The following is a 56,704-nucleotide window of genomic DNA, read 5'->3' as shown; positions in this document are numbered from 1 at the left end:
GCTTTTGAATAAAGGAATCGAAGTAATAATTCCAAAAAGTGAAGAGGATAAAGATTTTATTCATACCACTATTTTCGAAGAACTTGGAAAAGGTATTGTAAGCAGCGAAACTAAAAAACGCTATTTAGAAATTGCCAATCAATTGATTAAAGAAGGAGCTGAAGGAATTATTTTAGGTTGTACCGAAATTCCGTTGGTGATAAAACCGGAAGATCTCGCGGTACCCATTTTTGATACTGCATTAATACATTCAAATGCAGCTGTTGATTTTCAGTTGTCATAACGATAAATAAAAAAGCCATGAACGATTAATTCATGGCTTTTTTTATTTCTGATATTGTTTGACTTTTACTGATTTGTTGTTTTTTATTTCGTACTCAGTATAAGTAGTTTTATCGCTGTCTTCGAAACTTTCCACTTTTTTGATCAGGTAGAAATTGTTGTTAGACCATTTGTAATAACTATCGGTTTCGTTTCCGTTGCCGTCGGCTTCATATTTGATGAATTCTTTGTTCCTTTGGTCAAAATGCAAATATTCTAATTCTTCGAGTTTTGTATTTCTAATAAACTGTTTCTTCGTTTTATCGTATACAAAGTAAAGAAAGCCACCATCATATTTAATTCGGTCAGGGAAATAAATAGGAATTTTGATATCCAGGAGCCCGTCAAAATTTAAATCTTCTAATTCTACTGCTGCGTCTTTTTCGTAAATGGCTTTGTTGAAACCAGAAAGCGTTTGCACTTTTTCTTTTTTAGCATTAAAAATATCCAGTTTGCTAATCAGGAAATTATCGGCTAATTCGCCGTTCATATTTTCAGCTTTACCTTTATGCGGGTTTAGTTTGTAAGTATAGTTTTTTGGATTAAAAACAGATAAATCTTCCAGACAAGTAAGCGTAGCATCAAATTTTTTATCCTTTTTTACATTTTGCCATATACCGCTTAATTTGTGCTCATTGTCTAATTGTAGTACAAAAGAGCCTGTTTTGGCAGGTACATTTCCTTTTTTGGCTGCTGTATAGGTTGTTTCTTCCAGTTTTATTTGGCCTGCTTTATAAGTACCTTTTGTAAAAATAGGCATGTCTTTACTATTTTTTAAGTAGTAATAACTTCCGGAAACAGAATCTTGTCCCTGAATGAATTCGATTGTCATTTCTATAGGATACTTGTTTATTTTTCCTGAGAAATGCAACGAAGTTTTGACAATTGTTTTTTGAGCAAAAGCAATTTGGCTAAAGATAAAAAGAATAAGAATTTTGTTCATCTTAGCTTAAAACTAATTTTTAGGAGTTTCGATAATTGCCGGAATAATAGTTTTTTTCTTGTAAAGCGGAATAAAATAAGAAACGGTGTAGTTAAAACCTACTCCAAAACTTCCGTCGTAAGTTCTGTTAAAACCTGGTATGTACAAATTATCAAAGCCTGATGGTTTTGAATTGGCCACCAGCATTTTTAACTGAACGCCAAATCCAACAAATACATTATTAAAAACTTTTGCTTTTAATCCCATGGCAACTTCCAGCCATCCTGCTGTTAAACCAGTATATTTTTGACCAGCAGCAACTGCCGGTTGTTCTCCCCAATACGGATTTGCGTTGTAGATTTTATAACTATTTAATTGCTGGCTAAAAGTACTAAAACCTCCACGTAAACCTATTGTAATTAAGTTTTCCATGTCTAACCAGTTTTGGTACAAATTATAGTCAAAACCTCCTTTTATGTACGTTCCGGTTGCAGTTGAGTTTAACCTGTCGTCATCTGTAGTTTTATCTTCAAAACCCAATTCAGCGGCGATGTAGTATTTTTTCGTTAAACGAAAATCTCCCACAATTTCGATTCCTTTATAATCTTTGTCATAAAGTCCGCGAGTCAGTTTGTACAAATCAACACCCACACGAAGACCGTAGCGATCTGTTTTGATGCTGTCTTTTTTTACTTCTTCAAGAGCAGGTTTTGCAGTCTCGGTTTTAGGCTTTTCTTTTGTTACTGTTTTAGTTGCTGTTTCCTGAGTATGGCCCAAAAACATTGAAAACAATAAGACAGAACTAAAAATATACTTGAATGTGTGTTTCATTTTCAGATTCAATGTTACGGGTTTTTACAAAAATTTCCTGCATCCAGTTACCATCACCGGCCGGATCTGTTCGTACGAAAGGATTTACCGGAGCGAGTGTAAAAGTAGTCTTAAAACCGCAGGCTCTCGATACATATACATTTTGATGAGTATAATCAATTTTTATTACATCAGTATTTATGGCAGCTGCATTAGGACTTAGTGAGTTGTATACAAATTTGTATATGGTAGAAATTGTATCTGTTCGCAGTGGTATAGAAACAGTATTTGCATTTGTTACATATTTAGTTGTATCTGTTACACTTTTGTTGAAAATAATTCCTTCTGTTTTTCCTTGTCCAATTACCATTAAATTATTTACATTTCTTGGCTTTGTCGAGTTATTGATATCATAAAATGCAATTACCAATCGAGGAGTAGTAGGTGTATTTGCATCACAAATATCATCTTTCTCACAGCTGGATAAACCAAAAGTGAAGACCAATAAAAGAGAGATTATTTTTTTCATTTATATTTTGTTAGCGAAGTTCTAAAAGTACAACATTTTCGACATGATGCGTTTGCGGAAACATATCAACTGGTCTAACGCGTGTAACTTTATATTTCTCATCCATTAAAGCTAAATCACGTGCTTGTGTTGCTGAGTTACAACTTACATAAACTACTTTTTTAGGAGCAATTTTCAGGATTTGATCGATAACTGCTGCGTGCATACCGTCTCTTGGCGGATCTGTAATAATAACATCCGGCTTGCCGTGCTCTGCGATGAAACTTTCGTTGAAAACAACTTTCATATCACCTACAAAAAACTCACAATTCGTTATATTATTGCGTTCTGCATTGGCTTTAGCATCTAAAATTGCTTCGGGAACACTTTCTACACCAATTACTTTTTTTGCTTTTTTAGAAACAAATTGTGCAATAGTTCCGGTTCCTGTATATAAATCATAAACGGTTTCGTTGCCAGAAAGTCCGGCGAAATCACGTGTTATTTTGTATAATTCGTAAGCCTGGTCAGAATTGGTCTGATAAAAAGATTTAGCGTTGATGCTAAATTTTAAACCTTCCATTTCTTCAAGGATATAATCTCTACCTTTATATAGTTTGATATCCTGATCGTAAATAGTATCGTTTTGCTTTGAATTTACCACATATTGTAATGAAGTAATTTGAGGGAACTTCTCGTAAAGATGATCTAAAAGCAATTCACGATCTTTTTTGTCGTTTTCGTAAAACTGAATCAAAACCATGATTTCTCCTGTCGAAGCAGTACGAATCATAAACGTTCTTAATAAACCAGATTGCTCTCTTGGATTAAAAAACGCTAAATTATTTGCATTGGCAAAATCTCTAATTTCGTTTCTAATCGCGTTTGAAGGATCTTCCTGTAAGTAACATTTTTGAATGTCAAGAATTTTATCCCACATTTTCGGGATATGAAATCCTAATGCATTTCTGTTTCCAAGATCTTCAGTGCTTTCAATTTCTTTTTCGGTTAACCAACGAGCGTTAGAAAACGAAAATTCCATTTTATTTCTGTAAAAAAACTGTTTTTCAGAACCCAGGATAGTTTCGAACTCAGGAAGTTCAACTTTTCCTATACGCTGTAAATGGTTTTTTACTTCGTTTTGTTTGTAATACAACTGTTGGCTGTATTTCATATTTTGCCATTTGCATCCTCCACAAACTCCAAAATGATCGCAGATAGGTTCGATGCGATGCTCTGATAATTCATGAAATTTTACGGCTTTGCCTTCATAATAGGCTTTTCTTTTTTTGAAAGTTTGAACGTCAACAACATCACCCGGAACTACGTTCGGAATAAAGATTACTTTTCCGTCAGGAGCCTTTGCTACTGATACTCCCTTTGCTCCGGCATCAAGAACCTGAATCTGATGAAAGACAACTTTGTCTGTATTTTTTCTTCCCATAGCGCAAAAATAAGGGTTTGTAAACTTTTTCAAATTTAATTTTCGAAATATTTTATCAAATTGTGTAATTTATTCTTTTAATTGAGTTTAAAAGTTAACTTTGTTTTTAGCAATAAACCCAATTCTGCTATTTTTAAACTATAGATTGTTATTATTTTTATGAAGTTATATCATAATCTTTCACAAATTGGCTTTTTGAAAAAAAGTTATGCCTTCAAATTTTTATTTGTTGCTTTTATAGGAATTCATATTCCTTTGATCGGGATTTTATTTTTTGTACTTTATTATAATCATAGTGTTTCGCCAACTTCGATTTTGGTTTTCTCTTTAATCATGACTTTACTGGCTACTTTGATCACACTTTTGGTTTTAAATCAATTAATTAAGCCCATTTCGATTGCTTCTAAATCATTAGATGATTACAGAAATAACAGAAAATTATCGATTCTGCCAACTGAATATACAGATGAAGCCGGTTTGTTACTGGCTAATATTCAGGAATCTATTTATGAAGCTGAAAGTTTTATAAACGAAAAACAGGATTTGATTTATATGCTTTCGCATGATTTGAAAAATTTTGCCGGGAATCCGCAAGGTTTGGCTAATTTAATTATCAGCGAAAATCCATCCGATTCTATTCGCCAATTGGCAGAATTAATTCGTGAATCGACGAATTTGCAATTTCGATACATCGAAAATTTTATAAAATTATTAAAAGAACAAGATCGCGTTATAAAAGGAAGTCAGGAAATTAAAACCATTTTATTGCCTGGTATTTTACCTTTTATTAATGAACAGTTAGAACAGCGCCTGATTGATAAAAATATAAAGTTGACTCTTGATTTAGAAATTACCGAGGTTAAATTGAGACTTGATGAAGGTTTACTTGTGCAGGTCTTGGTAAATTTAATAAGTAATGCGATTAAATTCTCGTATTTCGACAGCGAGGTAAAAGTTAGAATCTACAATGACAACTCAAAAGTCATTATAACGGTTACAGATAAAGGAATTGGTTTTGATAAAAATCAGATCGATGAATTGTTTAAGAAGTTTACCAAAATGAGCCGCTTAGGAACTGCAAATGAATCTTCGACCGGAATTGGATTGTATCTCTGCAAAAAAATCATCGAAAAAAACAAAGGAACATTAGACGCAACCAGCGAAGGTAAAAACAAAGGAGCTGAATTTAGAATTGAATTTGAAGCTTAAAAAAGTTATGAGTTATAAGTTAAGAGTTATGAGTTGAAATTGCGCTTTTTTTATAACTAAAAAAAGCGCCGAGATTCTAAAAAAAAAACTTAGAATCTCAGCACCTTAGCACCTTAGTGTCTTAAAACTACCATAGCTGGTGTACAGAAGGTTTTATGTATTCTTCGTAAATATTGTTCATGGCTGCGATTTTCTCCGGAGTTAATTCTGGTAAATCATAAACCGATAAATTAGACATGACGTGATTGGCTGTCGATGCGCCGGGAATGATACAGCTAATATCTTTAAAACTCAAAATCCATTGCAGGGCAATAGGAGCTAGGTTAGTTGTTTCAGGGAATAATGCTTTTAGTTTTTCAACCGCTTTTAGACCCAACTCGTAATCAATGCCCGAAAAAGTTTCTCCTTTGTCGAAAGCGTCTCCGTTACGATTAAAATTACGATGATCCTGAGCGTCAAAAGTAGTTTTAGCATCAAATTTGCCTGTTAAAAGTCCGCTTGCCAAAGGAACTCTTGCAATGATCCCGATGTCTTTTTTTCTGGCTTCTGAGAAAAACAATTGAGAAGGACGCTGACGAAACAAATTAAAAATAATCTGAACCGTAGTTACATTCGAATATTCGATTGCTTTTAATGCTTCTTCGACTTTTTCTACGCTTACACCCAGATTTAAAATTTTCCCCTGGTCTTTTAAACGATCGAATAATTCGAAAATTTCAGGTCGATAAAAAACTTCTGTAGGAGGGCAATGCAACTGAATTAAGTCAATTGTTTCTAATCCCATTCTTTTTAAACTGTCCTCAACAAATTTCTGAAGAACTTTTGGCTGATAACCTTCACTTACATGAGGATTAATATGACGGCCGCATTTTGTTGCTACATAAATTCTTTCAGAACGTGAACGTACAACTCTACCAACGGCGGTTTCGCTTAAACCATTTTCGTAAACATCGGCAGTGTCAATAAAGTTTACACCATTGTCGATTGCGGTGTTTATAAGCTCGTCGGCAGTTGTATCATTAAATCCTGATCCCCATTTTCCTCCAACTTGCCAGGTGCCAAGTGAGATTTCGGATATATTAAAGTTTGTTTTTCCTAGTTTTCTGTAGTTCATTTTTTTTTCAAGGTTCAAAGGTTCAGAGTGGCAAAGGTTCAAAGGTTTTTTGTAGAGACGCACAGCAGTGCGTCTTTTTTTAGGTGCTAAGTTTCTAAGGTTCTGGCGCAATAAGTCTTTTAAGATATTTTCTAAATAAATCTTAGCAACTTAGTGGCTCAGAATCTTAGTGCCTTTTCTTAGTCAAATAAATCCGAAGACAAATAACGGTCACCGCGATCGCAGATAACGGCAACGATTACGCCTGATTCCAGCTCTTCGGCGATTTTTAAGGCAACGGCAACAGAACCTCCGCTGCTCATTCCGGCAAAAACACCTTCTTCGAGTGCTAAACGTTTGGTCATTTTTCTTGCTTCTTCTTCGCTTACATCAACAACCGTATCTACTTTTGTTGCATCAAATATTTTAGGTAAATATTCTTGTGGCCATTTACGGATTCCCGGAATTTGAGATCCGTCGCTTGGCTGCGCTCCAATAATCTGAACCGCTGGATTTTTTTCTTTTAAATAAGTCGAAGTTCCAATGATGGTTCCTGTTGTTCCCATTGCCGAAACAAAATGAGTAACCGTACCGTCAGTATCGTTCCAAATTTCAGGGCCTGTAGTTTTATAATGTGCTTTCCAGTTGTCATCATTCGCAAACTGATTTAGCATGATATAACCGCCTTCTGCTACTTTTTTGTCGGCATAGTCTCGCGAACCAATAATTCCTTCGCTAGCAGGCGTTAAAATCACTGTAGCGCCATAAGCACGCATTGTTTGTGTTCTTTCTTTTGTAGAATCTTCCGGTAATACCAATTCAATTTCAATTTGAAACAATTGCGCAATCATCGCCAGCGCAATTCCGGTGTTACCACTAGTGGCCTCAATAAGCTTATCGCCTTTTTTAATTTCGCCTCTTTCAAGAGCAGCGGCAATCATGTTATAAGCAGCTCTGTCTTTTACGCTTCCTCCAGGATTATTTCCTTCAAGTTTCAGTAAAAGTTTTACATTTTTATTTTTAACCAAATTGACAGTTTCCATCAATGGAGTATTTCCAATTAGGTTTAGCAATTTCTGTGCGTTCATTTTTTTTCTTTTATTTTAACTTCAGTTGTAGTGGTATTGATTACGATAGAACCTTCAGGAATCGATTTGGTAACCCAGGCATTTCCTCCCACGATGCTATTTTCTCCAATAATGGTTTCGCCGCCCAAAATAGTAGCATTGGCATAAATGCAAACATTTGCTTCTACAGTTGGATGTCTTTTGGCGTTTTTCATTTCTTTACTTACGCTCAAAGCTCCAAGCGTAACACCCTGATAAATTTTTACGTGTTTCCTGATCACAGTGGTTTCGCCAATAACGATTCCGGTGGCGTGATCAATAAAAAACGGAGAAGCAATGTCTGCACCGGCATGAATATCGGTTCCTGTAATTCGGTGCGCGTATTCGCTCATTAATCTCGAAAAGAGTAATAAATCCAAATGATATAATTCGTGGCTTAAACGATAAATTGCAATAGCGTAGAAACCTGGATAACCCAAATAAACTTCGTCGATACTATTTGATGCCGGATCATTTTCAAGAATATATTCAGCATCCTGATTTAGTTTTTCGAGAACGCCGGGTAGTTTTTCCAGAAAACGGTCCCAAATCGATTCGCATAAATTTTGAGGCTTTTTGCAGGCTAAAACGGCAATTTCTTTAAAGCCAACTTCAAGTTCGTCGATGCTTTTGTCTAAATCTGCATTCGAATCAAAAAGGGTATAGAAAAGCTTCTCGGTAAAATCTTCAGTTTTGGTTTTGATCCCGTAATTTATATTAGAATGGCTTTTTAAAGCTTTGATATTTTGTATGATATTGTCTTTGGTCACAATTGTAAAATTGAGTGGATAATTTAAAACGTTAAAAGTAATGCGTTTTTTGTAAATAAGGGCACGAATAGTATAAAGAAATTTTGTTTTGAGAATTGTATTTGTGATAAATAAAATAAAATGAAACACGATTTTTTTATGCAATTGTTAAGAAGTTAAATGCGTAAATTAGCCTGTAAAATTTATAAAAAATGAAAAACAATTCGACTTTTAAAAGCGCTATTTCTAATATTTCGTTTCCGGAAAATCAGAGAATATGGGGAAAATCTATTCACGATCCAATTTTGGGGCTGATTATGGAGGATCATCCATCTTTTAGTGAACAGGATTGTATAGCGGTGAAAGAATTAAACGAATACCGCCAAAAATATATTTCGAGATACTTATCTACGGAAATAGGAACACTTTCTGATCTTGAAAAAAGTGTTATTAATTCTCTAAAAGAAGACAAATCGATTGTGAGTATTGTTGAGGATGAAGAAGAGGAGAGAAGCTTTGGACAGAAAATAGCAGATAAAGTGGCTGACTTTGGCGGAAGCTGGACTTTTATTATTTCGTTTTTGCTTTTTATCATCGTCTGGATTGGTGCCAATGTTTATATTTTGGTCAATAAAGGTTTTGATCCGTATCCGTTTATTTTGCTGAATTTGATTTTATCCTGTATTGCGGCATTGCAAGCTCCGGTAATTATGATGAGTCAAAACCGACAAGAAGAGAAAGACCGAAATCGTGCCAAAAAAGATTACATGATTAATCTTAAATCAGAATTAGAAATTAGAATGATTCATGATAAAATCGATCACATGATTATGCATCAGCAACAAGAATTAATCGAAATTCAGAAAGTGCAAATCGAGATGATGAACGATATTTTGAATCAGATAAAAAAATAATTTGAGAAGAATTTTCGTCTGAGAAAAATCAAATGAAACTTAAAATTGAAACTTTTTAGAAGTTGCAAAAACTATTTTTTATGGAATTATTTTTGAATTTTTTAGAAAGATTAAAAAGTATTAAAATTGAAAAATAATGGACAATTGAGATGATGAATTGTCGTAATTTTTCTGGAGTAAAAAGTAAGAATAAATCGGGTTATAAGTTGAGATTTTATTGCGCTAAAATGAAGTCCGTTTTTTGTTTTTTTAATCGATGATATTTACTGGTTTTTAGAGAGGGATTTTAGTTGTTTTTTTAAGGAAAATTTTCGATTCATTTTAGAGAGTATTAAAGTCCTATTTTAAAGTTTCATACTTTTGAATTCTTAAATACTTAAAAAATGAAAACGTTTAAAATTTTAATAATGATTCTTGCCATTTCAGTTGCATTATATGAGCAGGTTTCAGAAGAGAAAAATATTTATATAACGGTAATTGCAATTGTCGTTTTCATGTTTGGAATGATGCAGTTGAGTGCAAAAACACCTAGTAAAAATCAAGATAAAGAGGAGCAAGATGTTGACTAAAGGAGATAAGGTTTCTGTCTTAGACGAAGCCATTAACGGAACAGTAGTTTCGGTAAAAAACAATGAAGTTGTAATCGAAACTGAGGATGGATTTATGATGACATTTTTTGTCAATGAATTGCTTAAAATGCAAGAATCCAGTAATTTAATGAATTCTATTAAAAGAATTGATTTAGATGAAATTTCAAAAGAGAAAACGGAGCCAAAACCGAGAAGTTTTGTTAAAGAAAAGAAGGATAAACGCGAAATTGCAGCTCCGGAATTTGATTTGCACATCGAAAAACTGGTTCCTAATAAACGCGGAATGTCTAATTACGACATCCTGACTCTGCAAACAGAAACGGCCAAAAGACATATCGAATTTGCGATCCGAAATCGTATTCCGAAAATTGTTTTTATTCACGGTGTTGGTGAAGGAATTCTAAAAGCCGAACTTGATTTTTTATTAGGCCGTTACGACGGAATAGATTTTCAGGATGCCAATTATCAAAAATATGGCTTAGGTGCCACCGAAGTTTATTTCAGGCAAAACAATAAATAGGGCACTTTTTTACGCTCCGATTTATTCGTTTTAAAGCATAAAAAAACATCCGTTTTTCAAGGCTAATTTTACTAAAGAATTAGATTGAAAAACGGATGTTTTTTTGTAGGAACAAAAAGTAGTTTTTGTACTGTTTAAAAACTCATTTTAAACTAGGGTACTACAACTTCTAAATTTCCTAAAACATAATTTGTAGCCAGTTTAAACGAGCTGTGATCTTTTTGCAATGTTACGTTTTTAAGAACAATAGTATGTGTAAAAACTTTGTTGACATTTGTGGTCGTAACTTCTATAATTCCGCTTTCTCCCGCAAGTCCATCACGGGCAATCCATGTTTCGCTTACCGCAGGAGATGATGGTATTGTGGTGTTACAAAAGTAACTTTGTGTCAGGGTACCATTTATATAAGTACGTAATAAAACTTTGTTGGTTGTACCGTTAGCATTGATAAGACCTGTTCTTGGCGTTGTTGTTATTTCATTTACAAGCAGCGCAGGATCTATATTGTCAATCGTTAATGCAGATGATGCGTTGTAGTTGTAAACCTGTTTTGAAGCATTTGTACATTGCTGTACAGGATTGGTGAAAACTGTATTTGGTGCAGTATATGAAGTTGAAAAATTTCCAAATACGTATTCTGCTTCAACCTGATCTCCGGCAGGTTTAGCAAAGGTGATGTTTCTAAAAACAATAGTATGGTTGTAACCTGTAATTGTAGTACTTCCGTCAGTAGATGCTGTGCCTGGTATTGAAGTGGTAGTGATCTCTATTTTTCCGGCTGTTCCAATCCATTCTTCTGTAATATTTGGTGTTTTTGGTGGTATTGTACCGCATATATTGGCAGTGGCAACAGTACCATCATAAGCTCTGTAAACAACACGATAGGTACTATTATTGATGTCATAAGAATAAACAGACGGATCGTTTATAATACTATTATCTGGTAATTGTATTAATAAAGATTCTTGGGGTTTAAGCTTATATATTAGATTATTGGTTAATGGGTCGCAGGTTTGAGCTTTAATACTTTCGTTGCTAAAATCAATAGTATCTACTGTTAAATCACCATCATCGCAACCGTTTAGTATTAGGGCGAACAATAGAAGGCTTGCATATTTTTTCATCGTAATTTTATTTGAGGTCAAAAATAGTGAAAAATTTGGCAAATGATATTTAAGATTAGACAATTGATATTTCATAACTTTGCAGCAATGAAAAAAGTATACCTCGATAACGCCTCTACAACCGCTATGCGTCCTGAAGTGATTCAGGAAATGACTAAAGTAATGACCGAAGATTTTGGTAATCCGTCTTCTACACACAGTTTTGGAAGAAACGGAAAGACTATTCTGGAACTTTCCAGAAAAAGTATTGCCAAACATTTAAATTGTTCTGCACAAGAAATTCTTTTTACATCAGGAGGAACGGAGGCTGATAACTGGATACTGCGTTCAGCTGTAGAAGATCTTAAAATCGAGCGTATCATTACCACAAAAATTGAGCATCATGCCGTTTTGCATACTGTTTTAGTATTGGAGTCTGAATATAATGTTCAGGTTGATTATGTTAAGATTAGTCCTGACGGAAGTATAGATCTTACTCATTTGTCTAATTTATTGGCAGAAGAAAAAAAGACTATTGTGAGTTTAATGCATGTTAATAACGAAACAGGAATAATTCTGGACTTAGACAGGGTTGGGGTAATTTGTAAGCAATACAATGCTTTATTTCATTCAGATACAGTGCAATCTGTGGGTAAAACAGAGATCGATTTGCAAAAAACTCCAGTCGATTTTATAATTGCAAGTGCACATAAATTTCATGGACCAAAAGGAGTTGGTTTTGCTTTTATACGCAAAAACTCTGGATTACAGCCTCTTATTTTTGGCGGAGAACAAGAAAAAGGACTTCGCGCAGGAACAGAAGCCGTGCATCAAATTGCAGGTATGGCAAAAGCCTTGTCTCTTTCTTATGAAAATTTAGATCAGGAAAGAACTTATATATCTGAATTGAAGATGTATCTGATTGATCAGTTGGAAACTCATTTTCCAGGCTTTAGAATTAATGGCAAAAAGGATGATTTTTATAATATCATCAATATAATTTTGCCTTTTTCGGCAGATAAAACTTCGATGCTTTTGTTTAGTTTAGATATGAAAGGAATTGCGGTTTCGAGAGGCAGCGCCTGCCAGTCCGGAAGTATAAAACCTTCACATGTTTTAAAAGAAATGCTTTCTGAAGAAGATTTAAAATTACCTAATCTCCGAATTTCATTCAGCCATTATAATACTAAAGAAGATATCGATTGGTTGATTGAGAGTTTGGGAGCTATTTGAGGTTCTAAGTTTCTGAGGGGCTAAGTTATTAAGGCAAAGGTCTAGTGAAATATTCTTCGACTTTGCTCAGGATGACATTGAAAGGTTGTCAGGCTGAGCGAAGTCGAAGCCATTTAATAAGGTGCTAAGATTCTAAGGTTCTGAGATATTAAGATTTTTGAACGTCAAAAAAAGCATTCTCAATTCACAATTAATAACTCACCATTATTTACGAATAACTTTCACTTGCGAATCTCTCGTAAGTTTTATAATTGTCGAAGGTTTTCCGGCAATTTTATCCTGATTTAGTTTTACGACATAATCAACACCTTTAATGATTTCAGGGCTAATATCCTTGAAAGCAATAGGGGTTGGTTGTCCTGAAATATTAGCAGATGTAGAAACCAAAGGCTTTTTCATTCTTTCCATTAATTTAAAACAAAACGGTTCTTTAACCAGTCTTATTCCAAGCGATTTATCAGCTGCAATAATGTTTGGTGCTACATTTCTGGCATCGTCTAAAATTAATGTAGTTGGTTTTTCAGATACATCCAAAATCTGCCATGCAACTTCTGGAATGTCTTTAAAAACATTATACATCATTTTTTCTCCATTCATCAAAACAATCATACTTTGTGTTTCGGCACGCTGTTTTAGTTTGTAAATTTTTGCAACTGCTTCCGGATTAGTTGCGTCACAGCCAATTCCCCACACGGTATCGGTTGGGTAAAGAATAATGCCGCCTTCTTTTATCACTTCGTAAGCATTGTGAACTTCAGTGTTAATATCCTGACTCATAACTTAAAATATTTTTTATGATAACAAATAGCTTTGTTATAAGGTTTGTTTATTTATAATTTGAACTATTTTTTCTAAATCAGTCTCAGCAATTCCTACATATAAAGGCAGGCATAAAATTCGTGAGGCTACTGATTCAGAAATAGGCATTGTATCTCCTTTTGTGTATTCTATTGTATTTAATGATGGATAGAAATAACGTCGGGGAAATATATTTTCAGCTGCCAAAGCATCCTGAACTTTTAATAAAACAGCTTCTGAACTAAAAATTACAGGATAATAACTGTAATTCCATTCTGTATTTTCTCTTACTTTTAAAGATTGTACAGTTTTAAAATTTAAATTTTCATTATAAAAATCGACTACTTTTTTTCTTTCCGCAATAATATGGTCCATGTACGGAAATACCGCTAAGCCCATTGCTGATTGCAGTTCAGAGATTTTAGCATTGATTCCTAAACCATGAAATGCCAAAGGCCCGTCATGTCCGAAATTATGGCTGTAATACAACTGATGAAAAGTTTCTTTGTCATCGCAGAATATTGCGCCGCCTTCTCCGGTATGAAATAATTTTGTTGCGTGAAAACTGCAAGTGCTTACATCTCCAAAATTAAACACAGATTGGTTATTATACTTAACTCCAAAAGAATGAGCAGCATCGTAAATTACCTTTAAATTGTGTTTTTTTGCGATTTTTTCAATTTCGATTACGTGACAAGGATTCCCAAAAACATGAGTTGCTAGTATTGCAGTGGTTTTTGGCGTAATGGCAGCTTCGATTTTAGTTTCGTCTATGGTTAAATAATCTGGATGTATATCGACAAAAACAGGTGTGCAATTTTCCCATACAATTGCTGCAGAAGTTGCTACATAAGAAAAAGGAGTGGTGATAATTTCGCCTCCTTTACCAAATAACTTTAATGCAATTTGAATTGGTATTGTGCCGTTATTAGTAATAATTAAATTAGAAACTTCAAGATGTTTTTTAAGTTTATCTTCTAATTCTATAGTAAGTTCACCGCGGTTTGTAAGCCAAGCTTTATCCCATGCACGTTTTACAAAAAGGTTGTATTCTTCTTGCGGAGGTAGAAAAGTTTTGGTTACAGGAATCATTAAATTTTTGATTAGTGGTTTTTAATTTATCTTTAAGGGTAAACTATTGTTATATTTGTGGGGTAAAAATAGGAAAAGAAACCTAAATTTTGGGCATAAGTCAGCATTATAACATTATAAGAAAAACGATATGCCGTTGAGTTGTTTGAACAACAATAATTTAAGGGATCATTTTTATAAAATTAATATCAATAACAAATTCAAAATAAATTTAAGAATACTATGGAAATCAACACTTTTTTGCGAAATTTTGCAGATATTTTAGATGATACAGATGCGGCATTAATCACACAAGAAACTGTTTTTAGAGATTTGGATGAGTGGAATTCATTGACAGCTTTGTCATTAATCGCTATGGCAGACGAAGAATATGATGTAAAACTTACTGGAGACGATATTAAATCTTCGAATTCATTAAATGATATCTTTGAAATTATTAAAAATAAAGGATAATTAAATGGCTGCTTTTTCAATAAATGATATTGCAATAAAAGGCATTTCGTGTTGCATTCCTAAAAACACAGAACGCAACATTGATTTAGAGTTGATAAGTCAGGAAGAGATTAAAAAATTTATAGAAGTAACAGGAGTTGAGGAACGACGAATTGCTTCTAAAGAAATTTCTACTTCTGATTTATGCTGTGAAGCTGCAGAGAAATTAATCAGCAGCCTGAATTGGGAGAAAGAAGAAATTGAAATATTAGTTTTTGTTTCGCAGACGGGAGATTATATTTTGCCTATATCAGCTGCAATAATTCAGAATAGATTAGGTTTGTCGACTCATTGCATGGCGTTTGATGTGCCACTGGGATGTTCTGGTTATGTTTATGGAATTTCTATAATTGCGGGAATGATGAAAACGGCCGGTTTTAAAAAAGGACTTTTATTGGCAGGAGATACTATAAGTAAAATTGTCTCAAAAACCGATAAGAGTACATTGCCACTATTTGGTGATGCCGGAAGCGCAACTGCATTTGAAATTGATGAAAAAGCTGGAAATATATTTTTTGATTTAGGTACAGACGGATCAGGTTATAAAACCATTATCGTTCCTGATGGAGGTGCAAGAAACAGAGTAAGTGAAGATTCTTTAAAAGTAAATAAAATCGAAGAAGGTATTAGCCGAAACTCTTGCGATTTAGTTTTAGACGGAATGGATGTTTTTAGTTTCGGAATATCTCAGGGACCTAAAACTGTAAATAAACTGATAGAAAAATTTGCAATCGATAAAGAAAAAGTTGATTATTTTATTTTTCATCAAGCAAATATGATGATGAATAAAATGATTGCAAAAAAGTTAAAATTGCCTATTGAAAAAGTGCCTTACTCGTTAAAGTATTTCGGAAATACATCTTCGGCTACAATACCTTTAACTATTGTGTCAGAATTAAAAGATAAGATTTTAAACCGGTCTTCTAATTTATTAATGTGTGGTTTTGGAGTGGGTTTATCATGGGGAACAATGCTCATTGAAGATGCGAAAATAGAGTGCTTAGATTTAATTGAATTATAAATGATTATTTTACAAGATAAAAATATATTAGTTACTGGTGCATCTCAGGGAATTGGCAGAGAAATTGCAATTACGGCTTCTAAATTAGGAGCGAATGTTACTGTTGTTGGCAGAAATGTAGAAAAACTACAAGAGACAATTTCACTGTTAACAGGAAACAACCATAAAATGTTTGCTGTTGATCTTGCAGTTACGGAAGATCTTGATAAACTAATTTTGCAAAGTTCGGCATTTGATGGTGTTGTTTTTAATGCGGGGATTGTAGAATATCTTCCTGTTAAGTTTTTGAGCGAAAGTAAAATAAATGCTGTTTTTTCTATAAATTTTGATAGTAATGTCTTACTGAGTCAAAAGTTGGTCAAGAAAAAATTATTAAATAAAAAAGCTTCTTTGGTTTTTATATCCTCAATTTCTTCAAAATTAGGTGTAGGGGGTACCGCAATGTACGCAGCTTCAAAAGCGGCGTTAGTATCTTTTTCTAAAGTATTGGCAACAGAATTGGCTCCGCAGGGAATAAGATCAAACAGTATTTGTCCCGGAATTATAAAAACAGCAATGACAGAGCAGGCAAATGATATTGCCTCTGAAGAGGAAGTGAAAAAAGCTGAATCAGAATATCCATTAGGATACGGAGAACCTGCAGATGTTGCAGGATTAACAATGTACTTACTAAGTGATATAAGTAAATGGATGACAGGCTCTGATCTAATTATTGATGGCGGATTCACATTAAAATAAAAATTATGAATTCAAATATACAGGCTTTTCATTATTATGATGATGCTATTTTTTTGAAGGAAACAAATAACCTTTTTAAAAAAGTTTGGCATTTTGTTGGATTCAAATCTGATTTTTTAAATGATAATGATTTTATTGCTTTAAAAATTGCAGGTACACCCATTGTAATTCAGAATGTAAGAGGTGAGATTAAATCATTTTTAAATGTATGCTCTCATCGTTTTTCTATAATTCAGCAGGAAGAATCGGGAAACAGGCCTTTGGTTTGTCCTTATCATGGTTGGGCTTATGATAAAAATGGTATTCCAAGTGGTATTCCGAAAAAACCTTTGTTTAAAAAATTTTCGAAAGAAGAGCTCTGCGAAATGAAATTGAAAGAATTTGAAGTTTCATTTTGTGGTAATCTGTGTTTTGTTTCTTTAGATCAGGATGCTGAACCTTTAGAAAATTTTATAGGTGTTTTTTATGAAGAATTAGAAACAATGTCATTGGTATTAGGAAATAGAATTGATGTTAATTCTATGGAAATAAATGCAAATTGGAAAGTTATCGTTGAAAATACGCTTGAAAGTTATCATGTTGGACTGGTTCATGCAGATACCCTGGCTAAATTAGAACCTTCTGGAATAGATTTTACTTTTGATAAAACCAATTCAAGCTGGACAAGTAATTTAAATATAGTAAAAGACAAAGGAGGTTATAGAAAGATTAATGATTATTATTCACCAAGAGCTTATGATATAGATGGTTATAAACATATTTTGATTTTTCCTAATTTGTTAATATCTACTACGCACGGAATTTCTTTTAATTATTCTTTAATTGAACCCATTACGCCAGATAAGACAAAATTTACAAGTCATGTTTTTACAACAATTACAGATTCAGAAAAAACACCAATAGTTATTAAAGCTTTTGAAGAATCATTAATTGGTTTTAACAGACAGGTTTTTAATGAAGATAAAACAGTTTGCCAGCTTGTGCAGCAAGGTGTCAGACATACAAATTTATCAGGAAAACTTTCTGATGAAGAAGAACGAGTTCATCATTTTCAAAAACAATATTTAAATTTCTTAGAAAATGAAAGCTAATATAAAAGCTATATCTTACTATTTACCAGAAGCAGTTTTATCGAACGATTTGATTAATCAGGAATTTCCAGAATGGGAAATTGAAAAAATCAGTTCTAAAACAGGCATTAATTCAAGACATATTAGTGCCGATAATGAATTTTCTTCTGATATGGCTGTCAAAGCTGCAGAAAAACTTTTTGCAGAACATAATATCGACCGATCAACTATCGATTATTTGTTATTTTGCACACAGAGTCCGGATTATTTTTTACCGACGACGGCCTGTATTATTCAGGATAAATTGGGATTAAATACTTCGATTGGCGCCTTAGATTTTAATCTCGGTTGTTCAGGTTTTGTATACGGTTTAAGTTTAGCAAAGGGATTAATTGCAGGTGAAATGGCAAAAAATATTTTGCTTATCACTGCAGAAACGTATTCAAAGTTTATTCATCCAAAAGATAAAAGCAACAAAACTATTTTTGGAGATGCTGCCGCGGCTACATTAATTACTGCTGAAAAAGGTTTTTGTTCTATTGGTAATTTTATTTTTGGTACAGACGGAAGAGGAGCAGAGAACCTAATTGTAAAGCAAGGTGGTATGCGTTTTCCTGTTTCAAGTGAAAATGAAGATATTGTAGATGAGTTTGGAAATGTTAGAAATGATAAAAATCTGTACATGAACGGAGCGGAAATCTTCAATTTTACTGGAGAATTTGTTCCCAAACTTATATTCTCAATTTTAGAGAAATCAAACTTAACAAAAGAAGATATTGACTTGTTTATTTTTCATCAAGCCAATAAATATATGTTGAATCATTTGAGAAAAAAAATAAAAATTCCCGAAGAAAAGTTTTTTATCGCTATGGAAGGATGTGGAAATACCGTTTCATCTACAATTCCAATTGCTTTGTACGAAGCTCAAAAGCAAAGAAGATTAACAGCATCTAAAAATCTAATACTAGCAGGTTTTGGCGTAGGATATTCGTGGGCGGCATGTAACTTAATAATCTAAACTATGAAAAATTTAATTATAATAGGAGCAAGAGGATACGGGCGTGAAGTATGTGGGCTTGCTAAACAATGTCCTGGTTACAATACTGAATATATGATAAAAGGATTTTTGGATGATAAATTAGATGCTCTCGATGGTTTTGATAATTATCCGGAAATTATTTCATCTGTAGAAAATTATGCAATTCAGGAAAATGATGTTTTTGTTTGTGCACTGGGGAGTGTACAATGGAAAAAACATTATGTAGAGATTATTTTATCAAAAGGAGGTAGATTTATTAATTTGATTCATCCTACAGTAATTTTTACCTCAAATGTAACCATAGGAAATGGCTTAATCATTTTTATGTATTCTAATATTAGTAATGACTGTATAATTGATGATTTTGTGACAATTCAGGGTTTTGTGGCGATAGGGCACGATTCTAAAATTGGAAAATGGTCACATGTTAATGCTTATAGTTTTATGGGCGGCTATGCCATATTAGAAGAAGAAGTATGCCTTAATACAAGATCTACTATTTTGCCTCATATTACGATTCGTAAAGGGGCAACAGTTGGAGCAGCCAGTCTTGTGATTAAAAATGTAAAGGAAAATAGTACAGTTTTTGGGGTTCCTGCAAAAAGAATAGAATTTTAATAAGGATGGATAGTAAGAATAAAAGTTTTAATAATTGTTCCTGTCAAAGATTTTAAAGGATTACAGAAAATATAATCAAAATCACGGATAAGGAGATAAAATTTAATTGTTAAGCTAATGTTTGGATGCGGAATTTCCAGTTTGCGCCAACCGGACTGAAAAAAAATGATTCCACTCTATAAAAGTATGACTTAGATAATATTTCAAAAAGAATAAGAATATAAAATGAAAGATCAGGAAAGTATCATTTCAGGCTGGATCGAAAATACAGGTGATCCGCTTGTAACTATTATTTGCACAACTTTTAATCATGAAGATTTTATAAGTGAAACTTTAAAAGGTTTTTTAATGCAGAAAACAACATTTTCTTTCGAAATAATTGTACACGATGATGCTTCTACAGATAATACACAAAATATAATAAGAGATTTTGCAGAAAAATATCCTCTAATTATTAAGACAATTTTACAGGAAAAAAATCAATATTCTAATAAAGAAGTTAATATTTGGAGTGATTTTACCTTTCCTATGGCACAAGGAAAATATATTGCCTTATGCGAAGGAGATGATTATTGGATCGATAAATTGAAATTGCAGAAACAAGTCGACTTTTTAGAAAATAATAAAGAATATGTTATCACTTGGACTGATTATCTTAATCGAAAAGGAACTGAATTAGTGTCAAACAATTTCAAGGAAACTTTGTCATCAATATATACCATCGACTTTGATACCATTTTTCAGCCTTATTGTACTTTAACACTAACCAGTGTTTTCAAAAAAGATGCTGTTGATCCTTTAGATTATAAAAAATTCAAATACGGTAAAGATAATACGCTCTATGCATTGGCGCTTTGCCACGGAAAAGGAGCTTTTTTAAATTTTCAAGCGGCGGTTTACAGATTGCATCCCGGAGGTGTATTTTCTTTAAAATCAACGTTTTTTCAGCGTTATTCTTCTTATCTCAATGTAAAAGAGATTTATGATAATATTCCGCAAGCCAGAACAAAAAATATCGAAAAAGTAATGGTTTCGTTATTAAAAGCGTCTGCGTTTGAGGCTTTGAAATTGCGTAAAACAGAAGAATTTAAAAACATCGAAGAACCTCAAAAAGCAATTAATGAATTTTTAGAGAAAGCCAGTTTATCTTTAAAATTCAAATATTTTTTGAAATATATAAAATCATGATTTTAGAATTCTTAGCGACCAAATAAAGATTTAAAATATAAAATCGTTCGATCAAAAAGGCTTATTTTCTGAAATAAAGCCTTTTCTTTTTTACTTAAATGTTTGTAAAAAGGAATATTAAATGAATTAGCATTTCGAATAGTACGTACTAAAACTTTATCAATATGTTTTTTGAATAAGTTCTGATTGAAATATTGAATCTTTTCATTCTGCGAAAGCAGGAATTTTGATGCATTTATGGTTTCAATAATTTCGTCAGGCGAAAGTTTTTTTTGCAATGAAACTGCATTTAAATAAAAATCAATTTTGGGATCTGCCGGATCTATTTCAAGTGCAGCTAACTGTTTTATTTTTACTCTTTTTACAGATCGGTTAACATTATCAATTTTTGTTTTACTAATGTTGTTATCGTGTTGCCTGTAATTTAGCAGAGATTCCGGAATATTATAGAAATGTGTTTTATCTAACAATCGGCTCCATAAATCATAATCTTCAGCAGGAACATAGTCATTGTCGAATTTTAGATCGCCTAAAACTTCTTTTTTAAACATAACAGTTGGGTTACCAATGTTACAACTGTGTAAAAAAGATACTTTTATAGCATCGTGATCGTTACTGTGATTTATGGTTTTATTTTTTTTAGATCCAAAAAAAGTAAACCCTGTGCCGCAAACTCCAATTTCCGGATTGTTTTTTAATACTGTTATTTGTTTTTCAAAACGAGTTGGCAAAGCAATGTCATCAGCATCCATTAAGGCAATAAAGGTGCCTCTTGCAGCGTTAATTCCTTCATTCCTGAGGTTTGCCGGACCAACATTCTGTTCTTTATCAATAATAATTACCCGATTATCTTTAGATTGATTTTTTTTAATTATTTCTAAACTTTCATCAGTAGATTTATCATTTAATATTATAAGTTCAAAGTCTGAGAATGTTTGATTTAGGATACTTTCTATGCTTTCCTGCAAAAATGGAGCAGCGTTAAAAACAGGAATTATAACAGAAATTTCAGGAATTTGCATGATTTTGCATGGTTTTTGTTTCAACAAAGCAAAGATAATATATAAGTTAAAATTATCTTAAAGAATAAGTGGTAATTTTATAGATAATTTCGGAATGTTTTTATCTTTGCCCTAACAAATTTAAATAAATGAAAAAAATCCACGTTGGCTTTTTATTTTCTTATGATTACGAAAAACTAAAAATATCAATTCCTCTTGTGTACAATGATGCCGATGCTATCTTTTTAGCAGTTGATGAAAAATTTAGAACCTGGTCAGGTCAAATTTTTGAGGTTGATGATCAGTTTTTCGAATGGATAAAACAATTTGATACCCAAAATAAGATTACCATTTATCGTGACAATTTTTATGTGCCTGAACTTTCGGCAATCGAAAATGACAACAGAGAGCGCTATATGCTGTCTTTAAAAATGGGAATCGGAAACTGGCTTATACAGGTGGATAGTGATGAATATTTCTTAGATTTTAAAAAGTTTGTAAAAGATTTAAGAAAGCATGACAACTTTTTAGACGATCCGGAAAACAACAGAATACAGGTTGCTGCTTTTTTAATTAACATGTTTAAATACACTGATGGAGGTTTATTGTATGTAGATAAAGCCACCAGAGGACTTATGGCAACTAATTATCCAGATTATAAAGTGGCTAGAAATACGCGTCAGAGAATTATATATACGCGTAATTTGTTATGGCATGAAACTTTATCAAGAACAGCGGAAGAAATAGAATATAAGTTTAAGAACTGGGGACATAACGATGAAGTAAACCCGGATTCGTTTATGCAGAAATGGAAATCAGTTAATAAGAATAATTATAAATCGATGCGTGATTTCTTTTATATGGAGCCTGAAAAATGGAAAAAACTGGCTTTCGTAAAAGGTACAACTTATAGCGAGATTAAAAATAATATTGACATTTGTAAAGTAGCGCCTTCGAATCTTTACATCTGGAGCAAAAACATAGGACAATGGTTCAAACATTTATAAAGAAATACTATTATTTTAGTATTTCTTTATAAACATTTAAATATTCTGAAGCTGCAACTTTCCAATCGAAACTTGCAGCTCTTTTTTTCAGTTGGTTTTCGATTTCGGTTTTATTATTCTCGAAATTATTTAATCCGTCAAAAAGAACTTCTTTCATATATTCAGGATCAAAATTGGTCCAGTAATTTGAAACATCACCTCCAATTTCAGGCAAAGAAGTTTTATCAGATAAAAATATTGGCTTACCAAAACTCATTGCTTCAATTGGCGGAAGTCCAAAACCTTCGCGAATTGAAGGGAAAAGAAATGCCGCACAGTTTTTCATGTAAAACTGTTTTCCTTCATCAGATACTTTTCCGGTCAGGAAAACCTGATTGCTAAGGCCATTGTCATCAATTAACTTCTTGATTTCTTCGCCATACTTTTTATTGTTATTTCCGGAAATGATTAGATTAAAATCCTTTATTCCTTTCATCATGGTAATGATCGAAGCATAATTTTTTCTTTCGATAAAATCACCAATCGTATAAAAGAAAGGTTTGTCTACCGGAACAGTTGAAACAAAAGAAGAAGTGTCTAAAAGTGCCGATATTGGGTTTCCGTTATAAATAACATATTCAGGAACATTGGGTACATTAAAATGTTCGTGCGTATTTTTTTTTGCAAATTCTGAGATATAAGTAATTGCAGTGGCTCTTTCGAGTTTTTTTCTAAAAAGTTTATGCAGTTTAGAGCTTTTGTCTGAAGAAATTTCTTCGACAAAATGAATATCATGAACCGTAAGTAAATAGTTCGTTTTAAAAAAAGGTTCGACTTTAATATTTTGATTTACAGAATGCCATAAATCGTATTTTTTTCGAATTCTGAACAAAGGATGACGCGAAAGACTATTGTATTTATGATACTTGAATTTATCTTTAAATTCCTCTTTAAGAAGTTCTGGTTTTGCACTGTTTAAAGTTAATTCAAAGTCATTCAGATTTAATGTCGATAATCCTTTAATTAATTCGTAATTAAAAGTTCCTAAACCTGATGCTCTGTTATTGATATTATGTGTTTCCAGGAAAATACTTTTTTGTGGCATCTAGTTCTTTTTTTTACGAAAATACAATAATAATTTGAAGTGTTAAATCGTATATGTACTTTTGTTCCTTATAAAAAACTACTGATGAATTTTAAAGTAAATCCTTCTTTCGAAAATAGTACTTCGTCAATTCTTGACAAAATCAAAACGTTTAATTCTTCGGGTGAACTTTTTGGAAATGGAGATCGCAATAAAATAAAATTGTTTGATCTAGAAGGAAAAACCATCAATATTAAATCATTTAAAATTCCGAATATAGTGAATAAGATTGCTTATCGATATTTTAGAAAATCGAAAGCAAGACGTTCGTTTGAATATGCTACAATTTTATTAGAAAAAGGAATTGGAACGCCACAACCAATTGCATTTCTTGAAAATTTTAATATTGTAGGTTTAAAAGACAGTTATTATGCAAGTGAGCATTTAGTAACCGAATTGACATACAGAGAATTGGTTGAAATTCCAGATTATCCGGATAACGATGCGATTTTAAGACAGTTTACAAAATTTACTTTTGATCTTCATGAAAAAGGAGTAGAGTTTTTAGATCATTCACCCGGAAACACATTAATCAAAAAGAACGACAAGAATCAATACAGTTTCTTCCTGGTTGATTTAAACCGAATGAATTTTCATGAAAACATGAGTTTTGAGCAGCGAATGAATAACTTTAGCCGCTTAACTCCTAAAAAGGAAATGATTGCTGTAATGAGCAATGAATATTCTAAATTCTATAAAGAAAAGTCAGAAGCTGAAATTTTTGAAAAAATGTGGCATGCTACCACTCATTTTCAGGATGAGTTTGCCAGAAAAAAAAGATTGAAAAAGAAACTTAAGTTCTGGAAATCGTAGTTTTTGATCTTAAATTTTTAAGCTCCTGAAAACGCACAGCAACACTTAAAGCATTTAGGTAACAAATAATAATTCCCTTTTTTCCGTCTAAAATTCCTAAACGAAGGATATACTGATTTAGAAATTGGTAGACAGGGCGTATGTAAAAATGAAAAAAATGAGGTTTTGTTTTTTTAACTAATTCTTCCTGCGCTTTCAATTGTCCGTAATGAATCATCTTTTGCTTGTAATCATCATAAGTAGAGTAGGAATAATGAATTAATCTATTTTTTAATTTTCCGGTTTCTCCCGCTATAATTAATTTTTCGTGTACAATTTTTTCATGATTGTAATGAGCATTTTCTTTTTTGAAAAGGCGGATTATTTTGTCTGTTTGCCAGCCACTAAAACACAGTTTTTTATTCTGGAACATAAAAGTTCTGTACATAAAATAAGCCGAAGCGCTACTTTGCTCATTAATAATACTGCTGATTTCTTTTTCAAGTTCAGTCGTTAGCCTTTCATCAGCATCAATAAAAAGAATCCATGAATTTGTTGCTAAACTCAATGCATAATTACGTTGAGAAGCAAAATTATCAAAAACACGCTGAACAATTTTTACATTTTTAAAGGATGAAGCTATTGCAAAAGTAGCGTCTAAACTAAAAGAATCTACCACAATTATTTCATCGGCGAAAGTCAGATTTTTAAGAACAGCTTTTATATTTTGTTCCTCGTTATAAGTAATTACTAATGCAGTTAAAGTTTGTTTTTTAGGCAAAGTCATTAGATAGAATTGCTTAAGTTTTGATTTAAAAACGATTCAATTTGCGCTTTAAAATATTCAGGCTTAAATTCTTTATACAATGATAAAGACTCTTTTTTGAGCATTTTTTCTGTTTTTTGATCGAATAAATCTGCGCGATAATCTTTTAAATGCACAGACAGATGATGAATTCCATCTTCAAAAGTGGCCCAGATTTTCTTTTCGATCCACGGAGAGAAAATAATAAATGATGGCTTTTCAAGTGCTTTTGCCATATTGATAGCGCCGCCATCGTTTCCTATAATTAAGTCACATTGGTTCATAATAGCTATAAACGAACGGAGGTCATCGCCCAGTAAATCAAAATATATTTTTTTCTGGGTAGAAGGTTTGCAAGCGTTAAAAACGGTTTTAGCGTCTTCTAATTGCTTTGGGAAATAATTAAAAAGAATATTGAAATCTGAAGTATCGGCAACGTAATCCACTACTTTAGACATAAACTCTAAAGGGTATGTTTTTAATTTTTCGCTTCCTAAAAGACTAATCATAACTGTTTCTCGATCTTTTGAGACATTATGTTTTTCAAAAAGCGCGATAGCTTCCTGATTTTCTTTTTCATAAACAAATAATTTAGGAATAGGATCGATTGGTGACTTTAAATCAAGAGGTCCTAATAACGAAAGTCGTCTTTCTATAGCTAAACCTAAATTGGTTTTGGGAAGAGCTTCAAACGGAACATTGTCAGTATATAAAAAGCTTCTTCCGGGTTTTTTGTATGAGATTTTTCGCTTTGCATTACTCAGTAATACCAAAATCCAGCTTTCTAATTTTGAATAAGCATCAATAACCAAATCATACTTTTGATTCCGAATCTGGATTCCAAGGTTTAATAGTTCTTTTTTGCTTTTGCGGTGTTTTTCTTCAAACAAAATAATATTGTCAATACTTGTATTGCCTTCTAAAACAGGAGTTGTCGAGGCATAAACCAAGTAATCTATTTGAGCATCCGGATAAGCAGTACGCAGGTTATTGCATATTATACTGCTGATCAAAACATCTCCAATCATTTTTTGCTGAATTACAAGTATCTTCATATAGAAAGCTTAATCTTATTAAGAGTCTACAAATTGAAGCAAAAAAAATCCAAATTCCAATTGATAATCATTGGAATTTGGATTTTTTAATTTGCTTTATTTTAAACCTTACACCGCAACGTCGTATTCGCGAAGTGCATTATTTAATGAGGTCTTTAAATCTGTAGATGGTTTACGTGTACCAATAATCAAAGCACATGGAACCTGAAACTCACCAGCAGCGAATTTTTTAGTATAACTTCCAGGAATTACTACTGAACGTGCAGGAACAAAACCTTTCATTTCAACAGGTTCGTTACCGGTAACATCGATAATTTTTGTCGAAGCAGTTAAACAAACGTTAGCACCAAGAACAGCTTCTTTACCTACGTGAACTCCTTCTACAACAATACAACGAGAACCAATAAAAGCACCGTCTTCGATAATTACAGGAGCAGCTTGTAATGGCTCTAAAACTCCACCAATACCAACACCACCACTTAAGTGAACGTTTTTACCAATTTGTGCACAACTACCAACAGTTGCCCAGGTATCAACCATAGTTCCTTCATCAACATAAGCACCAATATTTACATAACTTGGCATTAAAATAACACCACTAGAAATATAAGCTCCGTAACGTGCAACAGCATTTGGTACTACACGAATTCCTTTTTCAGCATAACCTCTTTTAAGTAACATTTTGTCGTGATATTCGAAAATACCAGATTCCCATGTTTCCATTTTTTGAATTGGGAAATACATCACAACAGCTTTCTTCACCCATTCGTTTACTTGCCACTTATCACCAACTGGTTCAGCACAACGTAATTTTCCTGCATCAACCAATTCTATAACTTCTCTGATAGCATCAGTTGTAGTAGTTTCTTGTAATAAAGCTCTGTTTTCCCAAGCTTGTTCAATTATAGTCTGTAAAGAATTCATAAGTTTTAATTTTTGGCAAAGATAAGGTATTTGTACAAATGCAAAAAAGTAAATGCTTTTGAAAATGTTACAGATATAACTTTTTGTTTTTAATTTGATAAATAAAATACAGCTGTTATAGTTGAATTTTTCAAGAGATAATACCTCTAAAAGTTTTTTTAATGTCAGAATATGACAAAAATCAGGTTTTGACTTTTTTGTTCTAATTAATTTCGCACCACGAATTTCCCCAGAGAAATAAGGGAAATTGAAATTACCATTCCAAAACAAATTATATAAGCAATAAAGACATGAATCAGGAAAATCAACTTCACGGACAAAGACCTATTATAGATAAAGAGGTCTCATGGGACAAAACTCAGGTTATTATGAGTAAAACGAATGCTTTTGGTATTATTGAATATGCCAATGAGACTTTTGTTGATGTGTCAGGGTACGAAGATTATGAATTAATGGGGCAACCACACAATATTATTCGCCACCCGGATATGCCCCGAGTAATTTTTAAAGTGCTTTGGGAAAATCTTAAAAACGGAAAAAACTTTCACGCGATTGTAAAAAACCTGGCAAAATCAGGAAGATTCTATTGGGTAATTACTGATTTTGAAATTTCAAGAGACGAGAATGGTGTAATTGTAAATTATTTTGGAAGACGCCAGGCTGTACCACAAGAAGTTATTGCATTGCATATTGAGCCCCTTTACAAAAAACTTTTGCAGATAGAAGCAGCAAGCGGAATGGAATTTAGTGAAAAATACCTTATTGGATTTTTAGAAGAAAAGAAGAAAACTTATGTTGAATATATTAAAGACCTGATTTTTGAACACGAAAGAGGTCAGGCAAAATTTGCTCAATATGAAGAAAGAGTAGTTGTAGAAGAGGAGGAAGAAGAAGAGGAAAGAGGTTTCTTCAGGAGATTATTTAATAGATAGTATTTGATTTTTTTAGGTTTGCATATTTGGAAAAAAAGTCCGTTTTGAGTTTTCAAAACGGACTTTTTGTTTAAAGGGCTAGCTTGTTATAAATTATTCTTTCGTTGAAAGATTGTATGTAAGCTTTTATGAATTTTTCGTATTCTTTAACTTTAGCTTTGTCCTTGTTAATTAGATTATCTTCTAATAAAACGTCTTTTTTCCAGTTATAAAGACCAATAGTCTGGTTATTTGCAAAAGCCAAATAATAATCGTCCTTAATATAATGATACGTTCCCTGAAGGTAATAAACAACAAAGTTGTCTTTAGATTTATAACTTTTACCAAAACTTACCATATCAGTTTTAATATTTAAGTAATCTAATATACTAGGCATGATATCGATTTGCTGAAAGTTCTTTTCATTAACACCAACTAATTCAGGATTTGAAGGATCGAAAAATAAGATTGGAATTCTAAATTTTCCAATATTGGTCTGGTCAGCTTCCTGATCGCCTCCTGCAGAAGTATGATCAGAAGAAATTACAAAAAGAGTGTTGTTGTACCACTTTTGTTTTTTTGCCGTTTCGAAAAACTTTTTCAAAGCATAATCACTGTAAGCAATACTTTCCTGGATTACAGTTGTTCCTTTTGGAAATTTTCCTTTGTACTTTTCTGGTATAATATAAGGATTGTGAGAAGAAATAGTAAAAAGAGAGCTGAAAAATGGCTGCTTGAATGAGGTTAATTTTTTGGCATAAAACTGTAAAAATTCTTCATCAAAAATCCCCCATCGTCCGTCAAATGCTTCTTTACCTGTATATTCGTCTTTTCCAAAATATTGATCAAAGCCTGCTACTTTTGCATATTGGTCAAAATTCTGGCTTCCGTTAAAAGCACCGTGGAAAAAAGAAGTTTTATACCCTTCATTTTTGAAAATTTTCGGCAGTCCATTTATTTTATTTAAAGAATAACTAGAAGTTATAAATGAATTATTCATTAAACTCGGAATACTTGAAAGTATAGAAGGAACGGCATCAATAGAAACTTTTCCGTTGGCAAATCCGTTTTTAAAATAGTAAGATTTTGTAATAAGCGAATCCAGAAAAGGAGTTTGTCCGCGTCGGATATTTTCATTTCCAAAACTTTCTAAAATCAAAATCACTACATTTTTTTTGATAGCAGGTTTGTTAGGGTTTAATGAAATTACCGGATTGTATATTGATTTTAACTCTTTTGTATTATAATAAGTAGTGTTTTCAATATCTTCTTTTTTGGCAATAGTTTTTAAGATTGTAAAAGGAGTATTTAGTACTAAAGCAGTATTGCTTAATGCTCCGTATTTAATTCCGTCAACGATTTTTATGGGCTTTTTTTGGAATCCGCCACGTCCTAAGATCAATAATACTACAATTGAAAGCGCTAAATAGCTAAATTTTAGAACGTAATCTTTCTTAGTAATATCTTGTCTTGTTATGTTTTTATTTAAATCCGGAAGTAATTTCCAAAATAAGATGCTAATCGCGATAAAAATAAGTGCAATATACCAGAACTCAGCAAGAAATGACGGGATAAGTCCAATGGCTTCCTGCTCCATACCTTTAGCGGTAATCATACCAAAAGTACTTCTTCTGGAAGTAAAGCGGTAATAGATAATATCGATAAAATTGGTTGCTATAAAGAGAAGATTGACAACGTAAAAAGCAATCTTAAGTACGCGTTGGTATGAACTACTGTATTTAAAATTACCCGGAAGTAAATGAGCCACCAGGAAAATAATATTCAGATAGCTAATAGCGGCAAAATCAAAGAAAAGTCCACCTATAAATGTTTGAAATGTAAAAGTATCAAACAAATCCAAATTCATGAAGTAAAACAATGCTCTGCTTAATTGGTAGATTAGAACAATTAAAAGAAATCTTTTTAAAAATAAAGCAATACATTTTTTGTAGTTATTCATTTGGGGCTTAATGTTTTATTATTCTTTTTTAGTTTTTAAAAATTTAGCATACAGTGATTTAAAAGAACCGGTAAAATTTGACGCAAAAGAACTTATTTTTTTTGAAATTATGAAATATTAAACCACATTTTTCTGATTAAAAAGGAATTTTGTTAAAATTGTATATAAAAATGCAATATAACATCACATCGTGGGTTTTATTTTAAGAATTTTAAAACATAAAGATTGTTTTTAAGTTCATTATTCCTTTCTATCTTTGTTAAAAATTCAAAAATGCCAAGAATTCTCTCTATAGATTACGGACAAAAACGTACAGGGATTGCTGTAACTGATGAAATGCAAATTATTGCTTCAGGATTAACTACGATTCCAACCAATGATCTGATCAATTTTTTGAAAGATTATTTTTCAAAGGAAAAGGTAGAAACGGTCTTAATTGGTGAACCGAAACAAATGAACGGGCAACCATCAGAAAGTGCTTCTATAATTAAAGGATTTGTTACTCATTTCTCGAATATTTTTCCGGATATGAAAGTAGTTCGTGTCGATGAGCGTTTTACTTCGAAAATGGCATTTCAAACTATGATCGATAGCGGATTAAGCAAAAAACAGCGACAAAATAAAGGATTAATTGATGAAATCTCAGCTACAATAATGCTTCAGGATTATCTTTCTTCAAATCGTTTTTAATTTTTGTTGCTTTGCAATTTCTTAACCTTATGTTTTTAGTAAAAACATAACTTTTATCATGTGATTTTAGTTTTTTTTTGCAATTATAAAAAGTACCTTTGCACTTTAAAAACAAATTACTGTTATGCCTGACAATACAATACGTTCCAATAGTGAAGTAGTGCTTATTGGAGCTGGAATTATGAGCGCAACTCTTGGATTAATTTTAAAAGAGCTGCAACCGGATATAAAAATTGAAATTTATGAACGTTTAGATGTCGCTGCTGCAGAAAGTTCTGATGCTTGGAATAATGCAGGAACAGGACATTCAGCTTTTTGTGAATTAAATTACACCCCAGAGAAGGCTGACGGAAGTATTGATCCTAAAAAAGCAATCAGTATAGCAGAGTCTTTTGAGATTTCGCGTCAGTTTTGGTCTTACTTGGTACAACAAAATAAAGTACCGTCTCCAGATAATTTTATTAAAAGTGTTCCTCATATGAGTTTTGTGTGGGGAGATAAAAATGTTGAATATCTTAAAAAGAGATTCGAAGCTTTACAAAGTAATCCTATTTTTTCTCAAATGGAATTTAGTACTGATTTTGAGAAACTAAAAGAATGGATGCCACTTGTGATGGAAGGTAGAGAAGCTAACGATAAATTAGCCGCAACCCACATGGAAATTGGTACCGATGTAAATTTCGGAGCTTTGACCAGAAGTATGTTTAATTATTTAGAAAAACTAGATGGTGTTTCTTTATACTTTAACCATGAAGTAAAGAAGTTAAGACAACGTGAGGATAAATCATGGAGAATTAAAATTACTGATTTAACAACCGGTCAAACAAGAAAAGCATATACTAAATTTGTATTTATTGGTGCAGGTGGAGGTTCATTGCCTTTGTTAGAAAAAGCAAAAGTTCCTGAAGGAAACGGTTACGGAGGTTTTCCGGTAAGCGGACAATGGCTAAAATGCACAAATCCTGAAGTAATTGCTAAGCATCAGGCAAAAGTATATGGTAAAGCAAGTGTAGGAGCGCCACCAATGTCGGTTCCGCATATCGACACACGTGTGATTGATGGTGAGAAAGCATTGCTTTTTGGCCCTTTCGCAGGATTCTCAACTCGTTTCTTAAAAAACGGATCTTATTTAGATTTACCGCTATCTATAAAAGCAAATAATTTAATCCCTATGTTATCAGCGGGATTTCATAATATTCCATTGACTAAATATTTGATAGAGCAGGTTCGTCAGTCTCCAAAAGACAGGATGGCGGCTTTACGCGAATATTTACCATCAGCACGTTCTAAAGACTGGAAATTAGAAAAAGCAGGACAACGTGTTCAGGTAATTAAAAAAGATGAAAAAGAAGGTGGAGTTTTAGAATTTGGTACAGAAGTAATCAATACTCATGATGGGACTTTAGCAGTGTTATTAGGAGCTTCTCCTGGAGCATCGACTGCAGTTGCGATTATGGTAGATTTGATTGGAAGATGTTTTACCAACCAAATAAAAACACCGGAGTGGGAGGCAAAACTGAAAAGTATGATTCCTTCTTACGGACAAACTTTAAATGACAAACCAGAGCTTTTAGCAGAACTTAGAAAACATACTTCTGAAGTTTTAAAACTAAGTAATTAAGCTTAACTTTTATATTATAAACAACAAATCCAGATGAATTAATCTGGATTTGTTGCTTTAAATTCTTTTGTAATTTTTAAAATCTTTTCTGCCAGATTACTCATCCAGATCAATTGTTCAATGACCATCTGAGCTTCCTGCATTTTGGCCTGACGCGTTTCTTTGTCGAGTTCATCATCTTTAATCAAACGGGTAAAATTAACGCGTTTGAGTTCTTCAAATTGCAAAGTCACATCCTCTTTATCGAAAAAAGTATCCGTTATGATGGTTTCATTTCGTAAAATAGAAATCGAATGATCTAAATTAGAAAGAATTGTTTTTATAATATAATTGAATGATTCTGATGCCGATGTTGTCTGGTGCGACTGAATATAAGTAGATAATGATGCTAAAGCCGATAATATTGAATGATTCAAAACCACGAGTTTATTTACTAATGGCAATGTTTTTTGTTTCGATTTTGGTTCCTGCATCATACGCTGAAAGGACGTCATTAAATTTCCAATTTCAACAAAGGCATTTTTTCTTGCTAATCGATACGAGGTAGGTATTTCGCCTTTTTTATTATAAAAATCAGCAATTTCCTTAAGATAATTTCTATTGGCCCTTATCGAATTTTCGATATGAATAGGCGTATTAATAAACTCCCAGGCCGGCCATAAAAACTGATTGGCTAAAAAGGCAAGAGTTGCTCCGGCTAACGTATCTAAAACACGAAACTGAATAACCTCGACGACATTAGGAGTTAAAATTCCGTAAATAAAAACCACATACATCGTAACAAAAGTGGCGCTTATTTTGTAATTAATCTGAGTAAAAGAAATTCCTAAAAGCATGCATACAATAGACAGTATACTAAGCGCAACGTGATTTTGTATCACAGATACAATTCCAAAAGCTAATAAACCTCCCAGAATAGTCCCGAAGATTCTGTTGTAAGAACGTTCCTTTGTTAAACCATAACCAGGGCGCATGATTACGACAATCGTCAATAATATCCAATAGACGTTTTGGAAAGCTAAAAATTGCCCAATAGTAAAACCAATTAAAATGGTTATCGTTAATCGTACGGAATGTCTGAAAATAGAAGAAGAAAAACTTAAATTTTCGATTAAAGTACGCAACGGATAATATTGAGGCGTTAAGAATTTTTCTAGTTCTTTGTCTTTATCCTTCAATTTAAAAGACTGCATGGCAAGCGAGAAAGCACGTTGGATAATCTTAATTTTTCCAACCTGATTTTTCGCGTATTTCAGCATGTTCGTCAGCATCAAAACTCCTTCTGCCGCTTCTTCCTTGCCTAAAGTTTTTTCGTAATCGAAAATGGCAAATTCCAGAGCTTCAAGTTCATTCTTTAAATCGTTTTTATCAACATATACACTAATACTATGTACGTTTTTAGAAAGTTTTTTTAATGTTGAGGCCAGTTTATAAGCTACATTTTGGTACGTTCTTAAAACATCAGGATGTTTGGCGAATTTTTCGTGAAGTTTGCTGTGATCAAAAGAGGTGTATAATGCAAGCTCCTGAATTTCGACCAAGGTGATAAAAACCAATAGCATTTTTCGGTTTTGGCTCGTAGTTGCAGATGCATTTTGATTGCCAATAAGCATTCTTCGTAAATCCTCATGAATTAAATTCAGATCGACCTGAATCGCCAGTTGTTTCTCGATGATTTTCTCGCGATTGGCTTCCGGACTCCATAAATCGCCTCTTAGTTTTAAGTATTTTGCCGTTAGTTTTATGCCCTCGGCAATTTGCAATTCGACATATTTATAAGGTTGTACAAAATGAAATACAAGCGAAACAACTAAATATAAAATACCACCAACAAATATAAAACCTGAATATTCAAAAGCTTCCCATCCTTCATGCAAATGTCCAAATGATAATGAAATAGACAACAAAGCAGAGAATGATACTAAAGTAGCGCGTTGTCCGTAAACAGAAATCATCGAACATAAAAAAAGTAAAAATCCTAAAAACGGGTAAAATAAGTACGGATAAGGATACGCAAGATTGACTAATAAATTAACGCCTGAAACGATAAAAGATGCTACAATAAGACCTTTTATTTTGTGTCCTAAAGAGCTCGGTACATCGCTGGGATAGGTATAGAAGGCTCCCAGGGCAATTGTAAAGCCTATTTCGAAATGACCCAGAAAATTCAAAATTAAAACAGGAACAACAGAAGCAATAGTTACTTTAGAGGCGTTTAGAAAAGAAGTACTGTTAGTAAATTTCGAGATTCGATCAAACATTATGATTAGGTTTACCAACAAAAGTACGAATTGTACGAATTAATTTGGCATAATTATGGATGAGATTTTAAGAAGCAGGCAAAAAATGCGATATAATATATCTTTAGAATTATTCATTGACTATTTTTTACTATTTTTGCCAGCTGAATTATGAGAACGAAATTCAGGAGTTTTCATTAGATAAAATATTAAAAAAACACAAATGATTTTACCAATAGTAGGATATGGCGATCCTGTTTTAAGAAAAGTGGGTGAGGCAATTACGCCAGAATATCCAAACTTAAAAGAAACAATAGCAAACATGTATGAAACCATGTACAACGCTTACGGAGTAGGACTTGCTGCACCGCAGGTAGGTATGCCAATTCGTTTGTTTGTTATTGATACGACTCCTTTTAGCGATGATGATGATTTACCTTCAGAAGAGCAAAAAGATTTAAAAGGTTTCAAAAAAACTTTTATCAATGCTAAGATTCTTAAAGAAGAAGGTGAAGAATGGAGTTTTAATGAAGGTTGCTTGAGTATTCCTGACGTTCGCGAAGATGTTTACAGAAAACCAACCGTGACGATAGAATATTGTGAAGAAGATTTTGTTATAAAAACAGAAGTTTTTGATGGTTTGATTGCAAGAGTTATTCAGCATGAGTACGACCATATCGAAGGAGTTTTATTTACGGATAAAATTTCATCTTTGAAAAAACGTTTGATTCAAAAGAAATTAAAAAATATTACAGAGGGCAAAACGTTTCAGGAATATAGAATGAAATTTGCGGCAGCTAAAAAAGGGAGATAATTGATCTAAGAGAATTAGAATCAATAAAATATAATAAATCAAATTCTTAATACTAATTTTAATAAACATGAATTTAGAGAAAATTTTAGCCATTTCTGGGAAACCAGGTTTATATGTATTGAAAGTGCAAACTCGTACAGGTTTTGTGGCAGAATCATTGACAGACGGAAAAAAAATTACTGTTAACTTAAAAAGTAACGTAAGTTTATTATCAGAGATTTCAATTTATACTTATGACGGAGAAAAACCATTGACTGAAGTAATGCAGCGTATTGCTACTAAAGAAAACAAAGGTCAGGCAATTTCTCATAAAGAAGATAATGCTACATTAGCGGCTTATTTTAAAGAAATTCTTCCTGATTATGATGAAGAAAGAGTTTATCCTTCTGATATTAAAAAAGTATTAAACTGGTACAACACACTTCAGGCAAAAGGTTTAGTTACAGATTTAGCTCCGGCTGCTGTTGAAGCTGTTGAAGAAACTCCGGTTGTTGAAGAAAAACCAAAAAAAGCTCCAGCCGCTAAAAAAGCAAAAGCTAAGAAAGAAGAATAGTAGTTTACTACATTCAAATATATTAATCCTGTTAAGATGTTTTCTTAGCAGGATTTTTTACTTTTACAGCTATTCTTTACAATCCGGAAAAAACTTCATAAAATGAGCAAAGAACTTCAACTTAAAGCCTTCGAAAGATTATTAATTATCATGGATGAACTTCGTGAGCAATGTCCGTGGGATAAAAAGCAAACTTTGCAAACCCTGAGACATCTTACTATCGAAGAAACTTATGAACTTGGAGATGCTATTTTAGATAATGATCTCAATGAAGTAAAAAAAGAATTAGGAGATTTGTTATTGCATATTGTTTTTTATGCAAAAATTGGCTCTGAAACCAATGATTTTGATATTGCAGATGTTTGTAATGAAATCTGTGATAAGCTAATTCATCGCCATCCTCATATTTATAGCGATACTGTTGTAAAAGATGAAGAAGAAGTAAAACAAAATTGGGAAAAGCTAAAACTGAAAGAAGGTAAAAAATCTGTTTTGGAAGGCGTTCCGAGAAGTTTACCGGCATTGGTCAAAGCAAGCCGTATTCAGGACAAAGTAAAAGGAGTAGGTTTTGATTGGGAAGAACCACACCAGGTTTGGGATAAAGTACAAGAAGAACTTGAAGAATTACAAGTCGAAGTAAAAGCAGGCGATCAGGATAAAATTGAAGCTGAATTTGGGGATGTACTATTTTCTATGATCAATTATGCCCGATTTTTAAACGTAAATCCTGAAGATGCTTTAGAACGTACGAATAAAAAATTCATCAAACGTTTTCAATATCTCGAAAGTAAAGCCGGAGAGTTAGGAAAGCCTTTAATGGATATGACTTTGGCAGAAATGGATGTATTCTGGAACGAAGCTAAAAAGCTATAATTATTCGGCCATTTTTTTTAATGCTTTAATGTTTTTAAGCATTATTTTTTTACCCACTAATTCAATCAAATCCAGTTTATTAAAATCAGATAATAATCTAATACAACTTTCTGTAGCTGTACCAATAATACCGCCCAATTCTTCTCTTGTCAGTTGAACTTTCAGCGTTTTATCATCATTTTCACCAAAAGCATCATGCAGTTGCAATAATGTTTCGGCCAAACGTTGTTTTACTGTTTTTTGAACCAAAGCAATTTTGTCATTTTCAGATTCTTTCAAATCTTCACAAACAGATTGCATCAGGTTCATAGAGAACTGATTGTTGTTATTAAAAAAGTGTAAAATTTCGGTTTTCGGAATAAAACAAACCTCCATATCCGCAACAGCTTTTGCAGACAAGTTTGCTGGTTCATTGCTAATCATAGAGCGTTGACCCAAAAGTTCTCCTGATTGTACCAATTTTACAATCTGATCTTTTCCGTTTGCACTTAATTTAGAAAGTTTTCCAACACCATCTTTAATACAAAAAACGCCATTAGTTACTTCACCTTCTTCAAAAATAGAATCTCCTTTTTTTATTTTATAGGTAGTCTTACTATTAGCCAATTTTACAACCTCGTCTTTATTAAGTGCTTTAAGAGAAGAAAGTTGTCGTACGATGCATTGATCACATTTATTCATGGCAAAAAATATTTACTGCAAAATTAACCAATATTCGCATTCGAAGCCATTATTATTCCTAAAAATAATGCAGAAAAAAGCGAATATTGTTATTTACCTGTTTTATTTGGTTAATTTTAGAATTCATTATCATTATAACATGATAAATATCATTTTTATCATCTCTAGTTTTTTTAACATTTGTTGTATCAAAAAAAACAAATTTTATGAGTGAGCAGAGTTGTTTTCATTGTGGGTTAACCATAGCTAAAAATGAAGAAATCAATTTTGATGAAAAGAAGTTTTGTTGCAACGGATGCAAAACCGTTTACGAAATTTTTAGTCTTCATGATATGACCTGTTATTACGATTTTGAAAAATCGCCAGGCGCCACTCCGCAAGATATTAAAGGGAAGTATGACTTCTTAGATAATGAAGCTATTTTGTCAAAAGTGTTGGAATTTCAGGAAGGAAATACTTCAATCGTTTCGCTAAATATTCCTCATATTCATTGTAGTTCTTGTATTTGGATTCTTGAAAACCTCAACAGAATTCAACCGGGAATAAGTATCTCCCAAGTTAATTTTCCGGAAAAAAGAGTCAGAATTACATTCAATTCAGATCTTGTTTCCTTAAAAGCCATTGTTTATCTTTTAAGTTCTATAGGTTATGAACCTTATATTAGTTTAGAAAACTATGAAACAGGTAAAACAAATGTAGATAGAACGTTAACCTATAAATTAGGTGTTGCCTTTTTCTGTTTTGGAAACATAATGTTATTGTCGTTTCCGGAATATTTTGAGATTAAAGAATTTTGGTTAGATAATTACAAACCATTTTTTAGAATATTGATTTTTCTTTTGGCTTTGCCGAGCTTTTTATATTCGGCGAGCGGTTATTACGTTTCGGCTTACAAAAGTATAAAATCAGGGATGCTCAATATCGATATTCCTATTGCTTTAGGAATCATCGTCATGTTTATTCGAAGCACTTTTGATATTGTAATGAATTACGGATCAGGATTTTTCGACAGTTTAACTGGTTTAGTTTTCTTCATGCTGCTCGGAAAAATGTTTCAGATTAAAACCTATAGTTTCTTAAGTTTTGAGAGAGACTTTAAATCTTATTTTCCAATTGCAGTCACCAGGATAAATTCAGATACATCAGAAGAAAGTGTTCCTATTTATGATGTTCAAAAAGGAAACAGACTATTGATTAGAAATCAGGAATTAATTCCGGTAGACGGTATTTTAATTAGTGATAAAGCCGAAATCGATTATAGTTTTGTAACTGGCGAAGCTGTTCCTATTACTAAAAAATCTGGAGATAAGGTTTTTGCTGGAGGTAAGCAAATTGGTAAAGTAATCGAGATGGAAGTGTTGCACTCAGTCTCAAAAAGTTACCTTACCCAATTGTGGAGTAATGAAATTTTTCAGAAAAATGTATTCCAGAAACACAAAACGATTACAGATGCGATAAGTCGTTATTTTACTCCAATATTATTATTAATTGCATTTGCAGGTTTTGGATATTGGATATTTATTGATGCCAATACAGCCTTTAATGTTTTTACCGCGGTTTTAATTGTTGCCTGTCCTTGTGCATTGGCACTTACGGCACCGTTTACTTTCGGAAACATTCTGAGAATTATGGGGAAACAAAAAATGTATCTAAAAAATGCTCTGGTTATCGAACAATTGGCAAAAGTAGATACGATTGTTTTTGATAAAACCGGAACAATTACAACCAATAAAAAATCGAATATTTCATATGAAGGGAATATCCTTTCTGAAGAAGATTATATTTTGATAAAAAATGTACTTAGAGCGTCAAATCATCCATTAAGCCGCATGTTGTATGATTTTTTATCAGAAACACAACGAGTTAAAATTGATGATTTTCAGGAAATAACAGGAAAAGGAATTTTAGCTTCCGCTAATAATAAAGTAATAAAAATTGGTTCTGCTGAATTTGTTGGAAGTTCAGGATTAGATTCATCTGAAATTGAAAAAACAGCGCTTCATATCAAAATCGATGATATTTATTATGGCAAGTTTACTTTTCAAAATCAGTATCGTGAAGGTTTAGAAAACTTATTTCATAATTTAAGTAAAACGTATCAGATCAAAGTGCTGTCCGGAGATAATGACGGAGAACGAGCAAGTCTTCAGTCTATTTTACCTCTTGAAACCGAATTAATTTTTAATCAGAAGCCAGAGCAAAAACTTGAATTTATCAGGAAATTACAAGAAAAAGGTCAAAATGTAATGATGGTAGGTGATGGGCTCAATGATGCAGGCGCATTAGCACAAAGTAATGTTGGAATTTCTATCTCCGAAAATGTCAATGTTTTTTCTCCTGCTTGCGATGCTATTTTAGACGCTTCAGAATTTTCGAGATTAGATTACTTTTTAAAATTATCCCAAAAATCGATCACGATAATTAAGATGAGTTTTGTTTTATCGCTGCTTTATAATATCGTTGGACTCTCTTTTGCAGTTACCGGTAATTTGCTTCCATTAGTGGCTGCTATTATCATGCCTTTAAGCACAATTACTATCGTTAGTTTTGTGACTTTGATGTCTAACTATTTCAGTAACAGTAATTTAAAATGATTATAAATAATCTAAAGTTATTTTTTTATAAATTTAACATTAGTCTTCAACTATGATAATTATCATATTTTAACAACAAGTAACCTAGTAATTTTGTTAACATAAATTTAAGGATATGAGTGTCATTTATCTATTGATTTCAGTAAGTATTTTCGTCGCAATCTGTTTTTTTATTGCCTTCATTGTTGCTGTAAAATCGGGTCAATATGATGATGATTATACCCCTTCGGTCAGAATGCTTTTTGACGATGAAACGAAAATCACCCCCCACAATAAAAAATCAACAACAGAAGAAAAACAAGTATAATTATGGAAATGGAACAGTTTTATTACGACAACAAAATTGTAAAAAAATTCATTTACGCCACTATCCTCTTTGGGGTAGTAGGTATGTTAGTAGGGCTGACCTTAGCGGTTATGTACCTTTTTCCCAACATGACAGATGGTATTTCGTGGCTTAGCTACGGCCGATTAAGACCTTTGCATACCAATGCTGTTATTTTTGCCTTTGTTGGGAATGCTTTTTTTGCAGGTATGTATTATTCGCTTCAACGATTGCTAAAAGCCAGGATGTTTAGCGATTTCTTAAGTAATGTCCATTTCTGGGGATGGCAGCTTATTATTGTGGCTGCAGCAATTACATTACCATTAGGATATACTTCATCAAAAGAATATGCTGAACTAGAGTGGCCTATTGATATTGCAATTGCTCTTATTTGGGTAGTTATGGGGATCAATATGATTGGTACAATGCTGCGCCGTAGAGAACGTCACTTGTATGTTGCCATTTGGTTTTACCTTGCAACATTTGTTACAGTAGCTGTTTTACATATTTTTAATAATATCGAAATTCCGGTATCAGCTTTAAAAAGTTATTCTGTTTACGCAGGTGTTCAGGATGCCTTGGTACAATGGTGGTACGGGCATAATGCGGTTGCATTTTTCCTTACAACTCCGTTTTTAGGTTTAATGTATTACTTCATTCCAAAAGTTGCAAACCGTCCGGTTTACTCATATAGATTATCAATTATTCACTTTTGGTCTTTGATCTTTATTTACATCTGGGCAGGTCCACACCACTTATTATATTCAGCTCTACCAAACTGGGCTCAAAATTTAGGTGTTGCATTTTCAGTAATGCTTATTGCTCCATCTTGGGGAGGTATGATCAACGGACTTTTAACATTAAGAGGGGCGTGGGATAAAGTTCGTGAAGAACCAGTTCTGAAGTTTTTCGTAGTAGCAATTACAGGTTATGGTATGGCCACTTTTGAAGGCCCGATGCTTTCTTTAAAAAATGTCAATGCTATCGCGCACTATACAGACTGGATCGTTGCTCACGTGCACGTAGGAGCATTAGCATGGAACGGATTTATGTCTTTTGGTATTATTTACTGGTTGATTCCGCGAATGACAAAAAGTACATTGTTTTCAAAAAAATTAGCAAATTTCCATTTCTGGATCGGTACGTTAGGAATCATTTTATATACTTTGCCAATGTATGTGGCAGGTTTTCAACAAGCCTCAATGTGGAAACAGTTTAACCCTGATGGAACATTAACGTATGGTAATTTCCTTGAAACAGTTACTGCAATTATGCCATTATATTGGATGAGAGCAATTGGAGGTACTTTGTATCTTGTTGGAATGCTGACATTAGTTTATAATATCATAATGACGGTTAAAGCAGGTGATACTATCGAAGATGAGTTAGCACAAGCTCCGGCTTTACAGAGAATAAGCACAGGAAGATTAAAAGGAGAAAAATTCCATACCTGGTTAGAAAGAAGACCAATTCAGTTAACCATTTTGGCTACAATTGCGATCTTAATTGGAGGAATTATTCAGATTGTACCAACTATTATGGTAAAATCTAATATACCAACAATAACAAGTGTTAAGCCTTATACGCCTTTAGAATTAGAAGGTCGTGATTTATATATCAGAGAAGGTTGCGTGGGATGTCACTCACAATCTGTCAGACCATTCAGAAGTGAGGTGGAACGTTATGGCCCACAATCAAAAGCGGGTGAGTTTGTTTACGATCATCCATTCTTGTGGGGATCAAAACGTACAGGACCGGATTTGTTGAGAGTAGGAGGGAAATATAATGACAATTGGCATTTTAATCACTTCTGGAATCCACAAAGTATTTCTGCCGGATCGATCATGCCAGGTTATAAATGGTTGTTTGATAATGAGCCAATGGATATTTCATTAACTCAAAAGAAAATGCAGGCTATGGTTAAACTTGGTGTTCCTTATACAGAAGCTGATGTTGCCAATGCTCAAAAAACATTAAGAACTCAGGCTATTGCAATCGAGAAAAGTTTAGAAAATGATCCTGACTTTGTAAAAAGTTATGAAGAAAGCAAGAAAAAAGCAGCTGCAAAAGGTGAAAAATTCACTCCTATGAACGAGAGAGAAATTGTTGCTTTGATTGCTTACATACAAAGACTTGGAGTTGACATTAAAGTAAAAGAGACATCTAAATAACAGCATTATGTTTGAACAAATAAAACACAATATGGAGACTATTTCGGGTATAGAAATTTACCCGATACTTTCTCTCCTGATATTCTTTTTCTTTTTTGTAGGATTAGGTTTTTGGGTATTCTCATATAAAAAAGAAAAAATACAGGAAATGAGTGAAATACCTTTAGATGAAGGGTGCAGTATAATTTCAAAAGATATTTAAAATGAAAAAGTTTTTCCCAGTATATGTAAGAGTACCGATTATTTTCTTTATCGTATTTGCTTTAATGGAATACTTTATAGATTCAGGCGATAGACCAGCTTTTATTAAGTACCCTATGGTTGCTGTCTTTTTGTTTGTTTTTCTATTTATTCTGATTGCTATCGAAATTACATTAAGTGCGGTCAATCGCATTATGTACCAATTGATGTCACCGGAAGAAAAGGCAAAACTGGAATATGAAAATAGTTTGAGTTTAACAGAAAGCACGTGGTATAAAGATTTAATGCATAAGCTTACTAAAACCCAACCTATAGAAAAAGAAGGTGACTTATTGATGGATCATGATTATGATGGAATCAAAGAGTTAGATAATAATTTACCGCCTTGGTGGGTGTATTTATTCTATATCTGTATAGTTTTTGGAGTAATTTATTTTGCCCGTTATGAAGTTTTTGGTGGAGATGATCAGGAAATGGAGCTTAAAAAAGAAATGGCTCAGGCAAAAATTGATGTAGACGAATACCTGAAAACAGCACCTGATTTAATGGATGAGAAAACAGTTGTTTTACTTACAGATCCGGAAAGTTTAGCAGCAGGTAAAGAAATTTTTACAACCAATTGTGCTGCTTGTCACCGTGCTGATGCAGGAGGACAAATTGGACCAAACCTTACAGATAACCACTGGATTTTAGGTGGAGGAATTAAAAATCTTTTCCATACTATAACCAACGGAGGTCGTGACGGTAAAGGAATGATTGCCTGGAAAGGAACATTAAAACCTAAAGAAATTCAAAAAGTAGCGAGTTACATTTTATCCCTTCAGGGAAGTAATCCAAAAGATCCAAAAGAAGCAGAAGGTGAAATTTGGGTTGATGAAAGTGCTCCAACAAAAGATACCACAGCAAGTACAGCAAAAGATAGTACTGAAGTTAAAAAATAATTACAAAAATCATGTCAAATTTACCAGACGAAGCTTTTAGAGATACCATCGGAACTATTGATGAAGGGGGTAATCGAAAATTTATTTTCCCTAAAAAACCGTCTGGTAAATTCTATGAATATCGAAAAATAGTTAGTTACATATTATTGGCCATTTTAGTTGCAAATCCATTTATAAAAGTAAACGGAAATCAATTTATGATGTTTAATGTTATGGAGCGACGCTTTAATATTTTTGGATTTCCTTTTTGGCCACAGGATTTTTACCTCTTCGTAATTTCAATGCTGGTAGGTATTGTTTTTATCATCTTATTTACGGTTGTATTTGGAAGGATTTTTTGTGGATGGATTTGTCCGCAGACCATTTTCTTGGAAATGGTTTTTCGCCGAATTGAATATTGGATAGATGGAGATCGTGGCGCTCAGTCCCGATTAGCAAGACAGGAATGGAATGCTGAAAAAATTAGAAAACGATTAATTAAGTGGACGATCTTTTTTCTTATTTCTTTTGCTATTGCAAATATTTTTCTGGCCTATTTAGTAGGTAGCGACCAATTGTTTTTAATGGTCGAACAAGGACCAATTGAGCAAGCAAGTAATTTTATCGCATTGCTTATTTTTACAGGAGTTTTCTATTTTGTTTTTGTTTGGTTTCGCGAACAGGTTTGTATTATTGCCTGTCCATACGGAAGATTGCAAGGCGTGCTTTTAGATGATAAGTCTATTAATGTTGCCTATGATTTCGTTAGGGGAGAAAAAGAAGCCGGACGTGCTAAATTTAATAAAAAGGAAGATAGAGCTACAACCGGAAAAGGAGATTGTATTGATTGTCATCAATGCGTACATGTTTGCCCGATGGGAATTGACATCAGAAATGGTACTCAGTTAGAATGTACCAATTGTACTGCCTGCATCGATGAATGCGATACAATAATGGAAAGTGTAGGTTTGCCAAAAGGTCTTATTCGTTATGCATCTGAAGATGAAATTGTAAAAAAAGCACCTTTTAAGTTTACAGCAAGAATGAAAGGCTACACAGCTGTCTTATTCATTTTGTTAAGTGTTTTTGTTGGAATGCTATTTTTGAGAACCGATGTTCAGGCTGTTGTTTTGCGTTTACCAGGTCAGTTGTTTCAGCATAAAGGTGAAATGATCAGCAATGTTTATACCTATAAGATCGTTAATAAAACAATGAAAGATTATCATGACATTCACTTTGAATTGATTGATCAAAAAGGAAATATTAAAAATGTAGGGAATCAACATTTTAAAGTTTTAAAAGAAGGAATCTCTCAGGGAACATTATTTATAGAGATTGATAAAGTTCTTCTGGAGAGTGATAAAACCAAAGTTAAAATTGGAGTTTATAACGGTACAGAATTACTCGAAACTACCACAACTAATTTTTTAGGACCACGAAGTTTTAATTAAAAATACAACATTATGAAAATAAATTGGGGAACCGGAATCGTCATAGCATTTGCATTGTTTATGAGCTTTATTTTATATTTTGTTTTTGAAGTACAATCGAATAGTAAGTATGACAATGATTTAGTTGTTGAAGAATATTACAAACACGATTCGCATTTTCAGGATGAAATGGCCCGAATTCAAAATGCTCATGATTTGCAGCAAAGACCTTCTATTACGTATACCGAAAAGGGTGTGAAAATAGCTTTTCCTGCCACTTTTGAAAATGATAAAGTCAAAGGAAATGTTTTGTTATACCGACCTTCTAATAAGAAATTTGATTTTGATACTCAAATTGCTTTAACCAATTCGGCTTTGCTTATTCCGCAAAAGAAGTTGATTAAAGGACGTTGGGATGTTAATATGGAATGGGAATACAAAGGAACAAAATACCTTTCAAAAGAAGTAATTTACGTAAATTGATTACGATTTGTTTTTAAATAAATATTCTTTCTGCCACAGATTATTTGATTTGAATAGATTTTTAAATTATTCTGGTCAAAAATCTGTAGCAAATAGAAAAAGCAATATTAAATGCTATACTCAGCTTTCATATTAGGTTTAATAAGTAGTTTACACTGCATAGGAATGTGCGGTCCAATTGCTATGATGTTACCGGTAGACCATCAAAATGAAGCTAAAAAAGTTACTCAAATTATAACTTATCATTTAGGAAGATTAACTGCATATGCATCAGTCGGGCTTCTATTCGGATTATTAGGAAGAGGTTTTTTCCTGGCCGGTCTACAGCAAAAAATGTCTGTTTTTATTGGCCTGGCAATGATTCTTGTGGTTTTGATTCCTGAGAAAGTTTTTTCAAAGTATAATTTTTCAAAACCGGTTTATAAAATTATTTCAAGAGTAAAATCAAGTCTTGGAAATCAATTTAAAAAGAAAACCTACAAATCACTTTTTACGATAGGATTATTAAACGGCTTTTTACCGTGCGGAATGGTATATGTAGCCTTGTTTGGCGCAATTGCGATGCAAAGTGCCGGACTTGGTGTTTTGTATATGATTTTGTTTGGTTTAGGAACAATTCCTTTAATGACAATTGTGGTTTATGTACATTCATTAATAAAATTGCCTTTTAGAAACAAGATCCAAAAGGCAATTCCATATGTAGCTGTAGTAATTGGTGTTTTATTTATCCTTAGAGGACTAGGTTTAGGAATTCCTTATATTTCCCCGTCAAATATGAGTTTGTTTGTACAAGGAACTCCTAACTGTCATTAAACAGTCATCGAAAACAAGTTTGTTTCCGGTGATTTTCTTTTTAGATGTAAATCGAATGCCATACAAATGTTTCGAACAAATGGTCTTCCGGCTTCTGTAATTTTTATTTTACCTTCTTCGATTATAATCAACTGATCTTTTTCTATTTCTTTTAAATCTTCTAAGACGTTAGGTATTTCTTTAAAGTATAAAGATTTATTACTCCAGGAGGTTTCAAACTCACAGGTTAAGTTTAAGATATGTTTTCTAATAATTAAGTCTTCATCGCTTAAAATATGACCTTTTACAACTGGCAATTTATCTTCTGCTAACAATTGATAATATTCTTCGATGCTTTTTGTGTTTTGAGCAAAACTGTACCAGCTGTCACTAATAGATGAAACGCCTAAACCAATCATAAGCTGCGTTTTTGAGGCACTGTAACCCATGAAATTTCGATGAAGTTGTTTATTCGCTGTTGCCTTATACAAACTATCAGATATTAGCGCAAAATGGTCCATACCAATTTCATGATAACCATTTTGGGAAAGCATTTGTTTTCCGGTTTCGTATAATTTTCTTTTTTCGGCATCTTTAGGAAGGTTTTCTTCATTAAATCCGCGTTGCCCGTTTCCTTTTATCCAGGGTACATGAGCATAACTGTAAAATGCCAGACGATCCGGTTTTAAAGAATTTGTCTTTTCGACAGTGTCAATTACGTTCTCAATCGTTTGAAATGGTAATCCAAAAATAATATCGTGACCTATCGATGTATAACCAATTTCTTTTGCCCAGAAAGTAACTTTTGCGACATTATGAAAAGGCTGAATTCTATGAATCGCTTTTTGAACTTTTTCGGCATAATCCTGAACTCCAAAACTAACTCGACGAAAGCCTAAATCATAAAGCTTTTTAAGTTGTTCGTAAGTAGTATTATTAGGATGTCCCTCAAAACTAAATTCGTAATTATTGGCTTTTTCTGCTTTAGAAAGTATACCATTTATAAGGTATTCTAAATTGCTTGTAGAGAAAAAGGTTGGAGTACCACCGCCTAGATGAATTTCTTTTATAATGGGCTTTTGAGGCATTAAATTACAGTATAGATCCCATTCTTTTAGAAGAGCTGCGATATAGATTTCTTCTACCGAATGATTTTTTGTGATTCGTTTGTTGCATCCGCAAAAGGTGCACATACTTTCGCAAAATGGTAAGTGAAGGTATAAGCTGATTCCGTTTTGAGAGTTACTCTCTAAAAATGCTTTCTGAAAAGACTGTATCCATTTTTGACTGGTAAAATCGCCTTCATTCCAGTAAGGAACTGTAGGATAACTTGTATATCTAGGGCCTGGAACATTGTACTTTTGAGTCAGTGAGATTTTCATAAAGTCGGTATTTTGTATGTTCCAAAATTAAAATTTATGAAGTAGACATAAAATGACAAATATCATGTATTAAGCAAAAAAAAGAGACTCACTAGGAGCCTCTTTACTGAATTAAATAATTAACGTGAAATAGAATCTTGGATGATTTTAAGCCATTTTTTTGCAAACTGATGATCCTGATAAGCGCTTATTTGTTTGATGCGGTCATCATCAAAATCATAGAATGGTATGGTAATTTTTTTAGGAGTTTCTTTATCCTGAAATTCAAAGTCAATTTTTACAATTGTATCTGAAGGTCCTTCAGTGGTTAAAACTAATTTACATGATGATACAGTTTTTAGGTCTACATAAGTAGATTCTTGTTGATTTGGATTGAAATTCATCAAAATAAATCGTCTGTTTTTTTGATCTATTGTAAGTGTCTTATTGCTTTGAGATTCAGTTAAATCAAAATCCTCCGGGTGGGTTGGACTGAATTTCTTTTTAATGCCTAAAATTTTTGATTTGCTTGCAGCGCTCGTTCGTGCTGAAAAATATACGGGTATGGCTACTATGATCGCGATCACAATACCAATTATGGTTACACTTGTTTCCATTGATTTTAAATTGGGTAAATTATTATGAAATATGACACCGCTTTCTGAATAGAAAACAGCTCAATTGGTCAGGAAAAGATTTTTCCTTAATTAAATTTCATAAAAGTCTACCAGAAAAAATGGAAGGGGTAGAGCATTAAAAGGACTTTTTTGCTCTGAGTTGCAAATTGATTCGCAAAGTTTGATGTTGATTGAACGGCTTTGTGCTGAGGAATCACCATCAATAAAGAATCAAACCATTTTGTTAAGATAGAAGGGTTTGATTTTATATTTGCTGCAAATTGATAACTTGCCTGAGGTTGTATAAATGCTAATGAATCGGCGTGATCTATAGAGAAATTAGTATCCGTTTTTTGACTTTCGATTATTTCAATAGCAGATTCGTTTGCCTGTGTGGCAAAAAAAGCAATTATCAAAAGTGATATAAAAATAACGGTCTTACGAATCCAATTCATGGGGGCGAATTTAACTCATAAAATACAATTAAAGAAATTTTAAAGAATTAATTAACTTTAAATGTAGGGTTATTATTTATCCTCAATACTAAATAGGGCTATTGAGGATAAATGAAGTTATTGTTGCATTTTGAAATAATAATCAGCAGAGTGTTTTCCGCTTCCGTAAAACAGGAAGAAAACACAAACTAGCAGCACCACTATAGCCAGAATTAAGCTTTCTGAGTGCATGTGCCCCATAAAATTAATAAGTATTGCACCAAATAATATGGGCAACTGGGCCGCAATTGCCCAACGGGTTAGTAATCCAAAGAAGATCATAATACCACCAATCATATGAGCGGGTGCAATGTAATGTAAAAGAAACATTCCGCCGCCAAATTGATCAATTGGAGAAATTAAATCATGTAAATACTGGACGTTCGTTACAAATGAAATCCCTTTCATAAATAAAAATACCCCCAAAACAATACGTACTAAATCAACCGGTAAATAAGTGTGCGCGTTTGCCCACTTATTTAAACTTTTTACATTTTCCATGATACTACGTGATTAAAAATTACATCTAAAGTTACTACTTTTTGATGAGATATTTAATTATAAGTGCTTGAAAGTAAGATTTTTGTATTTTTTTAACGTATTTTGAAAGTTTATGGAATCTTAAACCTGAATAACGCCTAAATTAAATTGTTTTTGAATAGGAGCGTGGTTGGCAGCTTCGATTCCCATAGAAATCCAGGTACGGGTGTCTAAAGGATCAATGATAGCATCTGTCCATAATCTTGAAGCCGCGTAATAAGGCGAAGTTTGCTCATCATATCTTGCTTTGATCTTATTAAATAATTCAGCTTCTTTAGCTTCATCTACGATTTCTCCTTTTGCTTTAAGCGAAGAAGCTTCAATTTGAGCTAAAACTTTTGCAGCCTGAGTTCCGCCCATCACCGCAAGTTCCGCACTTGGCCACGCAAAAATTAATCTCGGGTCATATGCTTTTCCGCACATGGCATAATTTCCTGCTCCATAAGAGTTACCTACTATTACAGTAAATTTTGGAACAACCGAATTACTTACAGCATTGACCATTTTGGCACCGTCTTTTATAATACCGCCATGTTCAGATTTTGATCCTACCATAAAACCGGTAACGTCCTGTACGAATACCAACGGAATTTTTTTCTGATTACAATTCGCGATAAATCGGGTTGCTTTATCAGCACTGTCAGAATAAATTACACCGCCAAATTGCATTTCCCCTTTTTTGGTTTTAACCACTTTTCTTTGGTTCGCTACAATTCCTACGGCCCAGCCATCGATTCTGGCATAACCCGTAATAATCGTTTGGCCGTAACCATCTTTATAGGCTTCAAACTCTGAATTATCGACCAGACGATTGATGATTTCCATCATATCATATTGTTCGTTTCTCGCTTTTGGTAAAATTCCATAAATAGCTGCGGGATCTAAGGCAGGTTTTTCAGATTTGATTCGGCTATAGCCCGCTTTATCATAATCGCCTATTTTATCTACTATATTTTTTATTTTATCAAGAGCATCTTTATCATCTTTAGCTTTATAGTCGGTCACGCCTGAAATTTCGCAATGAGTTGTCGCGCCACCCAAAGTTTCATTATCGATAGTTTCGCCAATTGCAGCTTTTACGAGATAGCTTCCGGCAAGAAAAATACTTCCGGTTTTATCGACAATCAAAGCTTCGTCGCTCATAATAGGCAAGTAAGCTCCTCCGGCAACACAACTGCCCATAACAGCTGCAATTTGAGTAATACCCATACTACTCATTTGAGCATTGTTTCTAAAGATTCGGCCAAAGTGTTCTTTATCCGGGAAGATTTCGTCTTGAAGAGGCAGGTAAACACCTGCGCTATCCACCAGATAAATAATGGGTAATCTGTTTTCCATGGCGATTTCCTGTGCACGAAGATTTTTCTTGCCGGTAATAGGAAACCAGGCGCCCGCTTTTACAGTAGCATCATTGGCAACAACAATACATTGTTTACCTCTTATATATCCTATTTTAATAACAACACCGCCAGAAGGGCATCCACCATGTTCAGCATACATTCCGTCTCCAACAAATCCTCCGATTTCAATACTTTTTGAACCTTCATCAAGCAAATAAGCAATACGCTCGCGTGCTGTCATTTTTCCTTCGGCATGTAATTTTTCTATACGTTTTTCGCCTCCGCCTAATTTTACTTTTGCAAATCTTTGTTTTAAGTCAGAAAGTAATAGTTTATTGTGATCTTCGTTTTTATTGAAGTTTAAATCCATGGTATATTGTGGTTTTTACAAAATAGTGTTGGCTAATTTACAAAATCAATTGAAACCTACATAATAAAATGTTTTCTTAGATATAATAAAAAGTAATTAGTGATATTTTAAAAATAATAAAGGTTTAGTGAGAAATAATCAATTTATAGATTTCTTAAATCCAAGTCTTACTGATGGATTCGGAGAAAGCAAAATTGGCATTAAATGATAATTTTTGCGTTAATTTGCCAGTTCATACCAATTAGTATTTTTTATGTCTAAAGCTGCCAATACACGATTTACAATTCTTCAGAAAGCCTTTGAATTAATTTATTCTAAAGGATATCAAACAACAAGCATTGATGATATTATAGCGACTACAAAAGTTACAAAAGGCGCATTTTATTACCATTTTAAGACCAAAGACGAAATGGGAGTTGCTATTATTGAAGAAATTCTAAAGCCAACAATGCTGGAAAGTTTTATAAAACCTATCGAAAACTCGCTCAATCCTATTGATGATTTGTACAATATGATTTCGCATTTACTTCTTGAAGATCCTTTTTTGCAGGTAAAATATGGCTGCCCGGTTGGAAATTTAACTCAGGAAATGACACCGTGGAATAATCAGTTTAGTGAGGCTTTGTTAGAATTGATTAATCAGTGGAAGCAAACTATCGAGAAAGTGATTCTGAATGCACAGCAATCCGGTTTGATTAAAAAAGAGGTTAATGGAGAACAAGTTGCTTTTTTTATGATGTCAGGATATTGGGGAATACGAAATTTTGGAAAAGTTCAGGATAATAATTCCTGCTATCTTGTTTATTTAAAAGAGCTTAGAAGTTATCTGGATAATTTGAAGTAAATTTTAAAAATAAAAACATACTAATTAGTATGTTTTTTAAATATATTTGCATTGTCTTAATTTTTTAAACAATGTATACTACGCTATTATTTTGCCATTCGATACTACGATGGTTTGTTTTGGGAAGTTTATTGTATTCTATTTTTATAGCTTATCGCGGATATTCTTTGCAACTCTCCTTTACCAAAAAAGATAATTTAATACGGCACTGGACAGCAACTATTGCCCATATTCAGTTGATTTTTGGAATATTGATTTATGTGCAAAGTCCGATTGTGAAATACTTCTGGGCAAATTTTGCAACAGCTATTCAAAATATTGATGCCGTTTTTTTTGGATTGATCCACATTTTATTAATGCTGGTTTCGATTGTTCTAATAACAATTGGTTCCGCTTTGGCAAAAAGAAAAGAAAGTGATCGCGATAAATTTAAAACCATGTTAGTTTGGTTTTCTATCGCCTTACTAATCATTTTTATAGCAATTCCCTGGCCATTTTCATTTCTTGCAAACCGACCTTATTTTAGATAATTATGAAAAACTTACTACAAACAAATACCGGACGATTACGAATTATTGGATTTCTTGAAGGAACTTCTCTTTTGATTTTACTTTTTATTGCCATGCCTATGAAATATGTCTTCGAAATGCCTTTTTTGACAAGACCCATCGGAACGGTTCATGGTGCTTTATTTCTGCTTTTTATTTTTAATACGCTAAGTGTTGGAGTAGAACAGAACTGGAAGTTTAAAGATACAACCTGGAAAGTACTTTTGGCGTGTATAATTCCGTTTGGAACTTTTTACATTGATTCTAAAATTTTAAGTAAAATTAAAAACCAGTAAGCACTATGATTTTTGTATTTAAAACAAATGTTGATAGTATATCAAAAGTAAAAAAGATAACGCCTAAACTGAATCAGTTATTTCCTAATTCTAAATGGAATTTTGATCTGGAAGATTGTGATAATATTCTTCGATTTGAATGTAAGGACAATATTATCGAAAAAGTGATTTTTTTAATGAAAGTCGTGGGCTTTGAGTGCGAAGTCTTGTAAAACAAAAAAACAGAAGCTAGCTTCTGTTTTTTTATATATTATATGTGGTATTTTATTTTTTAGAATCGCAAACCATTCTTTTTAGAATTGCCCATTGTTTTAAGGCATCACGAGCTTCTACAGCAGGATATCCTAACATTGTTTTTCCGGCAGGAACATCGCCAACTACACCAGAACCAGCACCAACAATAGCACCATCGCCAATTGTAGTATGATCTTTTATAGAAGCACTTCCGCCTATGATAACACCGTTTCCTAATGTTACAGAACCAGCTAAACCACTATTTCCGGCCATAATACAAAATTTACCTAATTTACTATTATGTCCAATTTGTACTAAGTTGTCAATTTTACAACCGTCTCCAAGTATTGTAGAACTAAATTTTCCGCGGTCAACACAAGAATTTGCTCCAATTTCGACTCCGTTTCCAATAATTACATTTCCAATTTGTGGAATTTTAACCAATCCTTTTTCACTACAAGGACGAAATCCGAAACCATCAGCACCAATTGTTGCATTTGGGTGAATGATACAATCACTACCGATATGACAACGTTCACGAACTACTGTTCCAGACCAGATAATAGTATTTTTACCAATAGTAGATTCGTCTAAAATAGTAACGTTTGGATAAATAGTTGCATTTGCACCAATTTCAACTTTTGGACCAATATAACAACCAGCACCAATTCTGGCACCTTCACCAATAATAGCCGTTTCATCAACCGTTGCTGATTTATGGATATTGTTACGAAATATTGGAGTAGGAGGAGCAAAAAGCGCCAAAATTTGAGACATTGCCAAATCAGCATTTTTTACTTTAATAAAAGCACGATTATCTCCAGGTTCAATTGAAATGTCTTCGTTAACAACTGCAACTGAAGCTTTTGATGCTTCCCAAAATTTTTCATATTTTTTATTTCCTATAAAAGAAATTTCAGAAGTGGAAGCTTTTTCTAATTGTTCTGTTGCTGTGATGCTTTGCGAAGTTGTGCCGTAAATTACGCCATTAATAACTTCATTAATTTCTTGGATTGAATAGGATTTCATCGAATGATTTTAATTGTTTTAGGGGTTATTTCGCACCAAATAAAATCAATTAGATTTAAATTACCTAATCTTATTTTGAAGTTTTTTAAATAGTATTTTAAATAATAGTTTAAATATTACAATTTTAACATAAAATCTATTAATTTTTTGATTGTTTTTGAATTATAAGTTGCTGCTTTGGTTTTTGCCTTTGATTATTTGTAGGTTTTAAAGTATCAATTTGTTTGCAATTCAACCTTCTGATTTTTATCAATTACTACAAAGCTATCTTGTTTTAAATCAATTAATTTTGATTTTTTTACTACTTAAATTGGCATTGCAAGTGGCTGTAAAAGCATCGCGATATTTTGTAGGTTTTTAATAGGCTTATAAGGAGTTGTCTTTTTTTGAATGATTTGATAGTTACGTAATGAATAATAACGAAAATCAGATTTTAAATTTTATTCTTTTGGATGATTTTTTAATGCTAAGTTTTATAGAACAAGATAATTAGTAAGTTAAATCTTTCTTTTGTAAAAAATTGGTTTTGTTTTAAAGTTCATTTAGAAACTATTTTTTCATCTTTTGAATGAAATTAAAATTAAAAAGCGATTCGCTGCTTTTAAAGAAGGAATCGCTTTTAGATTTTTTTATTCTTTTACTTTAGAAAGAGAAATAGCATTGATGCAATAACGCAAACCACTTGGTTCCGGACCATCAGGAAAAACGTGTCCTAAATGTGCGTCGCAAGTATTGCAAACGACCTCAACACGAATCATTCCGTATGATTTGTCTGCATGATAAGCAATAGCATTTTCTTTTAATGGTTGTGTAAAAGATGGCCAGCCTGTTCCTGATTCAAATTTTTCGCTTGCATCAAAAAGCAAAGTACCACAACATTTACATTCGTAAATTCCCGGATCGAATAAACTGCAAAGCTCAGAACTAAAAGATCTTTCAGTACCTTTTAATCGTGCTACCTGAAATTCTTCGGGTGTTAAAAGCTGTTTCCATTCTTCCGGTGTTTTTTCCACTCTGTTATCAGGAGTTGGATTTCCCTTATTCGTAAAACGAATTATATCTGCCCATTTGATCATAACTTTTATATTTAGTTTTTAGTCCCGGTTTTCAGTCTCAGTATTCGCAGATTTTAATGCAGCCGACTGCGACTAAAAAAATTATTCTTCCTCTTTTTGCCCCATCATCATTAAGAATGCCTTTAGGAAAGGATCAATATTTCCGTTCATAACGCCATCGACATCGCTGGTTTCATAACCGGTACGAACATCTTTTACTAATTTGTAAGGTTGCATTACATAATTACGTATTTGCGAACCCCATTCAATTTTCATTTTTCCGGCTTCAATATCGGCACGTTGTGCTTGTTGTTTCTTTAACTCAATTTCATACAATTGCGAACGTAACATTTGCATGGCACGCTGTCTGTTGTCTTGCTGAGATCTTGTTTCAGAACATTGAATCTGAATTCCAGTTGGTTTGTGTACCAATTGTACTTTGGTTTCAACCTTATTTACATTTTGTCCTCCGGCTCCACTAGAACGAGAAGTTGTGATTTCGATATCGGCAGGATTAATGTCAATTTCGATACTATCATCAACAAGCGGATAAACATAAACAGATGCAAACGAGGTATGACGTTTGGCATTGCTATCAAAAGGAGAGATTCGAACCAAACGATGTACACCGTTTTCTCCTTTTAAATATCCAAAAGAATAATCGCCCTCAAACTCAAGCGTAACCGTTTTGATTCCGGCAACCTCGCCAGCCTGAAAGTTCAACTCTTTTATTTTGTAGCCATAACTTTCGCCCCACATCATATACATACGCATCAACATTCCTGCCCAGTCGCAACTTTCGGTTCCGCCGGCACCTGCAGTAATTTGTACTACGGCACTTAGGCTGTCTCCTTCGTCAGAAAGCATGTTTTTGAACTCGATGTTCTCGATATGCGTTTGAGTAATGTTATAATGCTCGTCTAATTCTTCTGCAGAAAGTTCCCCTTCTTTATAAAAATCATAGGCAAGCTGCAATTCATCTGTAAGTTCGATGGCTTTGTTATAATCTTCGATCCATTTTTTCTTGTTTCGAAGGTTTTTTACAATAACCTCAGCTTCTTTTGCATTGTTCCAGAAGTCTGGTGCGAAGGTTTTTTCTTCTTCGTTGGCAATTTCAATTAGTTTGGCATCGACGTCAAAGATACCTCCTCAACGCACCAAGGCGCTCCACAATACCTTTTATTTGTTCGGTAGTTGTCATAAATTAATAATAGTTTTATTGTTTTTTTGAATGTTACGCTGATTGTCAAATTCATCAATAATGACTTATTAGCAAAAACGTAATTTTGTAGTACAAAAATAAGATATAGTTTTTAGATTATCACATTAATTTTAACATATAAAAAAGGACATAAAAAGTCTTTTGGATTTAGGAACTCAAAGGAGATAATTTGTTTTGAGGAATTCTTTACTTAAAAAATAACATCAGAAA

At 32.9% G+C, this 56,704-nt stretch carries 59 protein-coding genes (1 of these 59 cut by a window edge); 33 read left to right on the top strand and 26 right to left on the bottom strand.

All coding sequences use genetic code 11. The features are described 5' to 3' along the window. Nucleotides 1-283 carry the end of an aspartate/glutamate racemase family protein gene (locus tag FLACOL7796_RS21140; RefSeq protein WP_173972776.1) on the top strand. It extends 410 nt beyond the left edge of the window, so the window shows 283 of its 693 coding nt (coding positions 411-693); its start codon lies off the left edge, out of view; the stop codon is at nt 281-283. A 42-nt stretch (nt 284-325) separates the two neighbouring features. Here FLACOL7796_RS21140 and FLACOL7796_RS21135 read toward each other — a convergent pair whose 3' ends face one another. The 4 genes from FLACOL7796_RS21135 to rlmD are packed head-to-tail and all read right to left on the bottom strand — an operon-like array spanning nt 326 to nt 4,005. Then, complete coding sequence (locus FLACOL7796_RS21135; RefSeq protein ID WP_173972775.1) at nt 326-1,264, bottom strand: XAC2610-related protein; 939 nt, start codon at nt 1,262-1,264, stop codon at nt 326-328. Between the two features lie 12 nt (nt 1,265-1,276). Further along, nucleotides 1,277-2,074, bottom strand: a complete 798-nt coding sequence (locus FLACOL7796_RS21130) for a DUF6048 family protein (protein WP_173972774.1) — start codon at nt 2,072-2,074, stop codon at nt 1,277-1,279. Continuing rightward, nucleotides 2,046-2,582 carry a DUF6452 family protein gene (locus tag FLACOL7796_RS21125; protein WP_173972773.1) on the bottom strand — a complete coding sequence of 179 codons (537 nt, stop codon included), beginning with the start codon at nt 2,580-2,582 and terminating at the stop codon, nt 2,046-2,048. The genes FLACOL7796_RS21130 and FLACOL7796_RS21125 overlap by 29 nt, the downstream gene beginning before the upstream one ends. Nucleotides 2,583-2,592: 10 nt before the next feature. Continuing rightward, complete coding sequence (rlmD, locus tag FLACOL7796_RS21120) at nt 2,593-4,005, bottom strand: 23S rRNA (uracil(1939)-C(5))-methyltransferase RlmD (RefSeq protein ID WP_173972772.1); 1,413 nt, start codon at nt 4,003-4,005, stop codon at nt 2,593-2,595. Between the two features lie 195 nt (nt 4,006-4,200). On the opposite strand from rlmD, the gene FLACOL7796_RS21115 reads away from it, so the two are divergent. Continuing rightward, nucleotides 4,201-5,214: a sensor histidine kinase gene (locus FLACOL7796_RS21115; RefSeq protein WP_232067426.1), complete on the top strand. Its 1,014-nt coding sequence runs from the start codon at nt 4,201-4,203 to the stop codon at nt 5,212-5,214. A gap of 127 nt (nt 5,215-5,341) precedes the next feature. Here the strand turns inward: FLACOL7796_RS21115 and FLACOL7796_RS21110 are convergent, their stop codons facing one another. From FLACOL7796_RS21110 to FLACOL7796_RS21100, 3 genes are all read right to left on the bottom strand, one after another. Beyond that, nucleotides 5,342-6,328 (bottom strand): aldo/keto reductase, encoded by a 987-nt coding sequence (locus tag FLACOL7796_RS21110; RefSeq protein ID WP_173972770.1) that lies wholly within the window; start codon nt 6,326-6,328, stop codon nt 5,342-5,344. 179 nt (nt 6,329-6,507) lie between these two features. Then, a complete protein-coding gene (cysM, locus tag FLACOL7796_RS21105) occupies nt 6,508-7,395 on the bottom strand; it encodes a cysteine synthase CysM (RefSeq protein ID WP_173972769.1) in 888 nt (295 codons plus the stop codon). After that, nucleotides 7,392-8,183, bottom strand: coding sequence for a serine O-acetyltransferase (locus FLACOL7796_RS21100; RefSeq protein ID WP_173972768.1), 792 nt, complete (start codon nt 8,181-8,183; stop codon nt 7,392-7,394). Before FLACOL7796_RS21100 ends, cysM begins: the two co-directional genes overlap by 4 nt. Before the next feature lie 191 nt (nt 8,184-8,374). Here FLACOL7796_RS21100 and FLACOL7796_RS21095 point away from each other — a divergent pair, with 191 nt between their 5' ends. The 3 genes from FLACOL7796_RS21095 to FLACOL7796_RS21085 all read left to right on the top strand — a co-directional run bounded on the left by FLACOL7796_RS21095 (nt 8,375) and on the right by FLACOL7796_RS21085 (nt 10,186). Next, nucleotides 8,375-9,076, top strand: coding sequence for a DUF1003 domain-containing protein (locus FLACOL7796_RS21095; RefSeq protein WP_173972767.1), 702 nt, complete (start codon nt 8,375-8,377; stop codon nt 9,074-9,076). Between the two features lie 383 nt (nt 9,077-9,459). Next, nucleotides 9,460-9,645: a hypothetical protein gene (locus FLACOL7796_RS21090; RefSeq protein ID WP_173972766.1), complete on the top strand. Its 186-nt coding sequence runs from the start codon at nt 9,460-9,462 to the stop codon at nt 9,643-9,645. After that, complete coding sequence (locus tag FLACOL7796_RS21085) at nt 9,635-10,186, top strand: Smr/MutS family protein (protein WP_173972765.1); 552 nt, start codon at nt 9,635-9,637, stop codon at nt 10,184-10,186. Before FLACOL7796_RS21090 ends, FLACOL7796_RS21085 begins: the two co-directional genes overlap by 11 nt. Before the next feature lie 152 nt (nt 10,187-10,338). Here FLACOL7796_RS21085 and FLACOL7796_RS21080 read toward each other — a convergent pair whose 3' ends face one another. Then, on the bottom strand, nt 10,339-11,310 hold the full coding sequence (locus tag FLACOL7796_RS21080) for a hypothetical protein (protein WP_173972764.1): 972 nt from the start codon (nt 11,308-11,310) through the stop codon (nt 10,339-10,341). Nucleotides 11,311-11,397: 87 nt separating this feature from the next. Here FLACOL7796_RS21080 and FLACOL7796_RS21075 point away from each other — a divergent pair, with 87 nt between their 5' ends. Then, nucleotides 11,398-12,522 (top strand): cysteine desulfurase family protein, encoded by a 1,125-nt coding sequence (locus tag FLACOL7796_RS21075; protein ID WP_173972763.1) that lies wholly within the window; start codon nt 11,398-11,400, stop codon nt 12,520-12,522. 204 nt (nt 12,523-12,726) lie between these two features. Here the strand turns inward: FLACOL7796_RS21075 and FLACOL7796_RS21070 are convergent, their stop codons facing one another. After that, the gene (locus tag FLACOL7796_RS21070) at nt 12,727-13,299 is read right to left on the bottom strand and encodes an L-threonylcarbamoyladenylate synthase (RefSeq protein WP_173972762.1); all 573 of its coding nucleotides are present in this window, start codon (nt 13,297-13,299) and stop codon (nt 12,727-12,729) included. A gap of 36 nt (nt 13,300-13,335) precedes the next feature. After that, nucleotides 13,336-14,412 (bottom strand): DegT/DnrJ/EryC1/StrS family aminotransferase, encoded by a 1,077-nt coding sequence (locus FLACOL7796_RS21065; protein ID WP_173972761.1) that lies wholly within the window; start codon nt 14,410-14,412, stop codon nt 13,336-13,338. A 222-nt stretch (nt 14,413-14,634) separates the two neighbouring features. Here FLACOL7796_RS21065 and FLACOL7796_RS21060 point away from each other — a divergent pair, with 222 nt between their 5' ends. The 7 genes from FLACOL7796_RS21060 to FLACOL7796_RS21030 all read left to right on the top strand — a co-directional run bounded on the left by FLACOL7796_RS21060 (nt 14,635) and on the right by FLACOL7796_RS21030 (nt 20,578). Continuing rightward, the gene (locus FLACOL7796_RS21060) at nt 14,635-14,865 is read left to right on the top strand and encodes a phosphopantetheine-binding protein (RefSeq protein ID WP_071637096.1); all 231 of its coding nucleotides are present in this window, start codon (nt 14,635-14,637) and stop codon (nt 14,863-14,865) included. 4 nt (nt 14,866-14,869) lie between these two features. Continuing rightward, a complete protein-coding gene (locus tag FLACOL7796_RS21055; RefSeq protein WP_173972760.1) occupies nt 14,870-15,925 on the top strand; it encodes a 3-oxoacyl-ACP synthase III family protein in 1,056 nt (351 codons plus the stop codon). After that, complete coding sequence (locus FLACOL7796_RS21050; RefSeq protein WP_173972759.1) at nt 15,926-16,663, top strand: SDR family NAD(P)-dependent oxidoreductase; 738 nt, start codon at nt 15,926-15,928, stop codon at nt 16,661-16,663. A gap of 5 nt (nt 16,664-16,668) precedes the next feature. Next, nucleotides 16,669-17,754, top strand: a complete 1,086-nt coding sequence (locus FLACOL7796_RS21045; protein ID WP_173972758.1) for an aromatic ring-hydroxylating oxygenase subunit alpha — start codon at nt 16,669-16,671, stop codon at nt 17,752-17,754. Continuing rightward, nucleotides 17,744-18,751, top strand: a complete 1,008-nt coding sequence (locus FLACOL7796_RS21040; RefSeq protein WP_173972757.1) for a ketoacyl-ACP synthase III — start codon at nt 17,744-17,746, stop codon at nt 18,749-18,751. The genes FLACOL7796_RS21045 and FLACOL7796_RS21040 overlap by 11 nt, the downstream gene beginning before the upstream one ends. A 3-nt stretch (nt 18,752-18,754) precedes the next feature. After that, nucleotides 18,755-19,390, top strand: coding sequence for a PglD-related sugar-binding protein (locus FLACOL7796_RS21035; protein WP_173972756.1), 636 nt, complete (start codon nt 18,755-18,757; stop codon nt 19,388-19,390). Nucleotides 19,391-19,615: 225 nt separating this feature from the next. Continuing rightward, the gene (locus tag FLACOL7796_RS21030) at nt 19,616-20,578 is read left to right on the top strand and encodes a glycosyltransferase family 2 protein (RefSeq protein ID WP_197913341.1); all 963 of its coding nucleotides are present in this window, start codon (nt 19,616-19,618) and stop codon (nt 20,576-20,578) included. Nucleotides 20,579-20,589: 11 nt separating this feature from the next. Here FLACOL7796_RS21030 and FLACOL7796_RS21025 read toward each other — a convergent pair whose 3' ends face one another. Further along, nucleotides 20,590-21,600 (bottom strand): glycosyltransferase family 2 protein, encoded by a 1,011-nt coding sequence (locus FLACOL7796_RS21025; RefSeq protein WP_173972755.1) that lies wholly within the window; start codon nt 21,598-21,600, stop codon nt 20,590-20,592. A gap of 128 nt (nt 21,601-21,728) precedes the next feature. On the opposite strand from FLACOL7796_RS21025, the gene FLACOL7796_RS21020 reads away from it, so the two are divergent. Further along, nucleotides 21,729-22,586: a hypothetical protein gene (locus tag FLACOL7796_RS21020; protein WP_173972754.1), complete on the top strand. Its 858-nt coding sequence runs from the start codon at nt 21,729-21,731 to the stop codon at nt 22,584-22,586. A gap of 10 nt (nt 22,587-22,596) precedes the next feature. Here the strand turns inward: FLACOL7796_RS21020 and FLACOL7796_RS21015 are convergent, their stop codons facing one another. Then, nucleotides 22,597-23,670, bottom strand: a complete 1,074-nt coding sequence (locus FLACOL7796_RS21015) for a glycosyltransferase family 4 protein (protein WP_173972753.1) — start codon at nt 23,668-23,670, stop codon at nt 22,597-22,599. Nucleotides 23,671-23,754: 84 nt separating this feature from the next. Here FLACOL7796_RS21015 and FLACOL7796_RS21010 point away from each other — a divergent pair, with 84 nt between their 5' ends. Further along, on the top strand, nt 23,755-24,522 hold the full coding sequence (locus tag FLACOL7796_RS21010) for a Kdo domain containing protein (protein ID WP_173972752.1): 768 nt from the start codon (nt 23,755-23,757) through the stop codon (nt 24,520-24,522). On the opposite strand, the gene FLACOL7796_RS21005 is transcribed toward FLACOL7796_RS21010, so the two are convergent. The 3 genes from FLACOL7796_RS21005 to FLACOL7796_RS20995 form a co-directional block, all read right to left on the bottom strand. After that, nucleotides 24,503-25,288: a glycosyltransferase family 2 protein gene (locus FLACOL7796_RS21005; RefSeq protein ID WP_173972751.1), complete on the bottom strand. Its 786-nt coding sequence runs from the start codon at nt 25,286-25,288 to the stop codon at nt 24,503-24,505. The two genes, FLACOL7796_RS21010 and FLACOL7796_RS21005, sit on opposite strands and share 20 nt — an antisense overlap. Further along, nucleotides 25,288-26,361, bottom strand: coding sequence for a glycosyltransferase family 9 protein (locus tag FLACOL7796_RS21000; protein ID WP_173972750.1), 1,074 nt, complete (start codon nt 26,359-26,361; stop codon nt 25,288-25,290). Before FLACOL7796_RS21000 ends, FLACOL7796_RS21005 begins: the two co-directional genes overlap by 1 nt. A gap of 108 nt (nt 26,362-26,469) precedes the next feature. After that, nucleotides 26,470-27,285, bottom strand: a complete 816-nt coding sequence (locus tag FLACOL7796_RS20995) for a 2,3,4,5-tetrahydropyridine-2,6-dicarboxylate N-succinyltransferase (protein ID WP_173972749.1) — start codon at nt 27,283-27,285, stop codon at nt 26,470-26,472. Between the two features lie 290 nt (nt 27,286-27,575). Here FLACOL7796_RS20995 and FLACOL7796_RS20990 point away from each other — a divergent pair, with 290 nt between their 5' ends. Then, nucleotides 27,576-28,217, top strand: a complete 642-nt coding sequence (locus FLACOL7796_RS20990; RefSeq protein WP_173972748.1) for a PAS domain-containing protein — start codon at nt 27,576-27,578, stop codon at nt 28,215-28,217. Between the two features lie 70 nt (nt 28,218-28,287). On the opposite strand, the gene FLACOL7796_RS20985 is transcribed toward FLACOL7796_RS20990, so the two are convergent. Next, entirely contained in the window at nt 28,288-30,156 is a 1,869-nt protein-coding gene (locus FLACOL7796_RS20985; protein ID WP_173972747.1) for an LTA synthase family protein, read from the bottom strand. Between the two features lie 273 nt (nt 30,157-30,429). Here FLACOL7796_RS20985 and ruvX point away from each other — a divergent pair, with 273 nt between their 5' ends. Together ruvX and FLACOL7796_RS20975 are read left to right on the top strand one after the other, a co-directional pair. Further along, nucleotides 30,430-30,846, top strand: a complete 417-nt coding sequence (gene ruvX, locus FLACOL7796_RS20980) for a Holliday junction resolvase RuvX (RefSeq protein WP_173972746.1) — start codon at nt 30,430-30,432, stop codon at nt 30,844-30,846. A gap of 124 nt (nt 30,847-30,970) precedes the next feature. Next, nucleotides 30,971-32,467, top strand: a complete 1,497-nt coding sequence (locus tag FLACOL7796_RS20975) for a malate:quinone oxidoreductase (protein WP_173972745.1) — start codon at nt 30,971-30,973, stop codon at nt 32,465-32,467. A gap of 38 nt (nt 32,468-32,505) precedes the next feature. Here FLACOL7796_RS20975 and FLACOL7796_RS20970 read toward each other — a convergent pair whose 3' ends face one another. Next, the gene (locus FLACOL7796_RS20970) at nt 32,506-34,728 is read right to left on the bottom strand and encodes an FUSC family protein (RefSeq protein WP_173972744.1); all 2,223 of its coding nucleotides are present in this window, start codon (nt 34,726-34,728) and stop codon (nt 32,506-32,508) included. 202 nt (nt 34,729-34,930) lie between these two features. Between FLACOL7796_RS20970 and def the strand changes: the two genes are divergently transcribed. From def to mazG, 3 genes are all read left to right on the top strand, one after another. Then, a complete protein-coding gene (gene def, locus FLACOL7796_RS20965; protein WP_173972743.1) occupies nt 34,931-35,521 on the top strand; it encodes a peptide deformylase in 591 nt (196 codons plus the stop codon). A gap of 67 nt (nt 35,522-35,588) precedes the next feature. After that, entirely contained in the window at nt 35,589-36,074 is a 486-nt protein-coding gene (locus tag FLACOL7796_RS20960; RefSeq protein ID WP_173972742.1) for a DUF5606 family protein, read from the top strand. Between the two features lie 102 nt (nt 36,075-36,176). Beyond that, on the top strand, nt 36,177-36,947 hold the full coding sequence (mazG, locus tag FLACOL7796_RS20955) for a nucleoside triphosphate pyrophosphohydrolase (protein WP_173972741.1): 771 nt from the start codon (nt 36,177-36,179) through the stop codon (nt 36,945-36,947). Here the strand turns inward: mazG and FLACOL7796_RS20950 are convergent, their stop codons facing one another. Further along, on the bottom strand, nt 36,948-37,628 hold the full coding sequence (locus FLACOL7796_RS20950; protein ID WP_173972740.1) for a Crp/Fnr family transcriptional regulator: 681 nt from the start codon (nt 37,626-37,628) through the stop codon (nt 36,948-36,950). It lies immediately after the preceding gene. A gap of 206 nt (nt 37,629-37,834) precedes the next feature. On the opposite strand from FLACOL7796_RS20950, the gene FLACOL7796_RS20945 reads away from it, so the two are divergent. The 8 genes from FLACOL7796_RS20945 to FLACOL7796_RS20910 all read left to right on the top strand — a co-directional run bounded on the left by FLACOL7796_RS20945 (nt 37,835) and on the right by FLACOL7796_RS20910 (nt 46,565). Continuing rightward, nucleotides 37,835-40,222, top strand: a complete 2,388-nt coding sequence (locus FLACOL7796_RS20945; protein WP_173972739.1) for a heavy metal translocating P-type ATPase — start codon at nt 37,835-37,837, stop codon at nt 40,220-40,222. 115 nt (nt 40,223-40,337) lie between these two features. Further along, nucleotides 40,338-40,529 (top strand): cbb3-type cytochrome oxidase assembly protein CcoS, encoded by a 192-nt coding sequence (gene ccoS, locus FLACOL7796_RS20940; RefSeq protein WP_173972738.1) that lies wholly within the window; start codon nt 40,338-40,340, stop codon nt 40,527-40,529. A gap of 2 nt (nt 40,530-40,531) precedes the next feature. Continuing rightward, nucleotides 40,532-42,718, top strand: a complete 2,187-nt coding sequence (ccoN, locus tag FLACOL7796_RS20935) for a cytochrome-c oxidase, cbb3-type subunit I (RefSeq protein WP_173972737.1) — start codon at nt 40,532-40,534, stop codon at nt 42,716-42,718. Nucleotides 42,719-42,725: 7 nt separating this feature from the next. Then, nucleotides 42,726-42,920 (top strand): CcoQ/FixQ family Cbb3-type cytochrome c oxidase assembly chaperone, encoded by a 195-nt coding sequence (locus FLACOL7796_RS20930; protein ID WP_173972736.1) that lies wholly within the window; start codon nt 42,726-42,728, stop codon nt 42,918-42,920. 1 nt (nt 42,921) lies between these two features. Then, complete coding sequence (locus FLACOL7796_RS20925; RefSeq protein ID WP_173972735.1) at nt 42,922-43,860, top strand: cbb3-type cytochrome c oxidase N-terminal domain-containing protein; 939 nt, start codon at nt 42,922-42,924, stop codon at nt 43,858-43,860. Between the two features lie 11 nt (nt 43,861-43,871). After that, complete coding sequence (gene ccoG / locus FLACOL7796_RS20920) at nt 43,872-45,290, top strand: cytochrome c oxidase accessory protein CcoG (protein ID WP_173972734.1); 1,419 nt, start codon at nt 43,872-43,874, stop codon at nt 45,288-45,290. 12 nt (nt 45,291-45,302) lie between these two features. Beyond that, a complete protein-coding gene (locus FLACOL7796_RS20915; RefSeq protein ID WP_173972733.1) occupies nt 45,303-45,752 on the top strand; it encodes a FixH family protein in 450 nt (149 codons plus the stop codon). Nucleotides 45,753-45,863: 111 nt separating this feature from the next. Then, entirely contained in the window at nt 45,864-46,565 is a 702-nt protein-coding gene (locus tag FLACOL7796_RS20910) for a sulfite exporter TauE/SafE family protein (protein ID WP_173972732.1), read from the top strand. Here FLACOL7796_RS20910 and hemN read toward each other — a convergent pair. The 5 genes from hemN to FLACOL7796_RS20885 all read right to left on the bottom strand — a co-directional run bounded on the left by hemN (nt 46,562) and on the right by FLACOL7796_RS20885 (nt 51,266). Then, nucleotides 46,562-47,926, bottom strand: coding sequence for an oxygen-independent coproporphyrinogen III oxidase (gene hemN / locus FLACOL7796_RS20905; protein WP_173972731.1), 1,365 nt, complete (start codon nt 47,924-47,926; stop codon nt 46,562-46,564). The two genes, FLACOL7796_RS20910 and hemN, sit on opposite strands and share 4 nt — an antisense overlap. Before the next feature lie 119 nt (nt 47,927-48,045). Beyond that, complete coding sequence (locus FLACOL7796_RS20900; RefSeq protein WP_173972730.1) at nt 48,046-48,522, bottom strand: hypothetical protein; 477 nt, start codon at nt 48,520-48,522, stop codon at nt 48,046-48,048. Nucleotides 48,523-48,629: 107 nt separating this feature from the next. After that, the gene (locus FLACOL7796_RS20895; RefSeq protein WP_173972729.1) at nt 48,630-48,977 is read right to left on the bottom strand and encodes a hypothetical protein; all 348 of its coding nucleotides are present in this window, start codon (nt 48,975-48,977) and stop codon (nt 48,630-48,632) included. A 117-nt stretch (nt 48,978-49,094) separates the two neighbouring features. Further along, nucleotides 49,095-49,517 carry a DoxX family protein gene (locus FLACOL7796_RS20890; protein ID WP_173972728.1) on the bottom strand — a complete coding sequence of 141 codons (423 nt, stop codon included), beginning with the start codon at nt 49,515-49,517 and terminating at the stop codon, nt 49,095-49,097. A gap of 120 nt (nt 49,518-49,637) precedes the next feature. Then, nucleotides 49,638-51,266 (bottom strand): acyl-CoA carboxylase subunit beta, encoded by a 1,629-nt coding sequence (locus FLACOL7796_RS20885; RefSeq protein ID WP_173972727.1) that lies wholly within the window; start codon nt 51,264-51,266, stop codon nt 49,638-49,640. A gap of 253 nt (nt 51,267-51,519) precedes the next feature. Between FLACOL7796_RS20885 and FLACOL7796_RS20880 the strand changes: the two genes are divergently transcribed. The 4 genes from FLACOL7796_RS20880 (at nt 51,520) to FLACOL7796_RS20865 (ending at nt 53,166) form a co-directional block, all read left to right on the top strand. Then, the gene (locus FLACOL7796_RS20880) at nt 51,520-52,110 is read left to right on the top strand and encodes a TetR/AcrR family transcriptional regulator (RefSeq protein WP_173972726.1); all 591 of its coding nucleotides are present in this window, start codon (nt 51,520-51,522) and stop codon (nt 52,108-52,110) included. Between the two features lie 71 nt (nt 52,111-52,181). Then, nucleotides 52,182-52,640: a hypothetical protein gene (locus tag FLACOL7796_RS20875; RefSeq protein ID WP_173972725.1), complete on the top strand. Its 459-nt coding sequence runs from the start codon at nt 52,182-52,184 to the stop codon at nt 52,638-52,640. Between the two features lie 2 nt (nt 52,641-52,642). Next, nucleotides 52,643-52,954: a DUF3817 domain-containing protein gene (locus FLACOL7796_RS20870; RefSeq protein ID WP_173972724.1), complete on the top strand. Its 312-nt coding sequence runs from the start codon at nt 52,643-52,645 to the stop codon at nt 52,952-52,954. 5 nt (nt 52,955-52,959) lie between these two features. Next, nucleotides 52,960-53,166, top strand: a complete 207-nt coding sequence (locus tag FLACOL7796_RS20865; RefSeq protein WP_173972723.1) for a hypothetical protein — start codon at nt 52,960-52,962, stop codon at nt 53,164-53,166. A gap of 52 nt (nt 53,167-53,218) precedes the next feature. On the opposite strand, the gene lpxD is transcribed toward FLACOL7796_RS20865, so the two are convergent. From lpxD to prfB, 3 genes are all read right to left on the bottom strand, one after another. Further along, nucleotides 53,219-54,217: a UDP-3-O-(3-hydroxymyristoyl)glucosamine N-acyltransferase gene (lpxD, locus tag FLACOL7796_RS20860; RefSeq protein WP_173972722.1), complete on the bottom strand. Its 999-nt coding sequence runs from the start codon at nt 54,215-54,217 to the stop codon at nt 53,219-53,221. A gap of 629 nt (nt 54,218-54,846) precedes the next feature. Then, the gene (gene msrB, locus FLACOL7796_RS20855; protein WP_173972721.1) at nt 54,847-55,293 is read right to left on the bottom strand and encodes a peptide-methionine (R)-S-oxide reductase MsrB; all 447 of its coding nucleotides are present in this window, start codon (nt 55,291-55,293) and stop codon (nt 54,847-54,849) included. An 81-nt stretch (nt 55,294-55,374) separates the two neighbouring features. After that, a protein-coding gene (gene prfB, locus FLACOL7796_RS20850; RefSeq protein WP_121325784.1) for a peptide chain release factor 2 occupies nt 55,375-56,473 on the bottom strand; the annotation gives its coding sequence in 2 pieces (ribosomal slippage) (nt 55,375-56,409 and nt 56,411-56,473; 1,098 coding nt in all). Between the last annotated feature and the right edge of the window lie 231 nt (nt 56,474-56,704).

The sequence above is a fragment of the Flavobacterium bizetiae genome (assembly GCF_902804475.1).
Lineage (GTDB): Bacteria > Bacteroidota > Bacteroidia > Flavobacteriales > Flavobacteriaceae > Flavobacterium > Flavobacterium bizetiae.
The sequence above is the reverse complement of the archived record's forward strand: the minus strand, read 5'-3'. Positions and strand labels throughout refer to the sequence as shown.

Bases quoted from the DNA above. Each gene is read 5' to 3' on its own strand.
- FLACOL7796_RS21005 (WP_173972751.1), bottom strand. From the start codon at position 25,288: ATGACTTTGCCTAAAAAACAAACTTTAACTGCATTAGTAATTACTTAT.
- FLACOL7796_RS21020 (WP_173972754.1), top strand. From the start codon at position 21,729: ATGAAAAAAATCCACGTTGGCTTTTTATTTTCTTATGATTACGAAAAA.
- FLACOL7796_RS21060 (WP_071637096.1), top strand. From the start codon at position 14,635: ATGGAAATCAACACTTTTTTGCGAAATTTTGCAGATATTTTAGATGAT.
- FLACOL7796_RS21070 (WP_173972762.1), bottom strand. From the start codon at position 13,299: ATGAGTCAGGATATTAACACTGAAGTTCACAATGCTTACGAAGTGATA.
- FLACOL7796_RS20885 (WP_173972727.1), bottom strand. From the start codon at position 51,266: ATGGATTTAAACTTCAATAAAAACGAAGATCACAATAAACTATTACTT.
- FLACOL7796_RS21045 (WP_173972758.1), top strand. From the start codon at position 16,669: ATGAATTCAAATATACAGGCTTTTCATTATTATGATGATGCTATTTTT.
- FLACOL7796_RS21090 (WP_173972766.1), top strand. From the start codon at position 9,460: ATGAAAACGTTTAAAATTTTAATAATGATTCTTGCCATTTCAGTTGCA.
- FLACOL7796_RS21095 (WP_173972767.1), top strand. From the start codon at position 8,375: ATGAAAAACAATTCGACTTTTAAAAGCGCTATTTCTAATATTTCGTTT.
- FLACOL7796_RS21080 (WP_173972764.1), bottom strand. From the start codon at position 11,310: ATGAAAAAATATGCAAGCCTTCTATTGTTCGCCCTAATACTAAACGGT.
- FLACOL7796_RS20870 (WP_173972724.1), top strand. From the start codon at position 52,643: ATGAAAAACTTACTACAAACAAATACCGGACGATTACGAATTATTGGA.
- msrB (WP_173972721.1), bottom strand. From the start codon at position 55,293: ATGATCAAATGGGCAGATATAATTCGTTTTACGAATAAGGGAAATCCA.
- mazG (WP_173972741.1), top strand. From the start codon at position 36,177: ATGAGCAAAGAACTTCAACTTAAAGCCTTCGAAAGATTATTAATTATC.
- FLACOL7796_RS20875 (WP_173972725.1), top strand. From the start codon at position 52,182: ATGTATACTACGCTATTATTTTGCCATTCGATACTACGATGGTTTGTT.
- ccoG (WP_173972734.1), top strand. From the start codon at position 43,872: ATGTCAAATTTACCAGACGAAGCTTTTAGAGATACCATCGGAACTATT.
- cysM (WP_173972769.1), bottom strand. From the start codon at position 7,395: ATGAACGCACAGAAATTGCTAAACCTAATTGGAAATACTCCATTGATG.
- FLACOL7796_RS20910 (WP_173972732.1), top strand. From the start codon at position 45,864: ATGCTATACTCAGCTTTCATATTAGGTTTAATAAGTAGTTTACACTGC.
- FLACOL7796_RS21050 (WP_173972759.1), top strand. From the start codon at position 15,926: ATGATTATTTTACAAGATAAAAATATATTAGTTACTGGTGCATCTCAG.
- rlmD (WP_173972772.1), bottom strand. From the start codon at position 4,005: ATGGGAAGAAAAAATACAGACAAAGTTGTCTTTCATCAGATTCAGGTT.
- FLACOL7796_RS21085 (WP_173972765.1), top strand. From the start codon at position 9,635: ATGTTGACTAAAGGAGATAAGGTTTCTGTCTTAGACGAAGCCATTAAC.
- FLACOL7796_RS20970 (WP_173972744.1), bottom strand. From the start codon at position 34,728: ATGTTTGATCGAATCTCGAAATTTACTAACAGTACTTCTTTTCTAAAC.
- FLACOL7796_RS20985 (WP_173972747.1), bottom strand. From the start codon at position 30,156: ATGAATAACTACAAAAAATGTATTGCTTTATTTTTAAAAAGATTTCTT.
- FLACOL7796_RS21025 (WP_173972755.1), bottom strand. From the start codon at position 21,600: ATGCAAATTCCTGAAATTTCTGTTATAATTCCTGTTTTTAACGCTGCT.
- FLACOL7796_RS20895 (WP_173972729.1), bottom strand. From the start codon at position 48,977: ATGAATTGGATTCGTAAGACCGTTATTTTTATATCACTTTTGATAATT.
- FLACOL7796_RS20930 (WP_173972736.1), top strand. From the start codon at position 42,726: ATGTTTGAACAAATAAAACACAATATGGAGACTATTTCGGGTATAGAA.
- FLACOL7796_RS21015 (WP_173972753.1), bottom strand. From the start codon at position 23,670: ATGCCACAAAAAAGTATTTTCCTGGAAACACATAATATCAATAACAGA.
- FLACOL7796_RS21055 (WP_173972760.1), top strand. From the start codon at position 14,870: ATGGCTGCTTTTTCAATAAATGATATTGCAATAAAAGGCATTTCGTGT.
- FLACOL7796_RS21065 (WP_173972761.1), bottom strand. From the start codon at position 14,412: ATGATTCCTGTAACCAAAACTTTTCTACCTCCGCAAGAAGAATACAAC.
- FLACOL7796_RS20945 (WP_173972739.1), top strand. From the start codon at position 37,835: ATGAGTGAGCAGAGTTGTTTTCATTGTGGGTTAACCATAGCTAAAAAT.
- FLACOL7796_RS21110 (WP_173972770.1), bottom strand. From the start codon at position 6,328: ATGAACTACAGAAAACTAGGAAAAACAAACTTTAATATATCCGAAATC.
- FLACOL7796_RS20925 (WP_173972735.1), top strand. From the start codon at position 42,922: ATGAAAAAGTTTTTCCCAGTATATGTAAGAGTACCGATTATTTTCTTT.
- FLACOL7796_RS21135 (WP_173972775.1), bottom strand. From the start codon at position 1,264: ATGAACAAAATTCTTATTCTTTTTATCTTTAGCCAAATTGCTTTTGCT.
- FLACOL7796_RS20865 (WP_173972723.1), top strand. From the start codon at position 52,960: ATGATTTTTGTATTTAAAACAAATGTTGATAGTATATCAAAAGTAAAA.
- FLACOL7796_RS20995 (WP_173972749.1), bottom strand. From the start codon at position 27,285: ATGAATTCTTTACAGACTATAATTGAACAAGCTTGGGAAAACAGAGCT.
- FLACOL7796_RS21075 (WP_173972763.1), top strand. From the start codon at position 11,398: ATGAAAAAAGTATACCTCGATAACGCCTCTACAACCGCTATGCGTCCT.
- FLACOL7796_RS21030 (WP_197913341.1), top strand. From the start codon at position 19,616: ATGAAAGATCAGGAAAGTATCATTTCAGGCTGGATCGAAAATACAGGT.
- FLACOL7796_RS21010 (WP_173972752.1), top strand. From the start codon at position 23,755: ATGAATTTTAAAGTAAATCCTTCTTTCGAAAATAGTACTTCGTCAATT.
- FLACOL7796_RS20900 (WP_173972730.1), bottom strand. From the start codon at position 48,522: ATGGAAACAAGTGTAACCATAATTGGTATTGTGATCGCGATCATAGTA.
- FLACOL7796_RS20950 (WP_173972740.1), bottom strand. From the start codon at position 37,628: ATGAATAAATGTGATCAATGCATCGTACGACAACTTTCTTCTCTTAAA.
- ruvX (WP_173972746.1), top strand. From the start codon at position 30,430: ATGCCAAGAATTCTCTCTATAGATTACGGACAAAAACGTACAGGGATT.
- FLACOL7796_RS21000 (WP_173972750.1), bottom strand. From the start codon at position 26,361: ATGAAGATACTTGTAATTCAGCAAAAAATGATTGGAGATGTTTTGATC.
- FLACOL7796_RS21125 (WP_173972773.1), bottom strand. From the start codon at position 2,582: ATGAAAAAAATAATCTCTCTTTTATTGGTCTTCACTTTTGGTTTATCC.
- def (WP_173972743.1), top strand. From the start codon at position 34,931: ATGATTTTACCAATAGTAGGATATGGCGATCCTGTTTTAAGAAAAGTG.
- FLACOL7796_RS21035 (WP_173972756.1), top strand. From the start codon at position 18,755: ATGAAAAATTTAATTATAATAGGAGCAAGAGGATACGGGCGTGAAGTA.
- ccoN (WP_173972737.1), top strand. From the start codon at position 40,532: ATGGAAATGGAACAGTTTTATTACGACAACAAAATTGTAAAAAAATTC.
- hemN (WP_173972731.1), bottom strand. From the start codon at position 47,926: ATGAAAATCTCACTGACTCAAAAGTACAATGTTCCAGGCCCTAGATAT.
- FLACOL7796_RS20990 (WP_173972748.1), top strand. From the start codon at position 27,576: ATGAATCAGGAAAATCAACTTCACGGACAAAGACCTATTATAGATAAA.
- FLACOL7796_RS20890 (WP_173972728.1), bottom strand. From the start codon at position 49,517: ATGGAAAATGTAAAAAGTTTAAATAAGTGGGCAAACGCGCACACTTAT.
- FLACOL7796_RS20975 (WP_173972745.1), top strand. From the start codon at position 30,971: ATGCCTGACAATACAATACGTTCCAATAGTGAAGTAGTGCTTATTGGA.
- FLACOL7796_RS20960 (WP_173972742.1), top strand. From the start codon at position 35,589: ATGAATTTAGAGAAAATTTTAGCCATTTCTGGGAAACCAGGTTTATAT.
- FLACOL7796_RS20915 (WP_173972733.1), top strand. From the start codon at position 45,303: ATGAAAATAAATTGGGGAACCGGAATCGTCATAGCATTTGCATTGTTT.
- FLACOL7796_RS20880 (WP_173972726.1), top strand. From the start codon at position 51,520: ATGTCTAAAGCTGCCAATACACGATTTACAATTCTTCAGAAAGCCTTT.
- FLACOL7796_RS21130 (WP_173972774.1), bottom strand. From the start codon at position 2,074: ATGAAACACACATTCAAGTATATTTTTAGTTCTGTCTTATTGTTTTCA.
- lpxD (WP_173972722.1), bottom strand. From the start codon at position 54,217: ATGAAATCCTATTCAATCCAAGAAATTAATGAAGTTATTAATGGCGTA.
- FLACOL7796_RS21040 (WP_173972757.1), top strand. From the start codon at position 17,744: ATGAAAGCTAATATAAAAGCTATATCTTACTATTTACCAGAAGCAGTT.
- ccoS (WP_173972738.1), top strand. From the start codon at position 40,338: ATGAGTGTCATTTATCTATTGATTTCAGTAAGTATTTTCGTCGCAATC.